The following is a 57,671-nucleotide window of genomic DNA, read 5'->3' as shown; positions in this document are numbered from 1 at the left end:
GCCGATCGACAATCCTAACGCGTCAGCTTGTCGAAACGCTTCGTTAGCCGATGGCAACGACGCCGCCCCGGCTAGATTCTGACTGAAAACCGAAGCCAGCTCTCCCAACCTGGAATCTGCTTGCGCTTGCTTGATACGTTTGGCGATCGAAGCGTCGGTCTGCACCCGCTGTTTGTCTCCTCTCCCAAAGCCGCGTTTCCTGGACTGTACCGACGCGCGTGCTTCGGCGGCGCCACTGCCAGCAACAGGATGCGACTGGCTAGCAGACGGTTTCGATTGATTGGAGTTCATTCCAATGCGGCCTGCAAGCGTTACATCGCCGCCGGTAACCCGCAGCGCTTCTTCGATAGGGTTCGCGTCCTGCCTTTCGTTGGCTTGATTTGCTTGGCGCTGTCGCTCGCTGTACAAGATCGGATACTGTTGCAGCCAAGGATTTTTGGTAATCAGATCCCAGCCTTCGCAATCCACGCGAGCGGTTCGCAAATACCAGACCGCAACTGGAGCTCCCAATGCGGCGCCCAGCAAGTGCCCCATCGACCCCGACAAGCCAAATCCGGAAAGAAACACCGAGGCGATGTCAAGGACGTTATAGATAATGGCCACCGTTAAGATCCTGGCCTCAAACGTCCCGGCAATGATCCACATGATCCAGTACCAGAAGGTGACTTCGTTCTCGGGTGCCCAAAAGAACGCGATGATCATCAGGCTGCTGATCGCAGCGGAAGCTCCCAACAAGAACGCTTCTGATCCGACACAGAATCCAACCACTTGCATGATTGCATTGACCAGCACTCCGGCCGACAAATAGATACCAAGAGTTTGCAAGCTACCGATTTTGCCTTCGACCACCACGCCGAAGACAAACAGAAAGGCCAGATTTCCCAACAGGTGCCCCGGCCCCGCGTGCATGAACAGTGCCGTGAACCACTGCACGGGGTTCACGGTGCTCATGTCAACCATCAAGCCTTCGAAGCCCTCTGGGCTAAGGTCCCCGTTATAGAGCGCGACGAGCGTGCCGATAAACGTTACCAGATTGACCACGATCAGGCTGACCGTGGTAATCGGCAAGTGATAGAGCGGCGCGTCGGTGCCGACGGGGACAAAAATCATTGGCCAAGATATTCCACGTAAACGAAGTAGGCACCGAAGATCTCATCTTTCTTCGTCTGGAACTCGGCCCAAAGTTTAGTGGTTTGAGGCGCAGCAAACTTCAATTTGAAGCTGACTTCTTTTTGATCTGGAGTCAAAGGCGCTGATTGCTTTTTGCCAGCAATGCGAAGATTCGCCCGAACCGCTGAAACCGCTTTGCCAGGAGTCTCACGAAAGGCGCGAGCACCGGGAACGCCCGAACCGGCTGGAATTGCGGTCGAGATGGTCTTGTCGATCTCGGTCGGCCAGCGGCGGAGACGAAATTCGTAAGTACCGGGTTTGGTGATGTTGACGTTCCAGAAGCCCGTGTTAGCGTCACCGTTCATCGCCGCGCGAACCTGGCTTTGATTCCAAGGCGTCATCCGCGTGGTGATCCAGTCGTGACTGGTCAGACGAGCGGGGTTGTCAGCCGGATTGCCCAGATGAATCGCCGTGGACTGCTTGAACGTTGGCAGAAGTTCGTCCCACCATTGATCATAGAAATCGGTCAGACGGGCAACGACCTTTGGATGCTGCTCGGCGACGTTTGTCTTTTGACCGGGATCCTTGTTGATGTCATACAGTTCTTTGCCGTTGCACAATCGCCACTGATCCGTCATCACGGCGCTTTTGCGCCACTTGATCGGATCTTTGACCCGCTGAGAGTCCGTCACTAAGATACGATCCGGCCACTCAGTGGCTCCGCCCTGGATCAAGGTGCTGATGTCGACGCCATCGAATTTGACTTTCTCTGGTGCAGTCAATCCACACATCTCAATCAGCGTTGGCAACACATCGACATAGCTGGTAATCATGTCGACATCGCGCCCGTCATCAAGCCCTTGTTCAGGCCAGTGGACAAAGAATGGAACACGATGGCCACCGTCATATTCACTGCCTTTGGCCCCGCGCATGCCATCGTTGAAGACTTTGGAACCCGACGAAGTGCCGTTATCGGTGGTAAAGATAAAGATCGTGTTGTCACTGATGTTCAGTTCGTCCAGCAATTCACGGAGTTCACCGACGTTCTGATCGATGTTCGCAATCATCCCGTAGAAGTTGGCCAAATTCTCTTTTTGATCAACGTAGGGCTTGCTGAATTCCTCTGGCGAGTGCATCGGACCGTGAGGAGCATTGGTCGCGATGTACGCCAGGAACGGCTCCTTCTTTTCGGCGGAATCGCGAATGAATTTGGTCGCATAATCAAAGAACACATCGGTGCAAAATCCTTTGACCGGTGTGATCTGACTATTATGCCAATAAGCGCCGTCAAAGTACGCGTTGTCCCAAACATCGGGCGTTTGCCCCACGCCACCACCGCCGTGCCGCATGACTTCTTGAAAGCCGCGATCTTCCGGACGGTAGGGGAAATTGTCCCCAAGATGCCACTTGCCGAACATTCCCGTTCGATAGCCAGCGTCGGAGAACACGTCGCCCATGGTGACTTCATTCTCACGCAGCATGCTGCGTCCCATAATCGTATGCCATACACCCGTTCGATTGGTCCAGTGCCCGGTCAGAAACGCTGCACGCGTCGGCGAGCAAGTGGGTGCGACATGGTAATCGGTCAGTCGCACTGATTCGGAGTGCAAGCGATCAAGCTGTGGCGTTTTCAGGATGGGATTGCCGTGGCAGGAAAGGTCTCCATAACCTTGATCGTCGGTGATGACGATCACAACATTCGGTTGCGTTTGCTTGGACTCAGCCCAGGCCGATCCCACCGTCAACCAAGCCACCACGGCGATTGAACAACACAGCCGGGTCAGCGGGGCTTGAAAGAACGATCGGTCTGTCTTCGTCAGCTTTGAACGAGCGGACGACAAAGAGTCGGGGGATTTGACAGGCATAAAGAGTTGGTGAGGAAAGGAGGGAAGGGAAGCGGGCCTTTCGCGCAGCGGCAGGCCTTCGGTTTTCAGTGGGCGGCTTCCGTGCGCCAGTTGATCAGTCCTGTGAAGTCGCCCAGCCAATCTAAACGGCCCGATTCACAGCGCATGGCGATCACGCCAGCTGACATGTCACATGATGCACGATTCCACGGCGAATCAAGCGTCTTCGACGCCGGTTCAAACGCGATTGCTTTGGAAGAACAGCCCGCCAGCTGCAGCTGCCATGATAATCAAAATGATGAACGGACCGAGTCGTCCTTTGGGCTTCTCAAACACAAAGACAAAGAGATAAAGCAGTGTCATGCACAGAAAGCCTTTGGTCTGATCCACTCGGAATCCTTCAACGATTAGTTTGACCCAGGCGCCAAAGGCGACAAAGGCGCAGGCGGTGCCGGAGAGACCAAAGAAGGTTGCCAGCGCGTTGAACCCGCCCATCGATCCCGTTTCATCGGTGACCTGCATGACAGTGATCACGCCCAAGCCGGCGCCGCTGAACATGATGAATAAAATCAGCAACAGCCCCCACCACGGCAGTCCCGCTCCGGAGGTCATGCGGCGCTGCATTTCAACGTCAGACTTCATGTTGGCTTCGGCACGCTGCAATTGCATTTCGCTCAGCGGCACATCGACGCCAGCGACTTGGTGACCGCCAATCCGTTCACCCGTCGATCGATTGAAGCCGCAACCGGTACACAACACTGCGTTGGGAGCCATCGTGGCACCACAAGCAGGACAAGCCGAGTTGACGTTGGTTTCAAAACCTTCTTCGTCAAACAAGTTGCCCAGCGCTGGTTGATTCATTGCCGGCTGTGCTGGTGTTTGCGGAGGCATTGGTTGGGCAGCTTGGGCTGCCATGGGCGCCGCTGCAGCGCCTCCACCGGGGACCTGAATTGCAGCGCCGCAGCCCGGGCATTTGACGGCCTTGCCAGCAAACTGCTCCTTGACTTGCAGGCGTTTGCCACACGAACACTGAATTTGAATTGGCATCAGAGAAGATTAAATCTGGGGGCGGAAAAGCTTGGCCAACCCAGCGGAAACAGACAAAACGGCAGCATGCGTTCCGCAAGGTGAATCGCCGGGATTGTGACGATCCCGATTCTAGCTGTCCACCGCCCGATTGTCCGCTGCGGAGCACTCGGGAAAGCCAATTTCACGCTTTTTTCGGACCGATTGTAGTGCTGGTTTGACGAAGGTCTTCCCGCCAAACGGGATGCCAATCACCTAGACAGCGTCTCGCAACCGGTCCGTGAAATCCGGAAACGCGGATCGGACCCGAGTCCAATTGGGAATCGCCTCGGCGCCATTAGGATCGAGCTGATACAGCTCTGCGGACGTCGTGATACAACTTGCGAAGGCATCAATCATGATCTCTTCGTCATGGCGGTTGTATGCCACGTTATTCACGCGAGCGTCGGCAGCGTACTGACGGATGCAGTCCTGGGCGCTCCTCAAGAACAGACTGCGTAGGGTGATGAAGGCGTCGCTGGTCAGGACAATTCCTTGACTAGCCAAAGTCCGATAGACGGTGGTCAGAATGTCGATCGCCATCTTCATCAGCCCTGCCTGCTTGTTCTCCAGCGAGGCCGACTGGTGCTTGTGCTCGTACAACCGGCAAAGGTCAACTTGACAGACGCGCTTCAGTGACGTGTTGCGGAACACTTCAGCCAACGTCCCCACTTCCAATCCCCAGTCACTGGGGATCCGGTTAGAACGGGCCAAGTTGCGCGTCAACGAAAACTCGCCCGCCAACGGATAGCGAAAGTTTGCCAGGTATTCCAAAAACCGATTGGTGGGATACAACTGCACCAGCGCTCGCAGCAACGGAGCGACCAGCAAACGCACCACGCGACCATGCATGCGGTCCGTCACGCGAGCATAGTAGGCCTTGCAAAATTCAAAGTCCAAGGCCGGATCAACCATGGGCAAGCATAGCCGCGACAACAGCGTGCGGTCATAGTCCACGATATCACAATCGTGCAACACAAAGACATCGATTCGAGGATCCGCCAGCAGGTAACCAAACGCGGTCCACACACTTCGCCCTTTCCCAGGCGTCGACAGCGGCAAGCCAGCATCAATCAGTTCTTGATACAGAGCTTGCACCTTGGGACCATCTGTCCAAAGCACCTTACAGCGATCGCCCAACGGAGCCACCTTCTGGAGCGTTTCCTGGTAGTCCGATTCGTCTGGTGCGACACCCAAACTGACGACGATCGTGTCAACGTAATCGGCCGCCGAGAGTTCTTGCACAATTCGATCAAACGGTTCCGCTCGCATGTCCGAGGCCGTCACCGGCAGAACCAAACCGACATTGGAGTGTCGCGTGGCGCTGCGCATCATCTCTTCAAGTTGATCCAGCTCGCTGGTGCGCAAATCGTGAATCGTCGTGATTAAATTGTGTTGAAAGAAATCTGGCACGCGGAACTCCTATGGGTGACACGAAATAGCAAGGCGACCGAGTCACGTTGCTCAACCGGCAGGCATCCGGAAAGTGTCTTGCTGATGAGAGCACCTGTGCTTGCAACGAAGCACAACAGTCCTGCAACAAGAGACTCGACTCCTCCGCCTCTGGAATCGCCGCCGTCCGCTGGTCTGCCTCGCCAGCAGGCGAGACATGACTGGACTCGGAAGTCACCGGTCAATTTTGCCTTGTGTTGCGAGATTGCTCAACAGGGCTGACCGCGTGCGGGGACTTGTCCGCCATGAGAACCGATAACGGTTGGATTATTTACCGCAAGAAGAGGATCACTGGCCCACAAAGGGATTCCGTTTCACCACGAAATCGGCCGGTGGAGGCTTGGGCAAGGCCAGAGTTTCCTCACTGGCACACAGCTGCACCCATTCGGAGATCTGGTCGGCATCCATGTAACCTGTCAGGTCCCCAACCACGCGTCCATTTTCAATCAACAGCATCCGCGGGATTCCTTGCACCTCAAAAACGGCCGCCAGTTCCGGTGCCTGGTCGGTGTCCACCTGAAACACGCGAATCGGCAGATCCGAGCGTTCAACTTTGGCCAATTCTGGCTTTAAGGCCTGGCAGGGACCACACCAGTCGGCGCCAAACTTAAGCAACAGCAACGGGGCCTGTGGATCGCTGGCAGCACTTCCCAGGGTCGACGTCAGGGCCGTCTGTTTAAATTCAGACAACTCATACGACGTCTTGCCGTCAGACAGGTTGGGACCGATGCCACTGCGAACGAAGGAAACCAGTAACAGTCCAACGAGCAGGATGGCAAACAGAGGGATTGGATTCTTCATCAGTTCTGCAATCGTTGGCGGACAGGGTTTCGGCAAACGCCTGATGGGTTTGGCCCCAGCAAAGCATCGAGTTCTCACTAGCATAACATGGCACAAACCACGCTTGATCCGCCACCAAGAGGGAGATTTCTGGTGAATTCCAAATACGGCTCTCCGTCATAGCACACCTGATCCGGAGGGGGCGCCTACTTTCCCGCCAACGCCATGTCGTCCAAGAGACGGGGCAGTTGCCGTAGCAAATACCGAGGCAATACCGCCAAGACTTGTCCGGACGCCTGATCCACCGCGACACCCGCAATGACGGCTTCTTGCAGCCGGGCTCCGCTGATGACCTGCTGAATGCGATCAGCAACCGCCTGAGGGTCGTCGCTCTTGATCCAGAAGATCACCGGTAACCGATCATACGTCGCTTGGCTTCCGATCCACCAGTGTTTGTCATCAACGATTCGCGTCTGTAGTTCGATGGGTGACAACATCCGTTTAAGCATGGTGCCCGCGTTGTCGTCAGCGGCAACATGAGGCATTAGCAAAATGCCCGGATCCAACCCCTGTGGCAAAGCATCGTTCCAGTTCACGAACAAACTGGTTTGATTGACGCTGCCCAACTGTCGGACCAGCGAACCAAAGGCGATTGGATGCAAGGGTTGGGCAATGTTTTTCCCGCGATCCAACTGCGGCCAGCCCGCGACCTGTTGCTGCAACGGACCCGCCCATTTTGCATAGGCTTGATCATCGATCTTTGTCGGGGCGGATCGAATGCGGCGAATCGCGTCACAGACCAAGGCACCGATCTGGCGTTCGCCTTCGCCAACCGGCTGTGGGCAATGTCCCGGGGGGAGCGGAGCAGGGGGGGCGACCGCTTCATCCTGCGGTGCATCGGGAACAGCGGGCAGCGGCGCGACAGCCTCAGCAGGCAACCCCAGAATCTGTTTCGCCATTGCAACGGCACTCACCACTTGATCCGAACCGGGGTCACCAAGATCGGTCAAGTCATAAAGCTCGTCGTAACGAGCGTTCATCACGTCGGGATCAGGCCGAACCACGATCGTGTGCGGCGTTGCCGAATACTCCAGATTCAGTCGGCCACAGCTCTCATCAAGCACTTGGCGAAGCGTGGTCCAACCTTTGGGGACAGGAACACGTTGATTCATGTTCACACCAACGAGATCCAATTCCACCCAACGTAAGTCAAAGGGGATATCACTGTAGTGCTGAACGATCTCTAAGAGCGGGAAAAAACGATAGCCCTCCGGAGTCTTGACCTGCAACGCGAGCCGCCCATCGAGCGAGCGTTTCAAGTTAATCGGCGGCCGCTCGGGCACGCGCTGACCCGCATCGCTTCGCTCCGCCGCCAAATCCACTTCGATCTCATCGAGCGTCTTGGGCGCCGGATCGCTGGCTTCCACCTGCACTTGTTCCAAGTCCGAGCTTAAATCCCCCAGCAAGTCCTTCAGGTGGTCGGGCAACTCCAAATCACTGGGCCCGTCTGACTCGGCGTCCCCCGCTGGGTTGGCTTCCTGGCCATTGGGTTGCTTCAGGTCGCCGGCCATCCCCTGAAGTGGACTTTGCGGCAACAACGGATTCTCGGGCAGCAAGCCGGAGGGCAGGTTCGCTGAGTTACCGTTGTCGGTCGCCATTTCTTTAGGCTTCGCCGACGGATCATCCCCGTTTTGATCCGTCTCTGGCGGATCGGCCGGCGGTTGTGGAACTGGCGGAGCTTGTTGCGGATCGCCAGTCGCGGCATCCGCTGGCGTGACGACGGGATCTTCGTCCGAGGGATCTGCATCAACGACCGCAGGATCATCCACTGCATCAACGGCAACCGGATCGGGGACGGAGGCGACCTCTTTGCCGTTGCCACGCATCATCACGGCGACCAAGATGCCGATGCTAAGCAGACTGGCGACGACAATCCCGCCAATCAAGACGGCACGGTGCGCCGTTGAGGTTTTCTGGAGATGCCAGTCGGCGGGCAGTGGCGCGGGTTCAGACTGACCGCCTTCGGTCGCAACGGGCGTTTCGCCTAGCTCTTCAACCGGCGGCGCATCGCGTTGCGATTGTTCTGGCGCCTCACCAGGCATCGGTGGCGGCAAGGGAGCGCGAGGTGCACGCAGAGCAGACGATTGCGAACCGCTGTCGGCGGCAATCGATTCTTGGGTCAACGCTTCGCTGTCGACCGAGGCATTACCCAGTGCAAAGTTGCCCGCTTCCACATCGCCATCGCCAGCCCGTTCGTTGACTCGCGGGGCCGGCTCGCTGGTTTGGTCTTCGGGCGCAGTGATCTGCACCATCGACTGACACTTTGGACACGCAACAATGTTGCCGACCAAATGGAGGTGATTCACTCGTAGCCGACTGCCACAAGTCATGCAGGGAATGGAAAACGGTGTGAAGTTCACGAATTTTGGTCTCCAAACGCCCGCTCATGAGGAGTCTGATCACAGCGAGTGTCGGCCAGCAGGGCCGAACGCTCGCCCAGACAAGGTGTCGACAAGGAAATCAATTGTAGAAGATTTTGATGAAAAACGTGCGAATTAAACGAGACTCACGAGGCGAAATGTTCACTGCAGGCAGCGAAATCCAACATTTCGTGATCTGTTTTACCCGGTTGAACGGAATCTTCGGCTGCTGCCTTCGCGTCTTTAACAAGATTGCTGTGGGCGTGGCTGACGGCCGCCGCTAGGATTGTAGAGACAGGCCGATGCTGGGCAACCAGACAATCAGCAGGAACTTGAGACTGCCCCAACAACTATTTCGATGATGCTGGATACCCGTCGTTACGACGATCGAGAGCACTTAACGTTAGCCAGTTACGCGATGCACAGTCGCGATTCGCAAGGCCGTAAGCACGATGAAGGGGAACACTCCTACCGAGGTCCGTTCGCGCGCGATCGTGACCGCATCCTGCACAGCAGCGCGTTCCGCAGGCTATCAGGCAAGATGCAAGTCTTCACCGGTGAGATGGGCATTTATCATCGCACCCGATTAACGCACACCATCGAAGTCGCTTCGATCGCTCGCACCATGGCTCGAGTGCTGCGCTTAAACGAAGACTTCACCGAAGCCCTGGCTCTGGTTCATGACATTGGTCATCCGCCGTATGGACACTGTGGCGAAGATGCACTGAGTGAATGCATGCAACGTGTCGGCGGATTCTCGCATAACGGCTTTGCGTCGGTAATCGTCGAAGAACTCGAGCAACGCTACGCTGATTTTCCTGGGCTGAATCTGACGCTAGAAATTTTAGACGGACAGGTGATTCGAGCCAACAAAGCACACGCGGCCATTGGCATCGCGCCGCTGCTGGAAGTGCAACTGGTCGACGCAGCTGACTCGATGGCCTATGACGCCCACGACGTTGACGACGCCCTGCAATTGGGATTGCTTTCCATGCACGAGCTCTCCGAGCTAGCCATTGTGCGACGGGCCCTGGAAATGATCAAACAGCGCTGCGGGACCGATCGCATTCGCCAACTGCGCCAAGCCCTCGTGCACCAATTGATCGACTTGCAAGTCACCGACTTTTTGCAAGAGAGCAGCGAACGCTTGCTGCCTTGCCAAAGTCTGCATGCCGGTGACGTCAGGCATGCTGGCGTGCGACTTGAACACAGTGACGACTTGCGCCGCGAACGCGGTGAACTGGAAGCCTTTTTATTCGACGCGGTCTACCGCCATCAACGACTCATTCCCGTCCGCCGCGCCGCCTACCATCGCGTGCAGGACATGTTTCAAGTCTTGACCGGTGACCCCAAGCGACTGCCACTGCGATTTCGACGCCGCACCGAAACACGGCCGATCGAATCCGTCGTCGGCGAATACTTAGCCGGCATGACCGACGCCTTTTGCGACACTCAGTATCGCTACGCCACCGATGGCAGCACTGGGCCGTTGGCTGACTGGTAACTGCTGACTGGTAACTGCTGACTGGTAACTGCTGACTGGTAACTGCTGACTGGTAACTGCTGACTGGTAACTGCTGACTGGTAACCAACCACCGACACTCCGCGTCCCATTAAACGCCTTCTCCTTTGACGTTCCCGCCGGTCATCCTCCGGCTGGAACGCGTTTAAATCCGACGCCAAACCGCCCGACTATTGTTTGTCGTACAGCGGCATTGGGAAATCAGATTCCACACTGCGATCGTTCACGAACGCAGTCTCCAAACGCTTGACGATCTCTGGATGATCCTTAGCCAAATCGTTGGCTTCCGACGGATCCGCCTCCAAATCGTACAACTGCCACGGGCCCGGCGTTTTCCGTAGCAGGCTCTTCCGGATCGCCTTCCACTTCCCATCACGAATCGCAACCTGCCCACCGTAACCGTTGAAGTTCCAGATCAGTGGTTTCTTGCGCTGAATGGATTCGCCTTCGATGAGGCTCACCAAGCTGACACCGTCAAGTTGTTGCTCGGGCAGTTCGGCTCCCGCAAGCTCCGTCATCGTGGGAAACCAATCCGGGAAGTAAGACGGGAAACTGTTCTCGCTGCCTGGTGTGACTTTACCGGGCCAACGCACAATGCAGGGCACTCGAATGCCACCTTCATCACAGCTTCCCTTGAAACCCTTCAATCCGCCGGCTGACTCAAAGAACGTGCACGCGGCGCCACCGATGTGAAAGTTTGGATTGCGGCCGCCATGCGTGGGGCCATTGTCCGATGTGAAGATCACGATCGTGTTGTCGCTCAATCCATGTTGCTCTAAACGGTCCAGGATCGTGCCAACGTGCTCGTCCAGATCTGAAATCATCGCCGCATAGGCCGCTCGCGGTCGCGGGTGAGGCAAGTAACCGTTGTCACCGCGATAGGGCCCGTTCTCTTTGTCCCAGGCTTCGGGGTAACGATCGATCCATTCCTGTGGGGGTTGCATTGCCACATGCGGTTCGACGAAGGGAAGGTACAGAAAGAACGGCTTGTCTTTGTTGCTGTCCAGAAAGCGAACCGCTTGATTCAAGATCAGATCAGGCGCATAGTTGGCCGCACGATAATCATCGGCGCTGACAGGGCCTTGCGGTTTGCGATCGTGTCCAGGAATCGGATACTTGTTGACAGCCACTTCACGCTCGTCACTGTCCAGAAAAGGCGGGTAATAACTGTGAGCGTTGCGTTGACAGTTGTAACCGTAAAAGCGATCGAACCCTTGTTTGTTCGGTGAACCGGTGGTGTTGCTGGGTCCGAGTCCCCATTTCCCAAATCCGCCCGTGGCATAGCCCGCCTCGTTCAGCACTTCAGCAATGGTGACAACCTGCTCGGTGATCGGCCACTGACCTGGATAGATGCGGCCATTGCCAGAATCTTTGTTGCTGCGAATCTCCGCATGCCCAAGGTGCTGGCCCGTCATCAACGTACAGCGTGCTGGCGCGCAGACCGGGGCTCCGGTGTAATGATCCAGGAATCGCATGCCTTCACTGGCAAGCTTGTCCAGATTCGGTGTCATGATCTTCTGCTGGCCATAGCTTCCCAATTCGCCATAGCCCAAGTCATCCGCCAAGATAAACACAATGTTCGGTCGCTTCGCTGCCTGGGCCTCGGCACGACCAGAACAGCAGAGCGCGAAAACACAGCACACTGAGAAAGCGACGAATGCACAGAGCTGTGCCGGAGCACGATGGCGAAAGAAATGCAGCATTTGCAGACTTGGCAGGTTGGAGTTTCTAAGCGAGATGCTCGACAGAGGCCGGACGACTCAGGCACCAGCATCCATGGAACGGTCCGCGCTAGTTTCGTCGGAACACTCCGGTCAGTCAAACCCTGACGCAGCAAAACCCCTTCCAAAGGACTAATCCAGCTGCATGTCCCACGGGCAAATTGGCGTTTGACTGCCAATGCAACGGCAAATCCTTTTTTACCTAATCATCCCCATTTTCATAACGGGACTGGGTAGCCCCCCCATTCTGAGAAGAATTCCCCAAGATAAAACGTGTCGTTGCAATTGCTCTGCCGAGCTGCCGATAGGTGACCGTATTGAACTCCATTCCCGCCGTCCCAATTGAAAACTTGGTGCTTCGATGCGTCTCTCCATGCCCGCATTAGCGGCAGCGATTGTGCTAGCCGTTTCATTCCTGCCCCAGTTCGCCAACGCCCAAACGTACACGCAACGCTATTCGCAAGTACCGATTCCCGGCCGCGGACAGGAAATCGATTACGTAGGCGATAAGTTCGAAGACCCCGAGTGGAGCTTCGTGCACAACATGCCCAAGAGCTCCAGCGAGCTGAATGATCGCACCTACGGGCCGATGGGATACTCCAAGAACCGGCGCTGGAATGAAGGCCCCATGCGAGGGCAACCGGATTTCATGAAAGTCATCAAAACCCCGCCCGGAGGACTGCCTGACAGCAAAGGTGCACTGCAGATCTCGACGTTGCGTTCAGGGATTCCCAACAACAATACCAACACGGTCGAGCAAGATGACTTGATCATGAACGTCAGTTCACGCTTGGGAACCACCATTCAAGCACACGAGCTGCCAAGCTGCGTCGTCCGCGTTTACCTGCCCGAGCCCAAGCTTTGGGAGAACCGTTCCGGACCGCACTTCGGCATTCGCCTGGGTGTTCGCACCACGATTCAAGAACAGCGCACCGGTTTGTTCGCGATGGGCAGCAAAACCGTCACTGAACCTTACTGGCCCGGCATCTGGGTCCACTTTCGCAGCGAAACCAGCCGCAATGTTGAAACGGATTCAGCGTACTTGAAGATCCGAGGCACCACGCGAGGCAACGACTTCAAATCCAAAGAAATTCCTGTCGAACAATTCGGCTGGTGGACCTTCGGCATGTCAATCAGTGCTGACGGCCAAATTCACTACTTCGGCAAACCAGGCGTCGAAAACCTAACGATGGCCGACCATCTCTCCAGCCAGTACCCCTACGGCTTCAAAGCGGAACGCATGAGCTCGTTCTTCTTCAACATCTGCAACAATAACAATGGCCGTACCTGGTCGACGCCGTTTGTGATTGACGATCCATCGTTCTACGTCGCCAACGCAACCCGCATCCAACAACTGGTGCAGCGCAAAGTCGACTACGAAAACCGTCGCGCACAAGCGGCCGCAGAGCGAGCTGAAAAGCAACGCCAGGCGCGGGCCGCCGCTCAAGAGGCGGCCAAGCAACGCCAAGCCAAGGCAAAGCCGCAATCGGCAACCAAGCAACGCTAACCCCGCCACTCTCGACAGTCCCTTGGTTTCCAAGGGGGCATGAAACTTCTCGGGCAATCCGTTAAGCTGTCAGCGACTGTTTTACATCATGCTGAATTGGAGAGATTGATGAGCGAGCGAATCATTATGCGTACCGGCGAATGCTTGATTGCCGGTGGACCACCCTTTACCGCTGCAGAGCCCGAAGTGGTGATCGGAGAACTTGATGGTCCCGTTGGCACCGCCATTGCCACGCTGACTGGCAACCAGTCCGCCGGCCACAGCAAGGTGTTTGCGATTCTCGACACGGACATCCAAGTGCGTCCAGTGACCTTGATGGTCAGCAAAGTGACCGTCAAGAGTTCAGACTACACCAATATTCTAATGGGCACAGTCCAAGGCGCGATCGCCAACGGCGTCCTGGACGCCGTGCGTGCCGGCGACATCCCCAAGGAAAAAGCCAACGACCTGGGCATCATTTGTAGCGTCTGGTTGAATCCAGGCGCGGCGAAAGATGAGAACCTGGACCATGAAGCTCTGTTCGACATCCACCGCCGGGCGACCGCTCAGGCGATCAAAAAAGCGATGTGCAACGAACCGTCGATTGATTGGTTGTTAGAAAACCAAGACAAAATCACGCACAAGTATTACCAGCGTGCGCTGGACGCAAAGAAGTCCTAAGCGACTCCATCTTTGCCCCTTGCAAGGCTAGGCCACAAGAACACCAACCATGTGGCCGTCCGTCCCGCCCAACGCTGCCTACAGGCGTTGGGCATTCGCCTCGCAACGTCCCGCCAGCAACCATTTCAGCCAACCCGGCCAAAATGGATTGACTTGCTTTGATCGACATCAAGTCAGCCTTGCTTCGCAGTCTCATCGCGGAGACGGCCTTCTGCACGACGGGGCTCTCCAGGGGAGACATCTGCGTCCCCGATTCCTGTAGCGACTGAGGCCGTCTTCTAGCCTGTTGCTCAGGCTTGGCCGCGCGGGGCTGGACCGCGAGTGAATGAGAGGATTGAATCGCTCAGCATTCACCGAGGCACAGCCACGCGCCTCGGGTGGTTCAGTCCGCCGCCTCAAACGCGCATGAAGGCAAACGCGGGAGATGGGGAACGCTAATAAGCACTCATCTATTAGCGTTGATGAGTGCCTATGAGTGTTCCTGATCTGGCACGCCGAACATTGCGCCTTTTGTACGACGATCGCTTGGCCTTCACCGTGGCATGGCGAATGAGATGAATTTCAATGGCCCACCCGATGTTGCAATCAGCAGCCTGGACTTCAGTGTCAATGTCGACGCGCCTCGGACGGTCAAGTCCACAGCCTCGTGTGCGAATGGAGGCATTTGCTGGAAATGGGGAACGCTAATAAGCACTAATCCGCACTCATCCATTAGCGTTGATGAGTGCCTATTAGTGTTCCTGATCCAGGACGTCGGACATAGCGTCTTTTGTACGACGATCGTTTGGCTTTCACCGTGGCATGGCGAATGAGATGAATTTCAATGGCCCACCCGATGTTGCAATTCAGCAGCCTGGACTTCAGTGTCAATGTCGACGCGCCTCGGACTGTCAAGTTGATGATAGCCCCTGTCCGCAATCGTAGCGGAAGCCGGGAATGAACCACGAAGGACACCAAGAGCACGAAGGAGGGAATCCCAATCATCCTCCGGGGCTGTCCCCGAAGTATCCTTGTGCAGCAGAGAACATTTGCTCTCCGGTCGGTGTGCCCCAAACTGCATGTAGAACACCTACGGCGTTCGGAGGTTTGATGGTTCCAGTGACCCAAGGTGCGCTTCGCGACCTTGGGCTGTGAAAATGGAACACCTACGGCGTTCGGCAGGCCAGGCTGACGTTCCTTCGAAGCACATCATCAGTGAAACGCTCAAGCAACCTGCCAGTTCCAAGGCGGTGGCCTTCACAATTGCATCCAGAGTTCCGAACGCCGAAGGTGTTCTACCCCATAGCCCAGGGGCGCACAGCGCACCCTGGGGACAGGCCCCATGCACACCCTCTCCGAACGCCGAAGGTGTTCTACAAATGGTCTTGGCAAGCCCGATCAGAACGCAAGCAAGCACCTTATCGAGCGTTACATCAGACGCCGGATTGGGCGATTGTTGGTCAAGCCATTTCAATCCACCGGGCCAATCAAACGCACTCTTACTGCGTCAACACACTGCCAAGCCGTCAAACGCATGGCCCTTCTAACCCAGCCGCCCATTCAAAAACGCCTTGGACACCCAAGTGAAACCAGGCAACCCATCAGGGCTCAAAATCCGTCCCCACTGCAGAACTCGGTTGATGGCCTGTTAAGTCAAGTCCACAGCCTCGAATGCGAATGGAGGCATTTGCAGCAGGAAATGGGGAACGCTAATAAGCACTTATCAACACTAATCAATCAGTGGAAAATGAGTGTTCCTGATCCAGGATGCCGGACATTGCGTCTTTTGTACGACGAACGCTTGGCTTTCACCGTGGCATGGCGATTCTGATGTCTGGCAGACACCCTAAGCCAATCGCCGCAACATGGTGGCTGTCCACAGGCCCGGTGAGAATCAATGCGTTGCAAGATGCCGATCAAGTCGCTTGATGAAACTCGAAGGCCGCATCTGCCCTGAGAAACCGCGACGGCGCAGTCGGCTGAGCCCAAGACGCCCAGGACTCTTTGCCGCAGAAACTTTGTCCTGGGTGCGGTGTTGCGAGAGTGACCAATGTAAAAAAAGTTTCAATTCGCGGTGAAAGCCGCTCTGCTGGAATCACACCGAATCATATTCGCGTAAGATGGATTGCAGCGCCCGATGGGCGGGCTTCTCCTGCCTCTTTCGGCGTGAGGAGCGAAACGCAAGCCGATCTGCTCAAAGTGTTTGCGATACGGCGTTTTCTGAGCGGCACTGGCAACTGTGCTCATTTATTTTGTTGAAATTCAAAAATACTCCGATAGATTCAGTTCTCATGCGCATCGAATCTATCGTCCCGATGCACTCAATCGCTTCGACGCCCTGCGATTGGCGATTGTAATTCCCGCCCCCGCCTCACTCCTAAGCTTAGACATCATTCCATCCATTGGCCCGAGCCCACGCAACTATGTCACAGACCATTGAACCGACCAGCTCCGACACGATCCAGCAGTTAAATGAAGATGAGGTGCAAGCGGTTGATCGCTTACGACAAGCCCACAGCGATTTGAAAAGCCAGCTTGGCCGCGTGATTGTCGGCCAGAAAGAGACGATTGATCTGTTGTTGATCTCACTGTTTGCACGCCGTCACGCGTTGCTGATGGGAGTTCCAGGATTGGCAAAAACGTTGTTGGTCAGCAAGCTTGCTGAAACGATGTGCTTGGACTTCAGCCGAATCCAGTTCACTCCTGACTTGATGCCGATGGACATCACCGGGACGGACATTTTGCAAGACGGCGGGGACGGTAAACGCGAGTTCCACTTTGTCAAAGGGCCCGTGTTCGCCAACATTATTCTTGCCGACGAAATCAACCGCGCCCCACCTAAGACTCAGGCCGCGATGCTCGAGGCGATGCAGGAGCAGCGCATCACCGTGGTTGGCAAGACATTTGAGCTGCCTTCACCGTTTATGGTTTTGGCCACGCAGAACCCTGTCGAGCAGGAGGGCACGTATCCGTTGCCCGAGGCTCAACTTGATCGCTTCATGACATTGATCGAGCTGGACTATCCTTCGGAGCAGGAAGAGATTCAGATCGCTCGATCGACGACCGGCAACACGATCCCGACGCTGGATCAAGTCATCAACGCCGAACAGATTTTGGCGCACCAGCAACTGGTTCGCCGGATTCCCGTTCCTGATCACATCTATGTCGAAGCCGCTAAATTGGTTCGCCGCACGCGACCGCAGAAAGGCGATGCACCGGACTGGATGCTGCCATTGGTGTCTTGGGGGGCTGGTCCACGGGCGGTTCAGGATTTGATCCTGGGCGCCAAGAGCCGGGCTGCCTTGGAAGGTTCTTACATGGTTCGTAGCGAAGACGTTTTGGCGGTTGCCAAGGCAGTGCTTTCACACCGAATCGTGACCACCTTTGCTGCTCAAGCCGAAGGCATGCGAGCAGGCGACATCATTGAACGACTGATCAGCGAGCTTTAATCCACCGGCATGTTTAACCCATCAAGCTCGCCTTCAGAACAAGGCACACGCGACTTCCTTGACCCCAAAGTTCTGGCCGCTCTAGGAGGCATGCCGTTGCTGGCACGTCGCCCGATGCGCGGGAATGTCTCTGGCATTCACACCAGTCCCACACGTGGTTCAAGCGTCGAGTTCGCAGAATACCGCAAGTACGTCCCCGGCGATGACCTCCGTCGTTTGGACTGGCGTGCTCACGGACGAAGTGATCGCTACTACGTCAAAGAGTACGAAGCGGACACCAATTTGCGCTGTTGCATCGTTGTCGACACCAGCGGATCGATGGATTACGGAACGGTCCCTAAGAAGGGCAGTAAGAAATCCAACGACTCGGGACCAAGCACCAAGCTGCGTGTCCCTCGGCCGGGCGTGACGCTCAGCAAGCTAGAGTACGCGAAACAAATCGCCGCAACGATTGCCTACATCGCCGCCCAACAAGGTGACGCGGTGGGCCTTTCCTGCGTTGCCGATGGCATCGTGCAACACTTACCACCGCGGCGGAATCCGGCTCACCTAAGTGTGATGTTTGACACGCTCAACGAGGCCAAACCGCAGGGCGAAACGGACTTGGTTTCAGTGCTGCACCAATTGGCCGAAACCACCGCACAAGCGGCGCTGGTGATCGTGATTTCGGACTTCTTTGTCGACTCCAGTGAACTGCTGGGCTGTTTCGAACACTTGCGGTTCCGACGTCACGACTTGTCACTGTTTCACCTCTTGGATCCGATGGAATTGGATTTTGCCTTTTCAGGTCCAACGCGGTTCCTGGACATGGAAGGCGGCACGGCAATGCTTGCCGAACCGAGCGAAATCGCGCACCAATACCGTCAAGCCATGAACGAATACCTGACGGACCTTGATCGCATCGTCACCCGAAGCGGCAGCGACTATCATCGCGTGACGATCGACCAGAGCGTGCAAAATGTGCTCACGAACTTCGTCACACGCCGAGCGACTTCACGAGGTGTGCGATGAATTTTCTACAGCCTTGGATGATCCTCGCGCTGCCGCTGGCGGTCCTGCCGATCATCATTCACCTGATCAACCAACGTCGCTACCAAAGCACGCCTTGGGCGGCGATGCAGTTTCTGTTGGCCGCGAGCCGAATGAATCGCGGTTACGCGAAAATCCGCCAGTGGTTGATCCTTGCCTTGCGGGCACTGGCCATTGTGGCATTGGTGTTCGCCATCGGACGGCCCTTGTTGAATAGCTCCATGGGCGGCGCCATGCTCGGCACTCTATTCGGAACCCGATCCACCAACGCCATCATTCTTCTGGACCGCAGTCCATCGATGCAAAAGAGCGTCGGCGACGGTGTGACATGGCTCGATCGCAGCTTGCAACAAGTCTCGGCAACACTGCAAACCACGGGCGTGAGCAAAATTGCTCTGATAGAAAGCAACCACGCCGGTGCTATCGAAGTCGACGATGCCAAACTGCTCCTGACGCAGGCTGAAATCGGCCCCAGTGATAAAACCGCTGACCTGCCTGGCATGGTTGAAGAAGCCGTTCGCTATATCGAAGACAACCAACTCGCCCAGGTCGATCTGTGGGTTTGTTCAGATGGCAATCGCTCTGACTGGAACCCAACCGATGGCCGCTGGAAAACCATGCAGCAAACGCTCGCTGAGATGGGACACCGGGTGCGGGTCCGCTACTTGCATCCGCCCAAAGAGGCCACCGGCAACAACCGATTCATTACTGTGGACGAAGTCAAAGTTGATCGCGGCAAAGACGAGAGCGGCATTTCGCTCTCGTTCACGGTGACCGAGCAGCAGTTCGGCGAAAAAGAAGTGCCCACAGAAGCGATGACCGTTCCAGTGGCAATCAATTTGCTGGGCACGCGTTCATCGATGGAAGTCACTTTGCAAGGTGGTGTCGCTCAAATCGTTGACTATCACTTGCCGATCGCCGGGAAAGTCACACAGGGTTACGGCTCCATTTCGATCCCTGCCGACGGCAATGATTCGGACAACATCGATTACTTTGCCTTTGGTCAACCGCCGGCAAAAGCAACCGTGATTATCAGCACCGACGAAGATGCCGCTCGGGTGATGGAACTGGCCGCCGGCGTTTCCGCGAACCCCTTTGTTGAAAACACAGTCGAGCAAATCACGCCTCAACAGATCGGTGCGATCCGCTGGGATGAAACGTCCCTGGTCCTTTGGCACGCTCCATTACCCTCGGGCGACCTCGAATCCGACAGTGACGCCGCTGCGCTGGACGCTTTTGTCCAGCGTGGTGGCACGGTGATTTTCTTTCCGACTGCAACAATTGCCGAACAAGACGTTGCCGACAGTCTGTTTGGGTGCGTTTGGACTCAGTGGAGCGTTCCCCCCGAGCCCGATGTCGCGTCCTGGCGTGGCGACAGTGACCTGCTTGCGGCGACGCTCTCTGGATCGTCGCTGCCGATTGGCCAACTAAAAATCTATCGCAATGTCCCGGTAAACGGTGACGCAACCACGTTGGCTCGGCTCTCGGATGATGCACCTTTGTTGTCTCGTGTTGCCACGCCAAGTGGCGGCGTCTATTTCTGCGGCACGACCACACGCGCAGAAGACTCCACGCTGGCGGCAAACGGCATCGTTTTGTACGTCATGCTCCAGCGGGCTCTCGCCGATGGTGCCGAGTCATTGGGCAGCACTAACGCAGCGGTCGCGGGACAAGTGGACCGTCAGCGGGCTGAGACTTGGGTGACCAAACTTAGCGCCGATGAACGTCTTTCGACTGAGAAATCATTCGACGCGGGCGTCTACCAGTACGGTGACGAGGAATCTCCACGGCTGATCGCGGTAAGCCGATCGGCGGCTGAGACCAAAACCGAAGCGTTGGATGACGACGAATTGCGAGCCCTCTTTGCTGGCGTCCCGTTCGAGAGTTATCAAAGCGAGTCTGCCAACACCAGTTCGCTGGTCGAAGAGGTTTGGCACATCTTTTGGATCGGCATGCTGCTGGCCATGTTTGGCGAAGCGTTGCTGTGCCTGCCGCGAGTCGAAGCCAAGACTCAACGGATGGCGTTTACAGGTTCATCAGCAACCAGCACGGAGAAAGCAGCATGATTGAGAACAGCGACATTTCCTTTGCCTGGTCGCCGATGATTGCCGTGATGGCGATCCTGATCGCGGTGGCCACAGCGATTCTGTCCTTCATCGCCTGTCAACGCACCAACTGGCGCCGATCGACGGTGTTGCTCGAAGGCACGCGCATGCTGATCGTTCTGCTTGCCGTCATTTTGCTTGGTGGCCCGGAATGGATTCAACAGTTCCGTCCCAATACCAAGCCAGTGGTCGCCGTCCTGTATGACGACTCAGACAGCATGACAACACAGGACGTCACCGCGACGTCGGGTCCATCGAAAACCATCAGTCGCAAACAAGCCATCGAAGCGCTGATCAACGAACAGACTTGGGACGACTTGAAAGAACGTGCCGAGGTCATCATCGAACCGTTCTCTGGGCCTCAAACTGTCACAGACGCAAACGATGACCAAGCCAGCGCGGCCAGGAACGACACGCCGCAGATCCGCTTGGCATCGCTACTGAACACTCAGGCTCAGCCCGCTGCCGAAGCGGACGACGACGAGTCCGACACTGCGTTCGGGACCAATCTGTCGGGCCCCATCTCCCAGACGATTCAGCAACACGAGAACCTGCTGGGCGTGTTCGTGGTTTCCGATGGCGACTGGAACGTCGGCGGGTCGCCCGTCAACGCCGCTGGAAAACTTCGCGCCGCCGGCGTGCCAATCTTTGCCTTGCCTGTTGGTAGCGACACGCGTTTACCCGACATCGAATTGATCAGCTTTGACGTGCCAACGTTTGCGATCGCCAGTAAAAAGGTCCGGATCCCATTCACCGTTGAAAGCTCGTTGCCACGTGACCACATGGCCAATGTCGTGCTGGAAACCGAAGACGGCCAAGCGATCGAAAAACAAGTCCGTGTCGCAGCAATGGGCCGCACTGCGGACTTCTTCGAATGGACTCCCGATCTGCTCGGTGACCGATCGCTCAAATTAACAGTCGACGATCATCCCTCGGAGATTCGTCAAGACAACAACACGGCGTCCGCACCGATCTCGATTCGCGAAGAAAAGCTAAAAGTCTTGATCGTTGAATCCTTTCCGCGCTGGGAATACCGCTACCTACGAAACTCGCTTTCCCGCGATCCAGGTGTGACGGTTTCTTGCTTGCTGTTCCATCCCGGTTTGGAGAAACGCGGTGGTGGCAACAAAGACTACATCAGTTCGTTTCCAGCGACCAAAGAAGAACTTGCCGAATACGATGTCGTTTTCCTCGGTGACGTGGGACTGGATGACAATCAGCTGACCATTGAACAATGCGACTTGCTGCACGGCTTGGTTCAGGACCAAGCCAGCGGCCTGGTGTTCCTGCCCGGCTGGGAAGGTAGGCAGTTTACGCTATTGGAAACGAAGCTTGCGGAACTTATGCCAGTCAATCTGGACGACACGCAGCTCGGAGGCTGGGGATCTCGAACCGCACAACACTTTGAATTGACCGAGATGGGTCGCCGTAGTCTGCTGACAAAGCTTGCCGATACCGCCGACGAAAATCTGGCCGTCTGGGGCAACTTGCCCGGATTCCAGTGGTACGCACCGGTCACCTCCGCTAAAAATGGAACCGAGACGTTGGCGGTGCACCAGGAAGCGAGCAATCAATATGGTCGAATTCCACTGCTAGTGACACGAACGTTTGGCTCCGGCAAAGTGCTGTTCATGGGCACCGATGGGGCTTGGCGTTGGCGGAAGGGTGTCGAAGACAAGTACCATTATCGTTTTTGGGGACAAGTCGTTCGCTGGATGGCTTATCGCCGCAACATGGCTCAAGGCGAAACCATGCGGATGTATTATTCGCCGGAACGTCCACGAGTCCGCCAAACCGTTTCCTTTGACGCGAATGTCATGGAAATCAGTGGCGAACCATTAAGCAAGGGAACGGTTGTCCTAAGAATCACCTCCCCTTCGAATCGTTTGGAAACGGTCCGTTTGCAATCGAGCGGAGGTCAGTGGGGTGCATTTTCAGGTCGATTTACCTCCAAGGAACCGGGGCAACACAAGTTGCAACTGTTCTGCAAAGAGACGGGACAAACCTTGGACACCTCGTTGTTCATTCAAGGTGAGTCGTTGGAAAAGATAGGACAACCGGCTCGGCCAGAAGTCCTCGAGGAGCTCGCAAGGATGACGCAAGGGAGCGTCATTTCTTTTAACCAGTTACCTGAAATTATCCAGCAACTAAACGCCATGCCAGACCCGCCACCAACGGTGCGACGGGTGGCACTGTGGTCACACCCGATCACCTTTGCCGTCTTGGTTGGACTGCTGGGCCTGTTTTGGATCGCACGCAAAGGGGCAGGACTGATATGAAAACTAAATCCGCACTCTCGGTTCCGGATTCTTTAAAAGGACAGCTGATCGCGTTTCGTAATCGCGTCTGGTGGATCAAGGGGATTGAAACCGTCTCATTGATCCTGTTGACCTTAGGATTGATGTTCCTGATCGTTTACGCCTGGGAACGCTGGACAGACGCGCCGGCCATCATCCGCGCTGGATTCTTGGTCGTCGCACTGGCATCGTTTGCGGCCGTGCCGTACTTCCTGGTTCGTTGGCTGGCCGGTTTTCGCGGCCTGCACGCATTGGCACGATTGTTGTCCGGCAAACTGCCGTCGATCGGCGATCGTCTGCTGGGTGTGATCGAACTGGCTGACAACGAGACCGAACAACAGCGTTCGATCGCACTGTGTCAGGCGGCGATGGATCAGGTAGCAGCGGACTGTGCGGATCAAGATTTTCGTGTCGCCACGCCGGATTCGCGGCATCGCTCCTTCGCCGTCATGGCCACCGTCGTTGTTTTGGCCTCCGTCACCGTTAGCTTGCTGTATCCGCAAGCGGCGTTTAACTCGCTGGCACGATTGGTTTCACCTTGGAGCGACACTCCTCGCTACACATTCACTCGAATCAACCCCATCGATCAAGAGATCGTGATTGCTCACGGCGAGCAATCTGAGTTGTTGGTCAAACTCTCAAACGAAAGTCTTTGGCTCCCCGAAACCGCCAAGCTATCGATTGCCAACCATGATCCATTGATCGCCGAACTCGACGGCAATCAATATCGCTTCCAAATTCCGCCGCAACTGACCGCCACAAACGTCAAACTGCGCATCGGTGACTTGGCTCAGCGACATGACCTGAACCCAATGTTCCGTCCGGAACTGGAATCCGTGATCGCTGACGTTCGGCTTCCTGAATACCTGCAACGGCCCGATGCTCTGTCCGTCGATTCACGTGCAGGCCGCGTCACTTTAGTCCGTGGCAGCAGTGCCACCGTGACCGCCGCTGCAAACCGAGCACTCAGTTTGGGACGCGTCAATGACGAGCCCACCACGCCATCGGGTGCCGAACTTAGCGCAGCTCCCCTGACACTGGACGATTCTAGGACACTTAAATTCCAATGGCGTGATCAGTATGGATTGACTGGCAAGTCCCCGTTTGAATTGTCAATTGATTCCACCGATGACAACGCACCGACCGTTTTAGTCGACGGTTTGCGACGCCAAATGGTGCTACTGAACTCAGAAGTCGTGAAGTTCACGGTCGGTGTTTCAGATGACTTCGGTGTCAAGAAGGCTGGGATCATGTGGCGCGGCATCCCACACCCCACGGTTGAAAAACTTGCCAACGGCGAAAAAATCTTGACCGCCGGCGGGCCCAAGGAAATGGAACTCGACGCAAAAGGCACATTCTGTGCGGAGCGTCTTGGCATCCAGCCACAAGCTTTGGAGCTGTTTGTATGGGCCGAAGACTACATGCCCGGACGCAAACGTTCTTACAGCGCACCGTACACCTTGTATGTTTTGTCGCCTGATCAACATGCCATCTGGATGACTCAGCAGTTAAGCAAATGGCATCAACAAGCACTGGATGTTCGCGACCGTGAACGCCAATTGCACGAAGCCAACAAGGAGCTGCGAGACAAGAGCCGCGAAGAGCTGGCGACCGAAGAATCGCGTCGCGAGTTGGCTCGGCAGGCCGATGCAGAAGAAGCGAACGGACGGCGGCTCGATCGCCTCAACCAGCTCGGTGAAGACCTGGTCAAAGCTGCTGCCCGCAACCCCGAGATTGGCGTGGGTCACTTGGAAGACTGGGCACAGATGCTGCAAATCCTGAAGGACCTGTCCGACAACCGCATGCCCAGCGTCGCGGAGCTCCTGGAAGACAGCTCCAACGCCCCCTCACAGGGTTCTGGCAAACCCAGCGAAGCTGACCCACAGGCGGTCGCCGGCAAAAGCCCTGCCAAGCCTCCGGCACCCAATGCAGGCCAAGTCCGCGCCAACGGATCTGGCAAGCCATCGGAAACCGAAGGCGAAGGCCCCGAACCTCGTGCCGCCCCAACCTTGGCGGATGTCGAATCCAGCGCCTTGGCACCCAAAGATGATGACGATCCTGCTGAACCGGGACCACCGAAGAAACCATCGAACTCTGCATTGCGTCTACCTGGAACAACCATTATCGGTAATGGCAAACCAGAGGAACAACAGCAGCAACAGAACCAAGAAGACGCCTTGGACCAAGCGGTTACTGAACAGAAAGACCTGCTAGCTGAATTCGATAAGATCGCTGAGGAGCTCAACGCTATCCTGGCTAACCTTGAAGGCAGCACATTGGTCAAGCGTTTAAAAGCCGAATCACGCGTGCAAAACGTGATCGCTGGAAAACTGACCGACCAGATCCGTCCGGCCTTCGGTCAAAGCAAGCTTGAGGTCAACAAGAAGTCCAAGACCATCCTAAAGCAACTGAGTGAGGCCGAAGGCAGTCGCTCTCTGTCCGTGTCCTACATCATGGACGACATGGAAGCGTACTACCAACGTCGCAAGTTCGCGCGTTTCAAGACCACGCTTGACGAAATGCGTGAAGAAGAAGTGCTGACCGCGATCCACGACCTCTCGTCGGAAATCGTCAGCCAACAAGGTGTCTCCGTCGCCATGTGCGAATACTGGGCAGACACATTAGACCGCTGGGCGGAAAACCTGGTCGATCCCGCTAAAAGCGGCCAATGCCCCGGTGGAGCTTCACCGGAAAGTTTGCCACCGTCGATCGTGTTGGAAGTCCTGCAGATCCTGGAAGGCGAAATCGCCTTGCGTGATGAAACACGTGTTGCCGAACAAGGACGTCCAGCGCTGAGAGAAGCAGAGCACATGAAGGAAGCCGAGTCGCTTTCGGAAGTTCAGAATAAACTGGCCAAACGCATTGCTGATGTCGTCGATCGCATTCAAGAATTGCCTGAGGCGAACAAGCACTTTGGCAAAGAGATGAAGCTGCTGGCAGCGGTCAACGGTGTCATGCGTGAAGCGGGCGAAATCCTGTACGGCGGCGAAACCGGCTCGCCAGCGATTGCCGCTGAAACCGAAGCCATTGAGCTGCTCTTGCAGAGCAAACGTATCAATCCCAACGGCGGCGGAGGCGGTGGCAACAGCCCCGGCGGCGGCGGCGAAGGCAATACCGTTGACGCGGCATTGGCCCTCTTGGGCAGTGGCCGAAATGCCAAGGAAGTCAAGGAAGCACGTGACGTCTCACAAACCACAGGTGAAACGGGCAACGTCTACCCCGAAGAGTTCCGCAGCGGCTTGGACAAGTACTTCAATCAACTGGGTGGATAATGAACTGCCAACGATTTCGATTATTGTTCCTCACCTCCAGCTTCGCGCTGTTGGTCTTTACCCAGAACGTCATCGCACAGGTCGACGTCGCACAGCCAGCGGTGGCGCAGGCTGCCGCACAGGCAGCGGCTGCTGATGCCGCTGCCGGCGAAGCTCATGGACACGGCGAAGCTGATGGACACGGCGAAGCTGATGGGGACGAACAGGAAAAGGACGTCGACAAGGCTGCCCAGCAGCAAGCCGGCGAGATCGGAAAAGACATTGGACGGGACGTCGCCAGAGCCATTTTTGGCTTCGGCATCCGCCCGCCCAGGGTTGCTCCTGCAAAGATTGGCCCGGCCGTCAAAGTGGATCCCAAAGAGGTCGATCTCACGTTTCTGACGCCGCACATCAATCGCGAACTGAGTCTGATCCATCAGGTCGGCCAAGCGAACTCCGATCAGATGGACAAGATGGTCGAGGCGGCCAAGAAGGCTCGGGATGAAATGATCGACATGGTGGGGCCTCGGAATCGTGCGATCCCGGGCAAGCGGATTGTGATGTACGGACCGAACAGCATTCGCTTGTACGCCAACCCTTTCGAACGCATTCGCAAGGATGCCTTGGCCTATGCCAAAGAAGCCTTGGACAAAGAACAGTTCCAGGCCTACAGCAAAGAAGCCAAGGCACGTGAAGACGCCGAAAAGCAGGCTCTAGCCCAGACCTATGCCATGCTGTATCAGCGACACATCCCGCTGACCAAAGAGCAGCGTCAAAAGCTGATCGACAACATTAAAAAAGCGGATCTTGATACGGATTTAGTCAACGTCCAAGTGTATGTGCAGAACCCTCGCTATCTGCCACAACTGCCCGATGACGTGACGGAGTCGGTTCTTTCGAAGACTCAGCGTGAAGCATTAAGCCGGTCCTCGCGAGTCATTTTTTCCTCGCAGATGCAGACTGTCACGATGAACTACCAAGGTAAAAAATGGATCGCCAAATGACCACGCATCGCCCTCAGGGCAAGGGACCGCATCTTGTGGTCAGTGCCTGCCTGCTAGCGTTCGGCTTCCTGACCGTGCTGCCTGCCCCACAGGCGTCTGCCCAAGTCGCCGTTCGCCGTCAACTCTCGGAAACTCAGTTTGACAGCTGGGTCTTCCAGGGCAACGTCAATGGCAAGACGGCCGACAAAGCCATTGAGCAGCGTTTGGAATTGCAGCTTGATTACCTGAACGCGATGTCTCCGCTTAGCGACGATCAAAAAGCCATCATGCGGCTCGCTGGAGAAGGTGACATCAAACGCTTCATGCGAAAAGTCCGCTATGGACGCCAAGTGTTGAAAACCATCGACGCCTCTGACAACCAAGCCGTCTCGCAAGCGTATCAACTTGCCAGACCACTCGCCCAGCAATTCGAAAAGGGTTTGTTTGGTGAAACCAGCCTGTTTCATAAAGCATTCCTGGCAAACCTAAGCGAAGAGCAATCCTCGGCGGTTCAGCATGCCATCGAAGATCAAGAACGCGCCGACGCTCGCGCCATCAATCACATGTTGCTTGCCATGGTTCGCCGTGATGTGCCGATGACCCAGGATCAATACGGCAAACTGACAAACTTGCTCGATGAAGCCGTGCCACGCTGTCCGTCAAAAAGCAACTATGCGTTGTACTACGTGGGCTATTTTTTCAGCCGAGTCCCAGATGAATCGCTGGAAGCAATTTTCGAAGGTGACGAATTAGCAGCGGTCAAGAAGCACGCCAAACGCTATCAAGGCTACAAGAACATGCTGGTCTCACAGGGGCTGATGAAAGATGATGAATAAACGACTGCCCGCCCGACACGCTCGCTTGCTGGCCCTTGCTAGTGTCTTTGTCACCTTATTGGCGGCACCTGCAGATGCTCAGCTGCCAAATGCTCAGATCGGTGAAGCCGTGCCTCGCGATGTTCGCGAGGTCTACCAGAAGGGGCTCGATTACTTGCTGTCGATTCAAAAAGAAGACGGCAGTTTCGGATCAGGGACCTACGGCGGCGCCGGAGTCTCTGGCATGGGGGTCATGGTCTTCTTGGCTTCCGGTGAAGACCCAAACTTTGGTCGCTACAGCGGAGCGATCCGCAAAGCTGTCCGCTTTATCGTCAGGAACCAAGACAAGACCACGGGAATTCTGGGTGGACGAACCAGCCACACCAGCATGTACAACCACGGCTTCGCAATGCTGGCGCTTTCGGAAGTCTACGGGGCTATTGATGAACGCACGCTGTGGCGCGAAAGTGGCGATGTTCCCGCGGACGAGCGACGGAGTGTCGGCCAAGCATTGGAACTGGCTGTTCGAGCCAGCATTACCTCGCAAAAGAAAAACAAACACGGTGGCTGGCGCTACGGTCCTGATGCCACCGACGCTGACACCTCAGTCAGTGGAGCAGTCTTGGTGGGCTTGCTGGCCGCTCGTAACGCCGGTATCGAAGTTCCCGACGAAGCGATCGATCGCGCGATCACTTACTTTCAATCGATGACCAGTGACTCCGGACAGGTCGCCTATTCTGGCGTTGGCGGTTTTGGCGTCTCTGTACCGAGACAATCGATCGCCTGCCTCGTCTATGCACTGGCAAGACGCAAAGACGTCAAACAATTTAATGCCACACTCGGTGCACTGACCAGTGACCTGGGCTCCGCCAGCTCAGGCAGCTATCTCGAATACGGGCGTTATTACGAAGCCCAAGCTTTGTTCCATGGCGACGTGGAGTCGTGGAAGAAATGGAATGAACGGTTAGTCCGCGAACTGAAGTCGACTCAGAAAGCCAATGGCAGCTTTCAAGCCAGCAACGGCCCCGAAGTCGGCACCTGCCTGAACCTGCTGGGGTTGGCGCTCAACTATCGCTTCTTACCCATTTATGAACGATGAAAACAGCTACAGTCTCCCCTAATCGTCGACGCAGTTGGAATCCCACCGTTGCGCAGATCATGGTGGCGCCCTTGGCGTTAGCATTGTTCGTCACCAGCATGGCAATGCACGCCCGAGCGCAAGAGGGGGATGCATCCAATCCATTCTCGCGCAACCGCCAGCCAGCCGACTTAGCAACTGAGGCAACCCAGCCCCAGACCACCACTCCACAGCACATCGCTGGCAAACTGGCGTTGATTTCCGATCAATGGATCGAGGGCCAATTGCTGCCCAGCGAAACCGGACAACTGGTCTGGAAAAACTCGCGGTTCGTGTCCCCGATCGTCTTCGACATCAATTCGGTTCGCAGCTTGGCCGTTCCCACCAAGCAAATCGAGAACTATCCCGAACAAACCGTCGCCATCGAACTGCACAGTCGTGAACGCTGCGTCGGAACATTGTCCGCCATCAGCGATGAATCGATTGAGATTGAAACCGCCGACTGTGGCGTACTGACCCTCGCCCGCGATCAGGTCTCACGGATTTATCCACTGACCAATGGAAAAGAGAACTCGATCTATCGGGGCCCAGACCACCTGGACCGCTGGATCGAGGTCAAGAAAGCGATGGAGTTGGCTCAAGAAGCACAGATCCAAAAAGTGCAACTGCGGAATGCCGCCGTTGCCATCCGCGCAGCGGGACAGGCACCGAATCAGAAACAGCCTGAGCCCAAACCGGAAGACAACGAGCCACGTTGGGACGATTCAACCGGTGTCCTGACGTCCCAGAAATCCAACACAGCGATTCGTCGGGATGACGTTCTTCACACTCGATCCAGTGTTGAACTTGAAGTCGAATTCGCTCCTGACACCGATTTTGTGATCGAACTGGGGACCACCGAGAAGACTCCGATCGACGCGCTGCAAGGGACGTTCTGCCTGTCGGTCTTCAACGAGCAGTTAGTCCTCGTCCTGGAACTGGAGGAAAGCCTAAGCCTGATCAAGCTCGGCGACATTGATTCCTTTAATGGCCGTTTGCATTTTTTGATCCATCTCGATCAATCCAAGGGCGAGGCCAAATTGATCAACTTGACGACCGGCAAAGTCTTTGACATGCCTTCGGTTGGCGAGACCAAACTGGCCGACCGCCGCTCTGTTCGCTTTACCAACTACAGCGGAAAGCTGCGAATTCACTCTCTATTCGTGCGGCCCTACTTTGCTGTCGATTCAACCGATAACACCGATCAAGATCGAATCTACAAAGCGGATAAAGAGATCGTCGAGGGACAAATTGTTTCCGTTGACGGGCAAAGCGTGACCGTCAAAACCGGCGAAGAAGAGGTCTCGGTGTCTCTGTCCAACGTTATCGAGATCGCTCCCAAGCAGATCGCCGCTACCCCAAACGCCGACACGGACGACGACGACCAAAACACGGCTCGGCGCTTCAACGTGTTCACGACCATGGGCTCGTTATGGTCTGGTCAGGTGGTGCAAACGACCGACCAATCGCTGATCCTAAAAAGCGATTTTGTTGCCGAACCGGTGGAGATCAAGATCGCGCAACTGCTGCGTCTGTCTTGCATCAACGCCAAAGCCAAGACCGAAACTCCCGAGGAAGGCCGTGCTGGCAATCTGGAATTCGAAACCGGCAAACTCTCCGGTGTCTTTATCGAAACCCCTGCGGACAACGCCGGTCACCCGCTGTGGTTTAAGCCGAATGATGCCGCCCAGGTCGCTCTGGCAGACTCCTTCGAAGGCAAGATGAGATTCCTTCGCGCCGCAATGCCCAAACCCACCGAATCACAGGCGTCCAGACCGGTCGCGCAACGGCCTCGCGCTGCCAACCCAATCAATCTGCTCAGCGGATTGCTGCGAATGTCAGGCGGACCAACTCCGCCGACCGTGACGGAGAGCTCCGTCCCCGATTCTCCCTCGCTGTTGTATTTGAAGACCGGCGAAAGCGTTGAAATCGAACCCAACAAGTATGCCGAAAAGCACTTCTTGTTTGACTCCAAAGAGTCAGAAAAGAAAGATGTCCACTCGGACGAAATCCGAGCGATCGTGCTGTCCGGTTACGAAGCAAAAGTCAAAATCGACGGCGTCGCGCTCGAGCGATTTTTGACCGTCCCCCGCCGAAATAAGCGTGATCCCCCAACGCATTTGCTGATCGCAACCAACGGCGACCTGTTGCGTTGTCGATTGCTGTCGATCGACGAGGCAAACGTCGTCGTTCAAGCGGGCTTCGAAACCCTGACGCTGGATCGTAAGGTGCTGGCGCAAGTGATTTGGTTGGACACGCCGCAAGTCGAAGACGACGAGAATGAACCAGAGGCTTCCTCCGTGGCCGATCATCATCCACTGCGAGTGATTGGCAAGTCTGGCGGTCGCTACCACATCGCAGTCCAACCCTCGGTGGTTCAGGGCAGCATGATCAAAGGCAATAATGCTGTGCTGGGCAAAGCAGCCGTCGACCTTGAATCCGTAGACGAATTGTTGATCGGCCTGGTGCCTGCGGACATTGGCGCCAATGGTCAATACGCCAAATGGCAACTCAAGAATGCGAATGACATTATCTTGCCAGAGTCCGACGGCGGCGACAGCATGCAGTCCGCACTGGTCGGCAAAGAGGCTCCGGAAGTAAAACTCAAGATGCTGGACGGAGAGGAGTTCACGATTGCAAAATACCGCGGCAAGGTACTCGTGCTCGATTTCTGGGCCACCTGGTGCGGCCCCTGTATTCAAGCCATGCCCGTGATCGAAAACACCGTTCAGGGCTTTGATCCCGACAGTGTGCAACTGGTGGCTGTGAACCTGCAAGAAACATCGGACCAAATCCAGGAAGCGCTCAAACGCATGGGCATTGAACCCGAAGTCGCCATGGATCGCGATGGAGTGGCCGCAGCACGCTACGAAGCCAACGCCATTCCACAAACCGTGGTCATCGATCCCGACGGAGTCGTGCAGAATGTCTTTGTCGGTGCCAAAGGGAACCTCGGCGAAGTCCTGAGCGCTGCGATCAGTGACGCCCTGGGTGCCGAAGACCTGTAACCTGAAGGCTCAAGATCGACCGACCGTCATCCCCATCAGCCGTTTTGCCGCTAGCGTCGGCATTCACCGAGACACAACGAAGCGTCTCGGACGGGCAAGATCGCGGCCTCAAACGGGAATGACGGCTATTGCTTGAGATGGAATGGAATGGAATGGAATGGAATGGAATGGAATGGAATGGAATGGAATGGAATGGAATGGGAGAACGCTAATAAGCACTAATCAGCACTAATCAAATAGCGTGGATCAGTGCCGATGAGTGTTCCGTTTTTGGGACCACGAACATTGCGTGCTTTGTACGACGATCGCAGTTCGGAGGGGCTGGTACGCGGCCTCAATCGGGAATGGAGGCTATCGCTGGGGATGGAAAGGGAGAACGCTAATGAGCACTAATCCTCACGAATCAATTAGCGTTGATCAGTGCCGATTAGCGTTCCTTTTTCGGGACCACGAACATTGCAATCCTTTGCACGACGAACGCAGCTCGGAGGGACTGGTCAGCGGCCTCAATCGCGAATGGCGGCTATCGCTGGAGATGGAAAGGGAGAACGCTAATGAGAACTAATCCTCACTAATTAATTAGCGGTGATGAGTGTTGATTAGCGTTCCTTCTTTGGGACCACGAACATTGCAATCCTTTGCACGACGAACGCAGCTCGGAGGGGCTGGTCAGCGGCCTCAATCGCGAATGGCGGCTATCGCTGGAGATGGAAAGGGAGAACGCTAATGAGAACTAATCCTCACTAATTAATTAGCGGTGATGAGTGTTGATTAGCGTTCCGTTTTTGGGACCACGAACATTGCAATCCTTTGTACGACGAACGCAGCTCGGAGGGGCTGGTCAGCGGCCTCAATCGCGAATGGCGGCTATCGCTGGAGATGGAAAGGGAGAACGCTAATGAGCACTAATCCTCACTAATCAATTAGCGTTGATCAGTGCCGATTAGCGTTCCTTTTTCGGGACCACGAACATTGCAATCCTTTGTACGACGAAGCAGCTCAGACGGGCAAGAACGCGGCCTCAAATGGGAATGACGGCGATCGCTGGAGATGGAAAGGGAGAACGCTAATGAAAACTAATCCTCACTAATTAATTAGCGGTGATGAGTGTTGATTAGCGTTCCTTCTTTGGGACGTTGAACATTGCGACCTTTGTACGATGGAGGAGCGGGTACGCGGCCTCAAACGGGAATGACGGCTATTGCTTGAGATGGAATGGAATGGGAGAACGCTAATAAACGCTAATCAGCACTAATCAATTAGCGTGGATCAGTGCCGATGAGTGTTCCTTTTTTGGGACCACGAACATTGCGTGCTTTGTACGACGATCCATGGCTTTGGCACGCGCAGCGACGCGTTTACAAACTGGGCCTCACGGCCTGCGACTAATGGCAGACACCAGCCGTTTCGGCGTTTGCCACGGTTTGGTTCAACGGACAACACCGCGACAAAAGACGGGTTCGATACTACCGAGCCCCATGTCCGACAACTGATTCGATCCTTTTCACCGGCGAAGATCATGGGGCGGCGATCACCACTTAGGCGACGTGACTTTCTCTCCAGCGCATCTGGGGCGGCGACCGCGATGGCGCTGTCAGGTCTGGATCGGGGCTTCGCCGAGACCCACCGCAGACCTCATTTTGCCCCCCGCGCGAAGCGGTTGATCTGGCTGTTCATGCATGGCGGTCCCAGCCAAGTGGATCTCTTTGATCACAAGCCTGACCTCGTCAAGTACGCCGGCCAGCGGTTGCCGGAGAGTTTTGGCAATGTGATGACCCGCCGCAAAGTGGCTGCCAATCCGTTGCTAGGTCCAATCAAACCCTTTCGTCCGCGCGGCGAGAGTGGACTGATGATCAGCGACTTTTTGCCGCGCATCGGTGAACTCGCTGATGATTTGTGTGTGATTCGTTCGCTGCATGGTGACAGCGTCAATCATCCGCAGTCTGTGTATCAGATGAATACCGGCAGTATTTTGATGGGGCATCCCAGCTTTGGGAGCTGGATCTCCTATGGCTTGGGCAGCGAAAACGAAAACATGCCAGCCTTTGTCGTCTTGCCCGATCCCGGCGGCGGCTTAAAGGGCGGCCCCTCGGCCTGGGGCAACGGCTATCTGCCAGCTGCCTATCAGGGCACCGCGATGCGTCCGGGCCCAAACCCAATCTTGAACCTGCAAACACCTCCGGGAATCGCAGCGACACAACAGCGCAGGACATTGGACTTTGTTCAGCAGCTCAATCGCAATCACCTTGCCACACGCGGCGATGACGATGAACTCGCTGCTCGCATGCAGTCCTATGAGCTGGCCTTCCGCATGCAGTCCGCTGCCCCAGAGATGGTTGACTTGTCGAATGAAACTCAGGCCACGTTGGAAATGTACGGCGTTGATCAACCAAAGACCAAGGACTTTGGACAACGCTGCCTGCTGGCTCGGCGAATGATCGAGCGTGGCGTCCGGATGGTGCAGGTTTATTCCGGTGATACCAATGGCTGGGACGCGCACAAAGATGTTCTGAAGAATCATGGCGAATACTGTGCCAGGACCGACCAGCCCGTCGCCGCGCTACTCAAGGACCTGAAACAGCGCGGTCTTCTTGAAGACACGCTGGTGGTGTGGTGCGGGGAATTTGGCAGGATGCCTATGAGCGAGCAGGGGACCGGGCGTGATCACAACCCTTGGGGATATAGCGGCTGGATGGCTGGAGCGAGCGTAACCGGCGGGCGCAGTTATGGGGAAACAGATGAAATTGGTTTGCGCGCCGCAGTGGATAAGGTTCACGTCAACCAGTTCCACGCCACGCTGCTGCATTTGATGGGTCTGGATCATCACGAGCTAACGTACAGCCAGAATGGACTCGACCAGCGTTTGACCGGCCCGGCCGAAGTAGACTTCGTGGAGGGCTTGCTCACGTGACCACCAAACAACCCGCCAGCGCTGCCGCGATGTTCATTCGACTCTCGCTCTCACTCGCATTGGTCGTCACTCTGGGAACCTTGGTCGGCATTTCGGACGGTCCCACCCCGGGGACACACGACTCGATTCAAGAACAACCCATCAATGACTTTGACCGAGATCATTGGTCCTACCTTCCTCTGCAGCGGCCGTCTGTTCCCGCCGTCAAGCATCGTCGGTGGGCCAGAACACCGATTGATCGCTATGTCCTAAAACATCTTGAAGCGAAGGGACTTCAACCGTTACCAATCACCACAAGGCGTGTCTGGGCACGACGTGTTAGCTGGGATCTGATCGGCATTCCTCCGAGCCCTCGGGACCTGCAGGCGTTCCTTGATGACGACCGTCCAGGAGCCCAAGAAGCGTATGTGGACCGTTTGCTGGCCTCACCCCAATACGGCCAACGCTGGGCACAGCCATGGCTAGACCTGGCAAGGTTTGCCGAAACCGATGGCTACGAACATGACAAGATCCGTCCACAGGCCTGGAAATATCGCGACTGGGTGGTGCAGGCCTTGAATCAGGATTTACCCTACGACCAGTTCGTCCAGTTCCAGATCGCGGGCGACCTGCTAAAGCCCGCAAGCGGGACAGCACTGGACGCCGCGTTGGGAACCGCGTTCTGCCTGTCGGGTCCCGACATGCCAGACATTAACCTGACCGAGGAACGGCGGCATGTGTTGATGAATGAGATCACCTCGTCGGTTGGCGCGGTCTTTCTGGGTCTGCAGATTGGCTGTGCACAATGTCATGATCACAAATACGACGCCATTAGCCAGGCCGACTTCTATCGACTGCGCGCATTCTTTGAAGACGCCGTCCAACTAAAGAAGAACCAGTCCGTCACCGTTTTCAGTCCACCCCAGACGAAGGTCCCCACGCACTTGATGAATCGCGGTGACTTCCGCCGCCGCGGACCCAGGGTCGCTCCGGCGTTCCCACGAGTGCTAAACGCAAACGCCGCCCTCGTCAATGATCAGACGGAACCACGACAGCAGCTGGCGCGGTGGTTGACCTCTGAGGCTCAACCATTGACCGCCCGCGTGGTCGCCAACCGCTTGTGGCAGTATCACTTTGGAAAGGGACTCACTAGCACTCCGGAAGATCTCGGGCTGATCGGTGACACACCGACTCATCCGCAACTCTTGGACTTTCTGGCCAGCGAACTGATTGCCAATGACTGGAGCCTGAAAGCACTCCAGCGTCAGATTTTACTCTCCAGCGTCTACCAAACCATTGGCAGCCAACCGCAGCAGCAGGCGTCCTTGAAACAGTGGCAGCAAAGCCTCGTCTCCGACCCAAACAACGAAACACTGGTACGATTCCCGCGCCGACGATTGACTGCGGAACAGATCCGCGATGGCATGCTGGCAGCCAGCGAGACGCTCAACCGGGAAATGGGTGGACCGGGCATCATGCCAGCCCTCCCCACTGAACTGATCAAGACGCTGAAATCAGGGCAGTGGAAAACGAACCCCGATCCCAACACACACGCTCGTCGCAGCATCTATTTGTTTGCCCGCCGAAACCTGCGTTATCCCTTCTTTGCGACATTTGATCGCCCCGCCGCCAACCAGTCCTGTGCCTGTCGCGTTGAATCAACGACTGCGATTCAAGCCCTGACACTGTTGAATTCCGATTTTGTGATGCAGGTGTCAAGGCAAATGGCAAAAGGCGTCTCAGCACAGCACGACAGTGAAACACAACAGGTGCAGGAGTTGTACCTGAGATTGTACTCTCGGTACCCGAGCGACACAGAACTGCAGGCTGCAACCGCTTTCGTAGAACAAACGGGAGAACTCTCTGAGCTATGCCGAGCCCTGTTTAGCTCCAATGAGTTCTTGTATCTGGACTGATGTGTTCCGTGCCGAATCGATGTCGTTCGATTGAGTGGAGTCATCAGTTGCTTGGGCGGTCGCGCCAACATTCACCGAGGCACGACGAACGCAGCTCGGACAGGCTGGTACGCGGCCTCTATCGGGAATGGAGGCTATCGCAGGAGATGGAAAGGGAGAACGCTAATAAACGCTAATAAACGCTAATAAACGCTAATAAACGCTAATAAATTAGCGTTAATCAGTGCCGATGAGCGTTCCTTTTTCGGGACCACGAACATTGCAATCCTCCTCAATCGGGAATGAACGCTATCGCAGGAGATAGAGAGGGAAAGGGAGAACGCTAATAAACGCTAATCAGCACTAATCAATTAGCGTTGATCAGTGCCGATGAGCGTTCCTTTTTCGGGACCACGAACATTGCAATCCTTTGCACGACGAACGCAGCTCAAGGGGGCTGGTACGCGGCCTCTATCGCGAATGGAGGCTATCGCTGGAGATGGAATGGGAGAACGCTAATGAGAACTAATCCTCACTAATTAATTAGCGGTGATGAGTGTTGATTAGCGTTCCTTTCTCGGGACCACGAACATTGCAATCCGTTGTACGACGAACGCGGCTCGGAGGGGCTGGTACGCGGCCTCAATCGGGAATAGTGGCTATCGCTGGGGATGGAAAGGGAGAACGCTAATAAACGCTAATCAGCACGAATCAATTAGCGTTGATCAGTGCCGATTAGCGTTCCTTTTGCGGGACCACGAACATTGCGTCCTTTGTACGACGAACGCAGTTCGGAGGGGCAAGTCAGCGGCCTCAATCGGGAATAGAGGCTATCGCTGGAGATGGAAAGGGAGAACGCTAATGAGAACTAATCCTCACTAATCAATTAGCGTTGATCAGTGCCGATGAGCGTTCCTTTTTCGGGACCACGAACATTGCAATCCTTTGTACGACGAACGCAGCTCGGAGGGGCGGGTACGCGGCCTCAATCGCGAATGGAGGCTATCGTTGGAGATAGAGATGGAAAGGGAGAACGCTAATAAACGCTAATCCTCACGAATCAATTAGCGTTGATCAGTGCCGATGAGCGTTCCTTTTGCGGGACCACGAACATTGCGTGTGGAATGCCCCCGAAACTTGGTCCAGGGTTATGAAGGTAGGGATTGGGTTACTGAATCACATTCGTTGTGCCGCTTCGACGTAAGGAGCGCAGCGACTGGAGTTGAAGCGGCACAACGGGTCGCGAACTCCGCAGGAGTAAGCCCGCTCAGCGAGCTGTGGGGACGTCGATGGTTGTACGTCGATCTCCATTGCCCGATTACCTGTTGCGCTTCGGCAAGCGTGCTGAACGCTTCGCAGGACAAACACTCGTCACGAAACCGGCTGTGGAAGCTCTCGACATAGCCGTTCTCCCAGGGGCTACCTGGTTCAATGAACGATGTGCCGACATCAATGCGTCCAAGGAAATCGCGGACGCGGCGACTGATGAACTCTGGTCCGTTGTCACTTCGGATAAATGCCGGAATGCCTCGAATTGCAAACACATCCACTAGAAGGGCAACCAAGTCATCGCCGGTGAACCGGCGTGAGACCTCCAAGGCGATGCATTCTCGTGAGTACTCATCGATCAACGAAAGGATCTTCACTGACCGCCCATTGATTGTTCGATCAAAGATAAAGTCAATCGACCAAACGTGATTGATGCGTTCGGCGCGGCGACGGCAGATCCCTCCTGAAACGCTTCCAAGCCTGCGTTTCTTCGCCTTTCTTCGTGGCACTCGAAGACCTTCTCGTTTCCAAAGCCGATAGATTCGTTTGTAATTCACTGTCCATCCTTCGCGGCGTAACATCCGCGTGATCATCCGGTAGCCGTAGCGGGGGAATTCTCGAACCAGTTCGTAAATGCGGCGAAGCAATCGCTCTTCGTCGCTCTTGGATTTCGCTTGGTACCGATGAGTACTCCGCGGTTGGCCAAGCGTTTTGCATGCCCGACGTTCTGACACTGCAAAGGATTTCTGAGCCTTTGCAACAGCCTCACGTCGTCGCGTCGGGCTCAGAAGTTTCCCTCTGCGGCCATCTTGAGGATCTTCTTGTCTAGCTCGGCCTCGGCGAGAAGCTCTTTGAGTCGTTGATTCTCGACTTCAAGCTCACGAAGTCGTTTTGCTTCATCCGACTTCATTCCGCCATACAGTTTCTTCCAACGCTCCCAGGTCGTTACGCTGATTTCAAGCGTTTGAAACACCTCGGCCTCTGTCTTGCCCGCCGCCATCATCGCATCGCCTTCTTGAATCGCCTTCACGATCTGCTCGGGTTTCCGTCGTTTGCGTTTCTTAGTCATAAAAAGTCTCCTTTGGCCGGCTCGGCCGGTAAACCTTCATAACAGATGGATTAGTTTTTGGGGAGCACGCCACGTGCATTGCACGACCAACGCAACTCGGACGGATGGAACGCGGCCTCAATCGGGAATCGAGACTATCGCTGGAGATGGAAAGGGAGAACGCTAATGAGAACTAATCCTCACTAATTAATTAGCGGTGATGAGTGTTGATTAGCGTTCCTTTATCGGGACGTTGAACATTGCGTGCTTTGTACGACGAACCATGGCTTCGGCACGCATTACTCCGCGACCAAAAAACCGGGCCGAACGGCTGCGTTTAATGGGACATTCCCTCCGCTGAGTGCTACTTGATCATTTCGTGCATGGCTTCTGCGAATGCCTTACCGATTTGTGTCATGACCTTGGCGGAGCCCCAGTAGTGATACTCTGCATTCGACGCACCGTTTCGAAGCAATTTCAATTCGTCTTCGTTGAACTCATCGGCGTACAATGCCTCGATCTCCACGTCCGCTTCAGCACGCGACAGCTTGCCTTCCTTGGCTTGATCACGCAGCGACTCCACGGCCATCTTCAGATCTTTTTCGCGTTCGCGGAGCGAGCCTAATTCGTTGTCCCAGTAGTTCTCCGTCAGCACGGCAGTCACAGTGCCTTTGAATTCCGGGAGTTTCGCCGGTGCGGCCATCGCGTCACGAAAATTCTGATGCACGCCGGCGTAACGCATCTTTTCCTTCGTGTACAGCTTGATCGGCCCCCCGGCTCCCATCACTCCGATCACGAAGGGCAATTTGGGAACGCCCAAATCTTTTCGCACATCTCGCACAAAGTGTGCCAGGACCTCGCTGTAAGCATCGTACCCACCCGGTTGTTCACGCGTCGGATACGTTCCACGGTCCACCATATCATTCCAGCCTTGGAACCAGACCAAGCCAGCCAGTTCATAGCCCGCTTCGGCGTCATAGTCTGGATACACACGTTGAATGTCGGATAGCACTTGCTTGACATGTTGCAGCATCAGGCGGTAATAATGGCCGGTCGCTGCTTTCTTGCTGGCGGTGATCTCGTCGAGGTCCTTGCCTTGCTTTTTAAAATTTTCAAGCTGCTGTTCATTGAAGGGGTAATCGCCAGCACTGGGTGAGCGAAAATCCGTATTGATGCTCTTGCCACCCCAGGCGGTTTTGATAATCAACACCGGCTCGTCAAGCAGCTTTTCCAGATAAATGCCAAACGTCAACTCGGGACCGATCTTTGATCCCCCGGGTTCGGCTCCGTAGCCTTCGGTCAGCCGACCGACTTTTTCTTCCTGGGAACTACCAAGTGACGAGATCCAAACGCGTTCGCTGACTTTGGGCGTACCATCCTCTTGACGCAGATCCTTCAGGAGAGGCGCCGTCACTGGATCCAATGCCATCACATCCATGGTTCGAACATGGGCATGCCCTTGCATGTTGGACTGACCGGTCAAGATGAAAACTTTCAGCGGTTCTTTGGCGTCGCTGGCAACGGCACCTCCCAACAACACTGCAACGGCAACAAAGCCTGCCATCAAGCAATCGCGAAATCGAACAGACATTAGGTGAGCTTTCATCAAACGTTCCTAAATATGATGAGGTAAATCGAGAGACCGGCTGTCTCCATCAGTCGGTATTATAAACGCAATCCTACCGCAAAGGCTGGGGATGCAACCGGATCCCTGCGTGCGCTGTTACGGCCAGATGCCAGAGCTTTCATCTTCCAAGTCAGGCTGGATCAAATCGACTGAGCGAACATGATGCGATGGCCATCAATCGTCTGGATACCGAACTCTCTCATCCCCCATGACTCGTCACAAAGCTGCTTGACGATGGTCACCTGTTTTTCGGTCAGCTCGGTGTAGAGTGCCTTGGCGTCGTCCACCCTGATGGACGCAATGAAGGAATGGTCCCCCAGCTCGGCGGCCGGCATTGCATCAGGACACTCGCCAGCCATGATCGCCACGTGATCGCGTTCGAAGCATCGCCAGCCGGGGTCTTCGATCTCCCGAGTTTGAAATCCCAGCTGATCCTGGTAATAGCGACTTGAAAGCTGTAAGTCCCGAACGGCGATGACGAGCGTCATTCCCTGAAACATGCGATGTCCCCGTGGGTTGTGCTAGTGCGAGGAGTGGGCACGGCCTTCTAGTGCGCGGTGCCAGGGTGATGTGGCGGCGTGTCCTTTGTCGGGATTGTTTTTTTGGCCAGCAAAATCCCAGCCGCCGTGGCCGTGCAACGAGGTTAAAAGCGAATCGCCGGGAGGTCTGACGGGCTGGCATTTTCGCCCACAATCCACCCCACCGGGTTGGACAGCGGATTCCGAACAGATTCCCAGAGCGTGTCGGATTTTACCGCTGGCCCCACGTTCTGGGGCGAGCGAGCGGTTTGCCGATGAATCTTGTACCTAATGTAGCAGGCATCGCGGTTGATATCCGTCTGAACGAGGAATTGGGACCTTGGCAGGCTGCCCCTTGGTACATCATGCTATTGAGGCAAAAATGCAGCCCGATCACTGTTCGTCGAACCAAGTCCCGCCACTGCGATTCCCCTGTTGAGACTGACATCCATGGACCTCCCGATTGTCAATCAAGATTCCGGCTCGCCGCGTCCTGCCAGCGACCAGCTTTCCGACGACGCTCGCGGCAGTTATGCCGTTGTCTCGTTGGGCTGTCCCAAGAACCTCGTTGACACCGAGCAGATGCTCGGTCGACTGGATGAAGACGGCTACCAGATGGTCGCTGACGTCGACCAAGCGGACTTCGTTGTCGTCAACACCTGTGGCTTCATCGATTCGGCACGCCAAGAATCGATGGGCGCGATCGACGAGATGCTGCAACTGAAACGCGAAGGCAAGCTTAATGGCGTCGTCGTCACCGGTTGTTTGGCGGAACGACAACAGGGCGAACTGTTGAAAGACCGACCGGACATCGATGCGATGGTTGGCGTCTTTGGACGCAACGACATTGTTGATGTTGCCAACCGTTTACAGAGTGGAATCCAAGAGCAACAGCAAGTCTTTCGTCCCGCGCCCATTCGACCGCTATCGGATGGCGTTCGCAGTGCGGTCACGCCACGTCACTTTGCTTATTTGAAGATCAGTGAAGGCTGTGATCGACTCTGTACTTTCTGCGCCATCCCCAAGATGCGCGGCAAGCATTACAGCAAACCGATCGAACAAGTGATCGAGGAAGCCAAGCGACTCGGCGAGAGTGGTGTCCGTGAAGTCGTCATCGTTGCCCAGGACACAACCTACTATGGCAAGGATCTCTACGGCGAACCGCGTCTGGCGGACCTCTTGATCGAACTGGACAAGATCGAAACGATCGATTGGATACGCTTGATGTACTTCTATCCGATGTACATTGACGACAAGTTGATCGATGTACTCGCAGGCGCCAAACGGATCTTGCCGTACATCGACATGCCATTGCAACATGCCAGCGATGGGATGTTGAAACGAATGTCTCGTAAGACGAATCGTCAGAGCCAAGAAGAGATTGTCAGCAAACTGCGTCAACGCATTGATTCGCTGGTCGTTCGCACCACGATGATCGCGGGCTTTCCTGGCGAAACCGATGAAGATTTCGAGCAACTCGTCGACTTCACGGCGAACATGCACTTCGAACACTTGGGCGTGTTCACCTACTCGGTCGAACCAGACACTCCAGCAGCCAAACTGCCCAACCGAGTGCCCAATGAGATCGCCGAGGAACGTAAAGCTCGGCTGATGTCCGTCCAGCAGGAGATTGCCTTTCGTTGGAACCAGTCATTGATCGGAACCGAGCAAGACGTGATCCTGGACATGCCTTTGGAAGGACAAGAAGGAGTTTGGATCGGACGCACAAAGTTCCAAGCACCAGAGATTGACGGGGTCGTCTATGTCAGTGGCTTTGGCGACGATCAAACGCCCGCCGCAGGTCAAATCTTGACCTGCGAAGTCGTCACCTCACAGGGCTACGATTTAGTCGCCGCCCCGTTGTCTGCCGAGTGATGCTGAATCCTGCCAGCGGCGACTAACTGGTCGCCGCCAGCACTTGTTCAATCAAGCGTTTGGCCATCAGCACCCCATCCAGCGGCGTTGGGTTTTGGCCTTCGTATTCAATCCCGATGTAACCCTTGAATCCACTGTCTTTGATGATCCCAATCATTTTGGCAAAGTCAGTGTGTTTGGCCTGGCCGTCTTCAGTAAAGGCATGGATTTTGGCACAGACCGCTCGCGCCCACGGCAAAGTCTCTTTGACACCTTGGTAGCGATCGTAGTCTCTAAAGTTACCAAAATCAGGCAGGGTGCCAAGGTTGTCGATGTTGGCGGTCTTCATCAGCCGTGCCAACCAAGCACCATTGCTGGAATGATTGCCGTGGTTTTCGATGATAATGTCTAGCTGGTAGGACTTGGCAATCTCGCATAGCTGATTCAAACCATCGACGGCTTGCTTGAGCACTTCGTCGGCATCGCCTTGACTGCGGCAATCAACGCGAATCGAATGACAGCCCAGCGTTTTAGCGGCTTCCAGCCAAGGAATGTAATCCTTCGCCGCAGCTGCTCGAGTGCCCGCGTCGGCATCATCAATCCCTCGCTTATTGCGGCACAGCATCAACTGGTTCTCGACGCCCAGATCATCGCAGCGCTGACGAACCTGTTGAAAGAACGCTGTCTCACCGCTCTTATCCTCAAAGAACCCGTTAAAGTATTCCAGGGCTTTGATGCCGCACTTTTCGACCGCGAATTGAGGATAATCCAGGGTCGTCAGCGACGGGTTCTTGCCGGTTAGCATCGAACGAAAGGAGTACTGCTGGAGCGAAAGTTTCAGCCAAGGGGCCGCGTTCGTCTCGGCGGCACGGGCAAGGGGCGTGGTTCCCATTGCGGTTGTTGCCAAAGTCGCGGCAGACAAACCGGAAAGAAAGTGTCGACGTTTCATGAGCTCTAACAATGCAAGAGTGAAGAGGAGTGGAGTGGAGTCAATAGTCTAACTGAAACAGTACGCACCTTTTGCATGCATCAGCGTTTGCAAGCAATTCCCAACGGTGAAATCCATCGCCGCCCAGCCACCGCCGATCCAAAGACGCCGGCCGCAATGCAGCTAAATCGAGCCAACATCTGGCGAGCTGGCAATGTCTGGGCGGGCTGGCAATGTCTGGGTGGATCGCAATGTTTGCGTCGTGAACAAACCGAAAAAAATTCGACTCCATGGTGCTATCAGCGAACACCTCTCTCCAAGAACGCTATAATTTTCACTCGTCCGGCTCAATGGTGTTCCCATGGCTCGAGTCATGCGAGAACCCCTTATCCCTCCATTCATAAAGAACAACCATGTCCACCAGTCGAACTGCTTTCATTCCCTGGGACGAAGCCCAGGCCGGTGCATTCAAACAAGAGTACGAGGATAGCGACGCAGACCGAGGACTCAGTCATCACAAACGAAAGTGGAAAATCGTCTATCTCGATAGCCCTGGCAAACCGTTAGCGAAGGTGGGTTTTGGAACCACGACTCGAATCATGATCGCCGGTCATGGTGCGATCGGTGACCCCACCATCGCCGCAGACCACGGCACCGGGGGCGCCGATCGGAGCTATTCTGATGTCGTGGACCTGATGTTTCAATTGGGACTCAAGAAACATTACCTTGGAACCATTGCCTGCGATGTTTGTTATAGCGCACTGGGTAACCCGCCGTTTGCAAAACTGTTAGCCAAAGAGCTATGGAAGCGAGGCGTGAAGGCCAGTTGCGTGCTGGGCTACAAGGGCCCACTCGGTGCCATGTACAATGACGAACTCGCTGGCAGCAAGTACACCCACCGCGTCGTCGATGTCGAAGACGATGATGGCAACGTGATCGACACAGTCAAGTCCAGCAAAATGCAGCAGCGTTTCTACGGCTGGATGTAGTCGCTACGGCTGGCATGAGGACATTCAGTGACCGTCACTTGAGTAGCCCAGTTCGCGGTCGCACGCAGTGCTTGCACGCGCCCAACCCCAAGTGATTGGCTCCCAAGTGATTGGCTCCCAAGTGATTCACGAAACTGGCGAACAGCTCACTGAACCGTGCCGATCCTGATTCTGCATCCACAGCTTGCGATCACTTCGTCAATCGAAGCCAACACAGCACTTAAGCGGAGTCGTGGCTGCAGGTTTTCAACATCGACTCATATTGATCAACCATTGCTGACCAACCGAGTCGCTCGGCGATCTTTCTTCCCTGCTGGCCCAGACTTTCGCGCAGCGGCTTGTCCGCCACAAGATGCTTCAGGCCGGCGGCCAATGCGGCTTCCGTTGGCTCAACCAACCAGCCGTCCACACCCTGCGTGATGATCTCGCGCGGGCCGCTTTCGCAATCCACACTGATTGTCGGCACGCCCATCGACATCGCTTCCATCACCACCGATGGAAAGCCTTCATAGCGACTCGATAGACAAAATATCGTTGCCTCAGCCAGTGCCGGTGCCAAGGGGGACACCCAGCCTGGGAAGGTGACTCGTTTGTCAACACTGAATTGTTTCGCCAGTTCCCTGAGCGTATCCATCTGGCTTCCTTGGCCATAAATGATCAACTTCCAGTCCTGATTTGATCCCAATCCGAGGGCAAACGCCCTGATCAATCGATCGAAACCTTTCTCTGGTTCAAGCCTTCCAGCGGCCACGATGCTGCGTTGTTGGCCCGCCTGATCGCGATTAGATAAAACCAGTGGTGAATCGACTGCCGAAGGAATCACGACGACGTTCCCACTAAAAGTTGACAGATAGCTTGCAGCCGTCTTTGTCAGCGCCACCACGGTAGCCGCTTTGGGGTACAAACGTCGCCGGGCAATTTGTCGCCACCGTCCAGCCGACTGCTGGCTTGGATCGCTGCGTTCGCAAACGACCACTGGCACTTTTGTTCGTTGGCGCCCCTTTTCGCTCAAGGCAATCAGCACATCAACATTGTTGCGATCACAAAACGACAAGACCACATCAGGTCGGCTGGCAACGATTTGCTGCCCCAACGCTCGCCAACGACGGCGAAGTGCCTGGATGCGCCCCAGCACTGGAAGAGAGCTGCCCGTTGCCTGTGGTAACCGCAGGCGTTGGACCGCATCAGCAACAGGGTATTGATCGTCCCCGTCTTGGAAGGTCAGCAAAGAAACCTGATGTCCCCGATCTGCAAGCCGGCTAGCCAAGCCCGCCATCACGCGCTCCGCTCCACCACCGTGCAGCGAATGGATCACACAGGTGATATTCAAGGGACGCCTTTGGGAAATCGCGGGGACAAGAGAGAGCCAGGGTTCCGTCGCGATCCGCGCCAACGTGGGCTCGGCGATGATGACTGGATCGACGGTTTTACCTTAACTGAACTCCCCAAACTTGCAAGCACCCACCGCATGTCGGACGCACTGGATAAGCGGCGTGAAACGACACGATAGGACATTGAGTGCTCGCGTCGTGCACCGCCTGGGCGTTCACCGCCTGGGCGTTCACCGCCTGGGCGATCGCAGCGGCGACCAGATCAGCATCAAACGATGCCCAGAGCTCATCCAGCTATTCAATCGCTGCCGGCGGATTCTGTGGGTATTTGCCAGTCCATTGACGGAGCAGATTCAGCGTCTGCCTAAAACCGCCGACGTCTTGTACCGATTTCCAGCTGGGTTCACTCATGATGGTTTCGAATCGCTCTAAAGCCAGATTCACGTCGCCATCGATGTCCCGTGTCATCGCGGATTCGATCACCGCATCAAGCCTGAGGTACAGCCTCCATTTGCCGCTTGGATCGCGATGGCGCAAAGACAGTTCTAGCAACCGCGTTGAAGCTTCCAGGGCCTGGCCGTCAAAGTTGTACGACGAATCACGCGTGCTTCTGGGCAAGCGATCCAAATCGCTCGGCGATGAACTTAAGTGCTCCGGATTGTGGGACGGAGTCAGATCGGGAATCGATGGCCGCGACGCGTTGGCTGGGGGCAGACGATTCGCAGGTGCGGGCGCCGAACTCTGTGCCGATCTCTGTGCCGGCTGCAGCCAAGCGTCATTGCCAATCGGCGGGTTGTTTGCCCAAGGCTGATAAGGCACTCGTTCTAACGGCGTGCGTGGTGGCAACTGACTGCTGCCATTGACGTTCAGGGAAAAACCTGGGGTATGCACACGCACACTGCTGGTCGGCAGGCCTTCGTAGGAGTTGCCTTGATCCCATCCGTAAGCCCACATCATCGGATCATAGTAGCCGGGGTAATTTACACCGTTGCCCCAATCTGGAGACCAGTTCCCTCCGCCAGGATAGGCTGGCAATTGCACCGGTCGGCCACCACCATGCCGCCCCTGATTGTACCGGACGTTGTTCGGTCGTCCCCTGGAACCCGGTGAACGCAACCGTGTTCCATGCTGTGCTTCGACATCGCTTGGCAAACTGATCAGCAGCAGCAAACCAGCTAGGCACAACCGCCAGCCGTTTGGCATCGCGGGCGAAAAAGCCTGCAAGGCAATCACGTTTTGCAGTGTTCTCATCATGACCCGCCAGATTGCAGTAACCGATGGAGGAAAACCAGCGTCGGGCCAAACGCGCCCACCGCTCCTGTTCAACTCTATCTCCAGAATTTGGCCATCCAAACCAGCTTTGTGCAGATTGAAGTCTTTCAGCCTCGGCGGAGCGATGGACAGTCTGAACGATCATCATCGCACCGCGACAGCGTGCCAACAAATCGGCCCAAAACGGGTGTTTTTTTGGCTCCAGAGAGCCAATCCGCCTGCCAATCCGGAAAACTGTGGCCAGACCTGTTACGATTGTCTGTTCTCGGTCACCAGCGGATGGTTGTGTCACCAACAGCCATCGAACACCTGCAGGTGCTTGATCACCGTTTACCCTCCTTTGATTCCCCACCGTTTCAACATGACAAACCAACGAACCAAGCAAAACAACCGACGTGACTTCTTAAAGACCACGACCAAGGCGGGTGGATTCCTCGCCGGCGGTAGCCTGATCATCATGGGCACCAAAGCCAGTGGGCAGATCGCTGGTGCCAATGATCGCGTTCGCATTGCCGTGGCAGGCCTCAATGGCCGTGGCCAATCACACATTAGTGGCTGGCGAGGTTCACCCAATGTCGAACTTGCCTACGTTGTCGATCCCGCGAGCAAGGTGCTCGAGCGGACCATGAACAGCCTTAGCAAGCGTGATCCAAAGCTGACCACCGTGGGCCTGGATGACTTGCGAAAAGCGCTTGACGACAAGTCATTGGACGCCATTTCGATTGCCACCCCAAACCACTGGCACTCGTTGCTAACCATCTGGGGAGCCCAGGCTGGCAAGCACGTGTATGTCGAAAAACCCATGAGCCACGATATCACCGAAGGCCGCTCGGTTGTCGAAGCTCAAAAGAAATACGGTGTCGTCATTCAGCACGGCACCCAGCGGCGTAGTAACGCTGGTATTGCAGGCCTGCACCAAGCTCTGAAAACTGGAAAGCTGCCTCGATTGAAAATCGCCTACGGCTATTGCTGCAAACCGCGCAACGGCATCGGCCAAAAGCCCCTGACTGATCCGCCTGCCGATCTGAACTGGGATCACTGGAAAGGGCCAGCTGTGATTCCTCAGTACCATGCTAACTATGTTCCCTACAATTGGCACTGGTTCTGGCCATCAGGCAATGGCGACTTGAACAATCAAGGGACCCACCAGTTGGACGTTGCTCGCTGGGCCATCGATGATGATCAGACCCACCCGACACGAGCGATGGCAATCGGAGGTCGAATGCAATGGGGTGACCAAGGTGAAACGCCAAACAGCATGTTTGCAATGGCCGAGTACCCCAACGGCCAAATGGTCTTCTTCAATGTGCGCAACGTCAATTACAAAGGCTACAAGCACCAAGTGTACAACGAGTACTACCTGGAAGACGGCAGTGTGATCACCGGTGAAGGCAACTATAAGATCCTGCGTCCAGGCGCTTCCCAGCCAGAACCGCTCAAACTAGAATCCGGTGACATCACACCTGGCGGCAACTGGAAATCCTTCATTGCTGCGGTTCGCGCCGGTGACCCCAACATGGCCAACGGCAATGCGTTGGACGCGCATTACGGATGCGTCTTGGGGCACATGATGAACAACTCATATCGCCTGGGCAAAGAAGTTGAATTCAGTAAGAACGCCAGCGAGTTTGGCGGCAACGCCGATGCTCAAGAGCACTTTGGCAAACTCCACAGCATCTTGGCCGACGGCGTGGGACTGACCAAGAGTGATGCCAAGTACGTACTCGGCCCGGCCCTTGAGTTTGATGCCAAGACAGAGCGTTTCACCGGCGCCCTGGCTGATCAAGCCAACAAGTTGCTGAAGGATCCCAACAACCCGGACTACAAAGTTCCCATGCCAAGCGACGTGTAAGCCCTCAGCTTACCGGCAGCAACGATCGGCCCGGATGCTTGTGCACCGCGGCAAAGCCCACGCGGGATGCCGTGCTTGCACGCACCAAAAAAACTGCACTCTCCCGCTTGCGGGAGAGTCGAGCCTAAGCGAGGTGAGGGTAAAGCGGTTGGCAACGCCAACCGCAAGCAGCCACAACGAAACCGTTGACCATTCGTTGACTGAACTCTCCCGCTTGCGGGAGAGTCGAGCCTAGGCGAGGTGAGGGTGAAGTGGTTGGCAACGCCAACCGCCAGCCAGCCACAACGAAACCGTTGACCATTCGTTGACTGCACTCTCCCGCTTGCGGGAGAGTCGAGCCTGAGCGAGGTGAGGGTAAAGTGGTTGGCAACGCCAACTGCAAGCAGCCACAACGAAACCGTTGACCATTCGTTGACTGAACTCTCCCGCTTGCGGGAGAGTCGAGCCTAAGCGAGGTGAGGGTGAAGCGGTTGGCAACGCCAACTGCAAGCAGCCACAACGAAACCGCTCCCGGCCGGCCATTGAAACAACCATTGCCACCGCCTTGCAACTCAGCACACTCACCAGCGCGCTACCACCGCAAACCGGCCGACCCTCGCTCAAGCAGGAGGGGTTTGCTGAAGCAACCGTTGACTGCACTCTCCCGCTTGCGGGAGAGTCGAGCCTAAGCGAGGTGAGGGTGAAGTGGTTGGCAACGCCAACCGCAAGCAGCCACAACGAAACCGCTCCCGCAAGCGGGAGCGGCTGTGTTAGATGTCAAGCGTTTTGTGGATTTTCCCATGTTGTATTTGTTTTGACCATTGTGTTGAGTGTGATGAGGATTTTGCGCATGCATGCGGCAATAACGACCTTTGGAGGCTTGCCTTGTTCGGTCAGTCTCTTGGAGAAGGCTGCGATCGCTGGGTTGTATCGGCGAGCACTCAGTGCGGCCATGTAGAGCGCCGATCGCACTGATCCACGGCCTCCAAAAATCGAACGCTTGCCTCGCATCTGCCCGCTGTCCCGGTTGAACGGTGCTAGTCCAACGAGCGAGGCGATTTCCCGTCGGTTCAGGTCGCCAAGCTCTGGTAACTCTGCAATGATCGTTGCTGATGTCACATCGCCGATACCAGGCATCGTCCCAAGTAATTCGGCGCGATGCTTCCAGTCATCATCAGACTGCACAAGCTTTTGGATCTCACGATCAATCATTTTGATGTCGTTGTTGATTGCATCGAGAACGCGCTGAATGCTCTTGCGAACCGCTCCGGACACGGCTTGTCCCTGTCGGTTCTTCTCGGCAGTTCTGGTGCCGATCAACTGTCTTCTTCGAGTCACAAGCTGATCCAATTCACCCTGCAATTGCTTGGTTTTGGCGACGGCTCGGGGCCTCGTCAATTTCCCAAACAGTGCGATGATGCGTGCGTCGATCTTGTCAGTCTTTGCCAATTGTCCAATCGCTTTGGCAAAGTCTCTCACTTGTCTTGGATTGACCACAGAGACAACATGGCCGGCTTCAACAAGTCGCACAGCGAGTGGACGTTCGTAGTTGCCAGTGGCCTCAATTACGATCAGGCAAGACTTCGCTTCTGGCAACAAATCCACTAGCTCATCAATTCCCTTTGGATCATTGGGAACGACAGTTGTCGTGGCTTGTTCATCAAACGCGAGATCAAGCTTGGCTTTTGAGACATCGATTCCGATAAAGTGTTGAAAACTCATCTTGGATGTATCCCTTCCTTGCAAATGCGAGCTCGAGAGCTTGTCTCGGCTCAGGCGGCTGTACGGGCTATTTACCAAAGGCCGACGACGATCCGGCTCCCGCACAGTGTCTGCGTTGCAGCACTCGAGGGTCAACGATCTGCCGTCGGCCGCAGTTGCTTTAGCCTCTTCGCTACGCTCAGAGGCTAAAGCAACTGCATCTGTAGTGTCCAACGAAACACCACTAGAATGTAACATACAAGGGTTTTGCTAAAGGGCGTGACGAAAGCCAAAAAACGTAGCCTGCCGTGCTTGCACGCACCAAAAAACGTCTCTGCCGAACCGGCCAAGGGACACACGGCGTTCTGACTCGTTGCCCCAATCCTTTTCCGCACATTGGTGCGTGCCGCTGTCACAGAGCGACAGGCTCCGGATGGTGGCGCAGTTGCTACGCGTCTTCTTCGTCTTTCTTGTACTGATCGAGGCGCCGGTACAGCGTTCGCGCACCAATCCCGAGAATCTTAGCGGCCTCTTCGCGATTGTCGTTGGTCATCTCCAGCGTTTTCTCAATCGCCCAACGCTCGATGACGCTCAACTTTTGACCGATCAATTCGTTTGAGATCGAAGCGTCGAAGTCAAGTTTCTCGGGCACTTCCTGTGGCAGTGCATCGTCCGCCTCGGCCAACTCCGGTGGCAAGTCATCGATATCGAGCACGCTATCGGTGTCCAGGACCACCATCATCTCAACGAAGTTTCGCAGCTCGCGAACATTCCCCGGCCATTGATAGGCAGAGAACCGCTTGCGCACCGCAGGCGAAAAGTTCGCCGAGGGCTTGTCATGTCGCCGCAGAAACATCTTCCGAAAGTGATCCATCAATGGAATCACATCCTCGGGCCGTTCTCGCAACGGAGGCAAGCCGACCGTCACGACTTTCAAACGGAAATACAAATCGCTGCGGAACGTGCCCGCCTCGACCATGTCCTCCAACGGGCGATTGGTCGCTGAAACCAAGCGAACATTCACATTGATCGCTTTGTTGTCGCCGACGCGGGTGATTTTATTCTCTTCCAACACACGCAGCAATTTGATTTGCGTGCTCAGCGGCATGTCACCGACTTCATCCAAGAACAGCGTTCCACCGTTGGCGTATTCAAAAGCGCCAACACGATCGGCATCGGCGCCGGTGAACGATCCTCGGACGTGACCGAAGAGTTCACTCTCCACCAGATTCTCTGCGATCGCCCCGGTATTGATCGCCACAATGGGCTTATTCCGGCGGGGACTATTCTGATGAATCGCCTGAGCAACCACTTCCTTTCCGGTGCCGTTTTCGCCCGTGATCAGCACGGTGGCATCCGTGGCTGCAATGCGTCGCAAGCGATCAATGACCTCCTGCATCTCCTTGCTGGAATAGATGATGCTCTCAAAGCCGTATTGCTTGTCCAGCCGCGACATCAACTCCGTGTTCTGCCGCCGCAGATCAACCGCTCCAGCAGCCTTTTCAACAATCGCCCGCAAGCGATTGGGCGTGATCGGCTTTTCCAAGAAGTTGAATGCACCCTTCTGCATCGCTTCGACAGCGATCGGCACGGTGGCATGGCCGGTCACCATGACCACTTCCGCATCAGGCAGGTGTTTTCTGGCCAGCCCCAGCACCTTCATGCCATCAACATCGTTCATCACCATGTCGGTGATTACGATGTCGTAGGTGTCACGAGCGATCAGGGTCGCAGCCTCTGGCCCACTGGTGGCGACGGTGCACCGGTAACCGACTTTCTCTAGGCTCTCCATCATCGCCCGAGCGTGGGCGGCTTCGTTATCAACAACCAACAGGCGAAACGAACTGGGATCAAAATCCATGTTGGTGCTCTAAGTTCCTCTGACGCAGGTAGCAGCGGCAGGGCACCGCTGATTCCATTTCAATTCTAAAAACGAAGGTTTCACAGAAGTGTAGCACGTTGTCAGCGGTTCAGGCACTCCGCAGTCGGGTGTTGGTGCGTGCAATCGTATGGTTTCTGGGGCATTGGTGCGTGCAAGCACGGCACCCTACGAATGCTGTGGCGGTGGATCAGCGATCTTGCAACGGTTCGACCTGCAAGACATCATCACGCAGGGCCTGCATGGCTCGCACCGCTGCCCCAGCGGCAGCGACGGTGGTGATACAGGGGACGCCTTGCTGAACGGCGGCGGCACGAATTTTACCTTCGTCGGTCCGCGCCCCTTTCCCGTTGGGCGTGTTCATGATCAATTCAACGTCTTCGTTCTTCAGGTAATCGATCAGGTTTGGATGTCCCTCGGAAAGCTTCTTGATCGCGGTGACTTCGATGCCTTCTTCCTGCAATCGCGCGGCAGTACCAGGGGTCGCCAGCAGATTAAAACCTAACGCGGTCAAGTCTTTCCCCAACTGAGCGGCGGAATCCTTGTGTCGCGAGCTAAGCGACAAAAAGATATTGCCTTGCGTTGGTAGCGTCACACCGGCGGCGATTTGGCTTTTCGCAAACGCCAGCGGGAACGTTTCGCTGATGCCCATGACTTCGCCGGTGCTACGCATCTCTGGTCCCAGCACGATGTCGACGCCGGCAAACTTGCGGAACGGGAACACGCTCTCTTTGATTGACACGTGACGCGGCTTGGGTTCCTCGGTGACACCCAATTGCTGCAACGACTGGCCAACCATGACTTTGGTGGCAATGTTCGCCACGGGGGTCCCGGTGGCCTTGGCAACAAAGGGGACAGTCCGGCTGGCACGGGGGTTGACTTCCAGAACGTAGACGGTCGGCACGTTGTCTTCGACTTTGATCGCGAACTGAATGTTCATCAGTCCAATGACGTTCAATGCACGGGCGAGCTTTTCCGTTGCCACGCGCAGCTCGTCAAGCACTTCGCTGGCAATCGAGAACGCTGGAATAGCACAGGCGGAGTCACCACTGTGCACACCGGCTTCTTCGATGTGTTCCATGATTCCCATGATCACAACATCAGTGCCATCACTGACGGCGTCGACATCGACTTCGGTAGCGCCTTCGAGAAAGTGGTCGATCAGGACTGGCTGGCCATCGGCAACGATGAAGGCTTCGGCGACATAGCGTTCAAATTGCACCTTGTCGTAGCAGATCTCCATGGCTCGTCCACCGAGGACAAAACTTGGACGCACGAGGGCTGGGTAGCCGATGCGTTCGACCTCTCGGCGTGCCTCTTCCATGTTGCGAGCGATGCCGCTTGGTGGCTGGCGCAATTCCAGTTCTTCGATCAAGGCCTGGAACCGCTCCCGGTCCTCAGCGGCTTCGATCGTATCCACGCTAGTACCGATGATCGGCACACCGGCCTCTTTCAGACCGCGGGCGAGGTTCAATGGAGTCTGACCACCGAACTGCACAATCACACCGTCAGGATTGGTGGCGTCGCAGATGTTCAGCACGTCTTCGATGGTCAGTGGTTCGAAGAACAGAATATCCGAGGTGTCGTAATCGGTACTGACGGTTTCGGGGTTACTGTTGACCATGATCGATTCGTAACCGATCTCTCGCAGTGCAAAACTGGCGTGGCAACAGCAATAGTCAAATTCGATCCCCTGACCGATTCGGTTGGGGCCACCGCCGAGAATCACAACACGCTTTTGGTCGCCTTTGGCAGGCAGTTCCGACTCGGATTCGTAAGTGCTGTAGTAATACGGCGTGTAGGCTTCGAACTCTGCGGCACAGGTATCGACGCTCTTGAAGACAGGACGGACCCCCTGCTCAAGTCGATACGAGCGAACCTTGGATTCGGTCGACTGCACCATGGTGGCGATTTGTCGATCGGAGAAGCCATCGCGTTTGAGACGCAACATCTGATCGAAATCGATCTTCTCCAGGGCTCCCAGCTGCCGTGTTTCGTTTTCCAGTTCGATGATCTGCAACAGGTGATCGAGGAACCAGGGGTCAATGTGGGTGATATTGTGGATCTGTTCGATGCTCATGCCCATCTTCAAGGCGTAGCGCAAGTAAAAGATCCGTTCTGCGTTGGGCGTCCCAAGCTTGGCACGCACGGCATCTTCATCAGGCTGTTCGTCGGTTCCCCAAAGGTCCTTGGAGTCACTCCCCAGGCCGAACGCACCGACTTCCAAACCACGCATGGCTTTCTGCAGCGACTCGCGGAATGTCCGGCCAATGGCCATGGTTTCCCCGACACTTTTCATCTGTGTCGTCAACGTTGCATCGGCTTCTGGGAACTTTTCAAAGGCAAAGCGAGGCACCTTGGTGACAACATAGTCGATCGTCGGTTCGAAGCAGGCCTTGGTTTTCTGAGTGATATCGTTGGGCAATTCCCAAAGCTTGTACCCCACTGCAAGCTTGGCGGCGATCTTGGCGATTGGAAAGCCGGTCGCTTTACTGGCCAGAGCGCTTGAGCGACTCACTCGCGGGTTCATCTCGATCACGATCATACGACCGTCAGCGGGATTGATGGCAAACTGAATGTTGCTGCCACCGGTTTCCACACCGATCTCTCGAATCACAGCCAGCGAGGCATCGCGCATCCGCTGGTATTCTTTGTCGGACAGGGTTTGAGCGGGCGCGACGGTCATCGAGTCGCCGGTGTGCACGCCCATCGGGTCGAAGTTTTCGATCGCGCAGATGATGACAACATTGTCGTCAGCATCTCGCATCACTTCCATTTCGTATTCTTTCCAGCCGATGATCGATTCTTCGACAAGGACTTCGGTCACGGGGGACTGATCGAGCCCGCTCTTGCAGAGCACTTCGAAGTCGTCTTTGTTGTACGCGATTGCGCTGCCGCTGCCGCCCATCGTAAAACTGGGACGGACCACTGCCGGCAACCCGACATCCGCCAGTGCTTCACGAGCTTCTTCCATCGTGTGCACGACGTGGCCGAGGCAAACGTCCAAGCCGATCTTTTCCATCGCCAGTTTGAACTGATCACGTTCTTCGGCTTTGGCGATCACTTTCGCGTTGGCGGCGATCATTTCAACGCCGTACTTTTCCAGCACGCCATTGGCATCCAAGTCCATGGCCACATTCAAGCCAGTCTGCCCACCAAGCGTTGGCAGCAACGCACAGGGGCGTTCTTTGGCGATGACTTTTTCGACCATTTGCCAGGTCAGCGGTTCAATGTAAGTCGAATCAGCCGTGGCGGGGTCGGTCATGATGGTAGCGGGATTGCTGTTAACCAGCACGACTTCATAGCCTTCTTCACGAAGCGCTTTGCAGGCCTGAGTGCCTGAATAGTCGAATTCACACGCTTGCCCGATAACGATCGGACCGCTACCAATGATCAGAATTTTTTTAATATCGTCGCGTCGTGGCACGTCGTTTTCCAGTGAAGGCGGAACCTCAAGCAAATTTGCGGAAGGATAGCAAATCAACTACCGGTTTGCGTAGGAGACAGAACCGGAAAATCCCCTCTGTTCGACCGATTTTTTCCGCATTGGCCCGGAAGGACTGCCTAGGCGGCTGGATTTGGGGTTCACGAATCCGTGCAGACCGTCATCAAACAAGCAGTAAACCGCCAACCTAACCGCCGCAAGCGCGTGGTGGCGAAGCGCTGCCTGCCAGGCGGCCTCAACCGACGGCGGCCGGCACCTGCTGTCGCCGGGCATCCCCCTGGCTGCCATTAAATGGCTGCGACTTGATGACTTGTGGGGATGATCCGCCAATTGTGCCTGCAGTTTTAGTACAGATTTTGGATTTTCTTTGTTGGCAATGTTGATTCAGTGCAAAGAAAGCAAGAAGATGTGCACCGTAGAAATTCACAACCGACGATTTTCCCTCCACGATTCGATTTCAAGCAGACTCCGCCATGGACACCTCGGTACGCGTTCGCCTCTCCATCATGATGTTCCTCCAGTTCTTTGTCTGGGGGGCTTGGTACGTCACCGCACCTGGTTATCTGGGAACCATTGGCTTTAAACCGACCGATATTGGCAACACCTATTCGGTGGGCCCCATCGCCGGCTTAGTGACCCCTCTGTTTGTTGGCTTGATTGCCGACCGCTTTTTCTCGGCACAAAAAGTCCTTGCCATCCTGCACTTACTTGGTGGGGCCATCATGCTGATTGCCGCACAACTGATGCAGGGCAATACACCGTCACCAGGCGTACTGAACTGGGGATTCTTCCTCGGCTACATGTTAACGTATTATCCGACACTCGCGCTGACCAACACGATTGCCATGAAGCACATGACGGATCCGGAACGGCAGTTCCCGGGGATTCGTGTGCTGGGCACCATCGGTTGGATCGCCGCTGGTTTTGCCCTAACGTTTGCCAAGATTGAAACCAACGTCGGCATGTTCTACATGGCTGGCGGTGCTGCGATCGCGTTGGGTCTGTTCAGTTTTGTCTTGCCCTCAACGCCACCGGTTGGCGCTGGTGAACCGGTCCGCATTAGCGAACTCTTTGGCCTGA

General features: G+C 55.6%; 33 protein-coding genes and 1 pseudogene (2 of these 34 only partly in view). 18 read left to right on the top strand and 16 right to left on the bottom strand.

Annotated features, from left to right (window positions below):
- The 6 genes from SV7mr_RS10955 to SV7mr_RS10930 form a co-directional block, all read right to left on the bottom strand.
- On the bottom strand, positions 1-1,110 hold the 5' portion of the coding sequence (locus SV7mr_RS10955; RefSeq protein ID WP_145271910.1) for a rhomboid family intramembrane serine protease. Its footprint begins 261 nt before the window's first position; 1,110 of the gene's 1,371 nt are visible here — the first part of the coding sequence; it begins with the start codon at positions 1,108-1,110; the stop codon falls past the left edge of the window.
- Positions 1,107-2,975, bottom strand: coding sequence for an arylsulfatase (locus SV7mr_RS10950; protein WP_145271908.1), 1,869 nt, complete (start codon positions 2,973-2,975; stop codon positions 1,107-1,109). Before SV7mr_RS10950 ends, SV7mr_RS10955 begins: the two co-directional genes overlap by 4 nt.
- Before the next feature lie 216 nt (positions 2,976-3,191).
- Positions 3,192-4,001, bottom strand: coding sequence for a hypothetical protein (locus SV7mr_RS10945; protein WP_145271906.1), 810 nt, complete (start codon positions 3,999-4,001; stop codon positions 3,192-3,194).
- A 234-nt stretch (positions 4,002-4,235) separates the two neighbouring features.
- Positions 4,236-5,432 (bottom strand): glycosyltransferase family protein, encoded by a 1,197-nt coding sequence (locus SV7mr_RS10940; RefSeq protein ID WP_145271904.1) that lies wholly within the window; start codon positions 5,430-5,432, stop codon positions 4,236-4,238.
- A gap of 327 nt (positions 5,433-5,759) precedes the next feature.
- Positions 5,760-6,272: a thioredoxin family protein gene (locus SV7mr_RS10935; protein WP_419188390.1), complete on the bottom strand. Its 513-nt coding sequence runs from the start codon at positions 6,270-6,272 to the stop codon at positions 5,760-5,762.
- A 185-nt stretch (positions 6,273-6,457) separates the two neighbouring features.
- The gene (locus SV7mr_RS10930; protein WP_145271900.1) at positions 6,458-8,563 is read right to left on the bottom strand and encodes a hypothetical protein; all 2,106 of its coding nucleotides are present in this window, start codon (positions 8,561-8,563) and stop codon (positions 6,458-6,460) included.
- A 466-nt stretch (positions 8,564-9,029) separates the two neighbouring features.
- On the opposite strand from SV7mr_RS10930, the gene dgt reads away from it, so the two are divergent.
- Entirely contained in the window at positions 9,030-10,175 is a 1,146-nt protein-coding gene (gene dgt / locus SV7mr_RS10925; RefSeq protein ID WP_419188389.1) for a dGTP triphosphohydrolase, read from the top strand.
- Positions 10,176-10,363: 188 nt separating this feature from the next.
- Here the strand turns inward: dgt and SV7mr_RS10915 are convergent, their stop codons facing one another.
- Positions 10,364-11,896: an arylsulfatase gene (locus SV7mr_RS10915; RefSeq protein ID WP_145271898.1), complete on the bottom strand. Its 1,533-nt coding sequence runs from the start codon at positions 11,894-11,896 to the stop codon at positions 10,364-10,366.
- Between the two features lie 379 nt (positions 11,897-12,275).
- Here SV7mr_RS10915 and SV7mr_RS10910 point away from each other — a divergent pair, with 379 nt between their 5' ends.
- The 13 genes from SV7mr_RS10910 (at position 12,276) to SV7mr_RS10850 (ending at position 36,920) form a co-directional block, all read left to right on the top strand.
- Positions 12,276-13,421 (top strand): hypothetical protein, encoded by a 1,146-nt coding sequence (locus tag SV7mr_RS10910; protein WP_145271896.1) that lies wholly within the window; start codon positions 12,276-12,278, stop codon positions 13,419-13,421.
- Positions 13,422-13,529: 108 nt separating this feature from the next.
- Positions 13,530-14,081 (top strand): formaldehyde-activating enzyme, encoded by a 552-nt coding sequence (gene fae / locus SV7mr_RS10905; protein ID WP_145271894.1) that lies wholly within the window; start codon positions 13,530-13,532, stop codon positions 14,079-14,081.
- Positions 14,082-16,483: 2,402 nt separating this feature from the next.
- Positions 16,484-17,509, top strand: coding sequence for an AAA family ATPase (locus SV7mr_RS10900; RefSeq protein WP_145271891.1), 1,026 nt, complete (start codon positions 16,484-16,486; stop codon positions 17,507-17,509).
- Between the two features lie 9 nt (positions 17,510-17,518).
- On the top strand, positions 17,519-18,520 hold the full coding sequence (locus SV7mr_RS10895; protein ID WP_145271889.1) for a DUF58 domain-containing protein: 1,002 nt from the start codon (positions 17,519-17,521) through the stop codon (positions 18,518-18,520).
- Positions 18,517-20,604, top strand: coding sequence for a BatA domain-containing protein (locus SV7mr_RS10890; RefSeq protein ID WP_145271887.1), 2,088 nt, complete (start codon positions 18,517-18,519; stop codon positions 20,602-20,604). The genes SV7mr_RS10895 and SV7mr_RS10890 overlap by 4 nt, the downstream gene beginning before the upstream one ends.
- Entirely contained in the window at positions 20,601-22,922 is a 2,322-nt protein-coding gene (locus tag SV7mr_RS10885) for a vWA domain-containing protein (protein ID WP_145271885.1), read from the top strand. Before SV7mr_RS10890 ends, SV7mr_RS10885 begins: the two co-directional genes overlap by 4 nt.
- Positions 22,919-26,212, top strand: a complete 3,294-nt coding sequence (locus tag SV7mr_RS10880; RefSeq protein WP_145271883.1) for an ICP22 family protein — start codon at positions 22,919-22,921, stop codon at positions 26,210-26,212. The genes SV7mr_RS10885 and SV7mr_RS10880 overlap by 4 nt, the downstream gene beginning before the upstream one ends.
- Positions 26,212-27,195: a hypothetical protein gene (locus SV7mr_RS10875; RefSeq protein ID WP_145271881.1), complete on the top strand. Its 984-nt coding sequence runs from the start codon at positions 26,212-26,214 to the stop codon at positions 27,193-27,195. Before SV7mr_RS10880 ends, SV7mr_RS10875 begins: the two co-directional genes overlap by 1 nt.
- Positions 27,192-28,010 (top strand): hypothetical protein, encoded by an 819-nt coding sequence (locus SV7mr_RS10870; protein WP_145271879.1) that lies wholly within the window; start codon positions 27,192-27,194, stop codon positions 28,008-28,010. The genes SV7mr_RS10875 and SV7mr_RS10870 overlap by 4 nt, the downstream gene beginning before the upstream one ends.
- Positions 28,003-29,088 carry a prenyltransferase/squalene oxidase repeat-containing protein gene (locus tag SV7mr_RS10865; protein ID WP_419188465.1) on the top strand — a complete coding sequence of 362 codons (1,086 nt, stop codon included), beginning with the start codon at positions 28,003-28,005 and terminating at the stop codon, positions 29,086-29,088. The genes SV7mr_RS10870 and SV7mr_RS10865 overlap by 8 nt, the downstream gene beginning before the upstream one ends.
- Positions 29,085-32,114 carry a TlpA family protein disulfide reductase gene (locus SV7mr_RS10860; RefSeq protein ID WP_145271875.1) on the top strand — a complete coding sequence of 1,010 codons (3,030 nt, stop codon included), beginning with the start codon at positions 29,085-29,087 and terminating at the stop codon, positions 32,112-32,114. Before SV7mr_RS10865 ends, SV7mr_RS10860 begins: the two co-directional genes overlap by 4 nt.
- A gap of 1,519 nt (positions 32,115-33,633) precedes the next feature.
- Positions 33,634-35,025: a DUF1501 domain-containing protein gene (locus SV7mr_RS10855; protein ID WP_145278318.1), complete on the top strand. Its 1,392-nt coding sequence runs from the start codon at positions 33,634-33,636 to the stop codon at positions 35,023-35,025.
- Positions 35,022-36,920 (top strand): DUF1549 and DUF1553 domain-containing protein, encoded by a 1,899-nt coding sequence (locus tag SV7mr_RS10850; RefSeq protein WP_145271873.1) that lies wholly within the window; start codon positions 35,022-35,024, stop codon positions 36,918-36,920. The genes SV7mr_RS10855 and SV7mr_RS10850 overlap by 4 nt, the downstream gene beginning before the upstream one ends.
- A 1,229-nt stretch (positions 36,921-38,149) precedes the next feature.
- Here the strand turns inward: SV7mr_RS10850 and SV7mr_RS10845 are convergent.
- From SV7mr_RS10845 to SV7mr_RS10835, 3 genes and pseudogenes are all read right to left on the bottom strand, one after another.
- A pseudogene (locus SV7mr_RS10845) lies at positions 38,150-39,237 on the bottom strand (IS3 family transposase); the annotation flags it as partial.
- Between the two features lie 343 nt (positions 39,238-39,580).
- On the bottom strand, positions 39,581-40,822 hold the full coding sequence (locus SV7mr_RS10840; RefSeq protein WP_419188388.1) for a sialate O-acetylesterase: 1,242 nt from the start codon (positions 40,820-40,822) through the stop codon (positions 39,581-39,583).
- A gap of 161 nt (positions 40,823-40,983) precedes the next feature.
- Positions 40,984-41,343 (bottom strand): VOC family protein, encoded by a 360-nt coding sequence (locus SV7mr_RS10835; protein ID WP_145271871.1) that lies wholly within the window; start codon positions 41,341-41,343, stop codon positions 40,984-40,986.
- Positions 41,344-41,811: 468 nt separating this feature from the next.
- Between SV7mr_RS10835 and rimO the strand changes: the two genes are divergently transcribed.
- Entirely contained in the window at positions 41,812-43,236 is a 1,425-nt protein-coding gene (gene rimO, locus SV7mr_RS10830) for a 30S ribosomal protein S12 methylthiotransferase RimO (protein ID WP_145271869.1), read from the top strand.
- Positions 43,237-43,258: 22 nt separating this feature from the next.
- On the opposite strand, the gene SV7mr_RS10825 is transcribed toward rimO, so the two are convergent.
- Positions 43,259-44,164, bottom strand: coding sequence for a sugar phosphate isomerase/epimerase family protein (locus SV7mr_RS10825; RefSeq protein WP_145271866.1), 906 nt, complete (start codon positions 44,162-44,164; stop codon positions 43,259-43,261).
- A 392-nt stretch (positions 44,165-44,556) separates the two neighbouring features.
- On the opposite strand from SV7mr_RS10825, the gene SV7mr_RS10820 reads away from it, so the two are divergent.
- Positions 44,557-45,132: a hypothetical protein gene (locus SV7mr_RS10820; protein WP_145271864.1), complete on the top strand. Its 576-nt coding sequence runs from the start codon at positions 44,557-44,559 to the stop codon at positions 45,130-45,132.
- A 220-nt stretch (positions 45,133-45,352) separates the two neighbouring features.
- Here the strand turns inward: SV7mr_RS10820 and SV7mr_RS10815 are convergent, their stop codons facing one another.
- Both SV7mr_RS10815 and SV7mr_RS10810 read right to left on the bottom strand, forming a co-directional pair.
- A complete protein-coding gene (locus tag SV7mr_RS10815; protein WP_419188387.1) occupies positions 45,353-46,462 on the bottom strand; it encodes a glycosyltransferase family 4 protein in 1,110 nt (369 codons plus the stop codon).
- Positions 46,463-46,757: 295 nt separating this feature from the next.
- Positions 46,758-47,717 (bottom strand): hypothetical protein, encoded by a 960-nt coding sequence (locus tag SV7mr_RS10810; protein WP_145271862.1) that lies wholly within the window; start codon positions 47,715-47,717, stop codon positions 46,758-46,760.
- 379 nt (positions 47,718-48,096) lie between these two features.
- On the opposite strand from SV7mr_RS10810, the gene SV7mr_RS10805 reads away from it, so the two are divergent.
- On the top strand, positions 48,097-49,587 hold the full coding sequence (locus SV7mr_RS10805; protein ID WP_145271860.1) for a Gfo/Idh/MocA family protein: 1,491 nt from the start codon (positions 48,097-48,099) through the stop codon (positions 49,585-49,587).
- 756 nt (positions 49,588-50,343) lie between these two features.
- Here SV7mr_RS10805 and SV7mr_RS10800 read toward each other — a convergent pair.
- The 3 genes from SV7mr_RS10800 to carB form a co-directional block, all read right to left on the bottom strand.
- Positions 50,344-51,288: an IS110 family RNA-guided transposase gene (locus SV7mr_RS10800; protein ID WP_145271858.1), complete on the bottom strand. Its 945-nt coding sequence runs from the start codon at positions 51,286-51,288 to the stop codon at positions 50,344-50,346.
- Between the two features lie 427 nt (positions 51,289-51,715).
- The gene (locus SV7mr_RS10795; RefSeq protein ID WP_145271856.1) at positions 51,716-53,128 is read right to left on the bottom strand and encodes a sigma-54-dependent transcriptional regulator; all 1,413 of its coding nucleotides are present in this window, start codon (positions 53,126-53,128) and stop codon (positions 51,716-51,718) included.
- 208 nt (positions 53,129-53,336) lie between these two features.
- Positions 53,337-56,573 carry a carbamoyl-phosphate synthase large subunit gene (gene carB, locus SV7mr_RS10790; protein ID WP_145271853.1) on the bottom strand — a complete coding sequence of 1,079 codons (3,237 nt, stop codon included), beginning with the start codon at positions 56,571-56,573 and terminating at the stop codon, positions 53,337-53,339.
- Positions 56,574-57,064: 491 nt separating this feature from the next.
- Between carB and SV7mr_RS10785 the strand changes: the two genes are divergently transcribed.
- On the top strand, positions 57,065-57,671 hold the start of the coding sequence (locus SV7mr_RS10785; protein ID WP_145271851.1) for a nucleoside permease. 848 nt of this gene lie beyond the right edge of the window; the window shows 607 of its 1,455 coding nt (coding positions 1-607); it begins with the start codon at positions 57,065-57,067; its stop codon lies beyond the right edge, outside the window.

Origin of the sequence: Stieleria bergensis, assembly GCA_007745635.1 — a bacterium.
Lineage (GTDB): Bacteria > Planctomycetota > Planctomycetia > Pirellulales > Pirellulaceae > Stieleria > Stieleria bergensis.
Note: the sequence above shows the minus strand (reverse complement) of the source record. Positions and strands in the feature narration are given on the sequence as shown.

Bases quoted from the DNA above. Each gene is read 5' to 3' on its own strand.
- SV7mr_RS10950 (WP_145271908.1), bottom strand. From the start codon at position 2,975: ATGCCTGTCAAATCCCCCGACTCTTTGTCGTCCGCTCGTTCAAAGCTG.
- SV7mr_RS10945 (WP_145271906.1), bottom strand. From the start codon at position 4,001: ATGCCAATTCAAATTCAGTGTTCGTGTGGCAAACGCCTGCAAGTCAAG.
- SV7mr_RS10935 (WP_419188390.1), bottom strand. From the start codon at position 6,272: ATGAAGAATCCAATCCCTCTGTTTGCCATCCTGCTCGTTGGACTGTTA.
- SV7mr_RS10930 (WP_145271900.1), bottom strand. From the start codon at position 8,563: ATGGTGCAGATCACTGCGCCCGAAGACCAAACCAGCGAGCCGGCCCCG.
- dgt (WP_419188389.1), top strand. From the start codon at position 9,030: ATGATGCTGGATACCCGTCGTTACGACGATCGAGAGCACTTAACGTTA.
- SV7mr_RS10915 (WP_145271898.1), bottom strand. From the start codon at position 11,896: ATGCTGCATTTCTTTCGCCATCGTGCTCCGGCACAGCTCTGTGCATTC.
- SV7mr_RS10910 (WP_145271896.1), top strand. From the start codon at position 12,276: ATGCGTCTCTCCATGCCCGCATTAGCGGCAGCGATTGTGCTAGCCGTT.
- fae (WP_145271894.1), top strand. From the start codon at position 13,530: ATGAGCGAGCGAATCATTATGCGTACCGGCGAATGCTTGATTGCCGGT.
- SV7mr_RS10900 (WP_145271891.1), top strand. From the start codon at position 16,484: ATGTCACAGACCATTGAACCGACCAGCTCCGACACGATCCAGCAGTTA.
- SV7mr_RS10895 (WP_145271889.1), top strand. From the start codon at position 17,519: ATGTTTAACCCATCAAGCTCGCCTTCAGAACAAGGCACACGCGACTTC.
- SV7mr_RS10890 (WP_145271887.1), top strand. From the start codon at position 18,517: ATGAATTTTCTACAGCCTTGGATGATCCTCGCGCTGCCGCTGGCGGTC.
- SV7mr_RS10885 (WP_145271885.1), top strand. From the start codon at position 20,601: ATGATTGAGAACAGCGACATTTCCTTTGCCTGGTCGCCGATGATTGCC.
- SV7mr_RS10880 (WP_145271883.1), top strand. From the start codon at position 22,919: ATGAAAACTAAATCCGCACTCTCGGTTCCGGATTCTTTAAAAGGACAG.
- SV7mr_RS10875 (WP_145271881.1), top strand. From the start codon at position 26,212: ATGAACTGCCAACGATTTCGATTATTGTTCCTCACCTCCAGCTTCGCG.
- SV7mr_RS10870 (WP_145271879.1), top strand. From the start codon at position 27,192: ATGACCACGCATCGCCCTCAGGGCAAGGGACCGCATCTTGTGGTCAGT.
- SV7mr_RS10865 (WP_419188465.1), top strand. From the start codon at position 28,003: ATGAATAAACGACTGCCCGCCCGACACGCTCGCTTGCTGGCCCTTGCT.
- SV7mr_RS10860 (WP_145271875.1), top strand. From the start codon at position 29,085: ATGAAAACAGCTACAGTCTCCCCTAATCGTCGACGCAGTTGGAATCCC.
- SV7mr_RS10855 (WP_145278318.1), top strand. From the start codon at position 33,634: ATGGGGCGGCGATCACCACTTAGGCGACGTGACTTTCTCTCCAGCGCA.
- SV7mr_RS10840 (WP_419188388.1), bottom strand. From the start codon at position 40,822: ATGAAAGCTCACCTAATGTCTGTTCGATTTCGCGATTGCTTGATGGCA.
- SV7mr_RS10835 (WP_145271871.1), bottom strand. From the start codon at position 41,343: ATGTTTCAGGGAATGACGCTCGTCATCGCCGTTCGGGACTTACAGCTT.
- rimO (WP_145271869.1), top strand. From the start codon at position 41,812: ATGGACCTCCCGATTGTCAATCAAGATTCCGGCTCGCCGCGTCCTGCC.
- SV7mr_RS10825 (WP_145271866.1), bottom strand. From the start codon at position 44,164: ATGAAACGTCGACACTTTCTTTCCGGTTTGTCTGCCGCGACTTTGGCA.
- SV7mr_RS10820 (WP_145271864.1), top strand. From the start codon at position 44,557: ATGTCCACCAGTCGAACTGCTTTCATTCCCTGGGACGAAGCCCAGGCC.
- SV7mr_RS10810 (WP_145271862.1), bottom strand. From the start codon at position 47,717: ATGATGAGAACACTGCAAAACGTGATTGCCTTGCAGGCTTTTTCGCCC.
- SV7mr_RS10805 (WP_145271860.1), top strand. From the start codon at position 48,097: ATGACAAACCAACGAACCAAGCAAAACAACCGACGTGACTTCTTAAAG.
- SV7mr_RS10800 (WP_145271858.1), bottom strand. From the start codon at position 51,288: ATGAGTTTTCAACACTTTATCGGAATCGATGTCTCAAAAGCCAAGCTT.
- SV7mr_RS10795 (WP_145271856.1), bottom strand. From the start codon at position 53,128: ATGGATTTTGATCCCAGTTCGTTTCGCCTGTTGGTTGTTGATAACGAA.